The sequence below is a fragment of the Pseudonocardia sp. 2-7 genome (assembly GCF_056341085.1).
In genome coordinates this window covers 1125664-1183334 of the sequence record NZ_CP094507.1, presented here as the reverse complement: position 1 = coordinate 1183334, position 57671 = coordinate 1125664, and the positions used below count along the sequence as shown (strand labels likewise).

Sequence of the window (57671 nt, the reverse complement as noted above, 5' to 3'; positions counted from 1 at the left end):
GTCCCGGCGCACGTCGCGGTGCAGCGCCAGGCACAGCAGCACCATGATCACCACGAACGGCGCGGCGACCAGGATCGTCAGGTTCTGGATGCCCGACAGGGCGTCCTCACCCCCGGTGACCAGCATCAGCACCGCGACCGCGCCCATCGCGGCACCCCAGAAGACCACGACCCACCTGCTCGGCTCGATGGTGCCGCGCTGGGACAGCGTGCCCATCACGATCGACGCGGCGTCGGCGCCGGACACGAAGAAGATCGCCACCAGGACCATCACGAGCAGGCCGGTGGCCGTGGCCCACGGGTAGGCGCCGAGCATCTGGAAGAGCTGGACGTTGGAGTCGTCGGAGAACTGCGCACCCTGCTGGGCCTGCTCGACGGCGGCGCCGCCGAAGATGCAGAACCAGACCAGCGAGACCAGGCTCGGCGCGAGGATGACGCCGCCGACGAACTCACGGATGGTGCGCCCGCGCGAGATCCGCGCCAGGAACATGCCGACGAACGGCGTCCACGAGATCCACCACGCCCAGTAGAAGACGGTCCAGCTCGACAGCCACTCGAGCATCGGCTCGCCGCCGACGGCCTCGGTGCGCCCGACCATCTCGAAGAACTGCGCGAAGTAGGCGCCCAGCGCGGTCGGCACCAGGTCCAGGATGATCACCGTCGGGCCGACGACGAACACGAACAGCGCCAGCGCCCCGGCCAGCACCATGTTGGTGTTGGACAGCCACTGGATGCCCTTGGCGACGCCCGACACCGCGGACAGGATGAACGCCGCGGTCAGCACGACGATGATCGCGGCGAGCACGCCGGCCCCCGGCACACCGTCGACCCAGCCGACGGTCTGCATGCCGCCGCCGATCTGGAACGCGCCCAGACCCAGCGAGGCCGCGGAGCCGAACAGCGTCGCGAAGATCGCGAGGATGTCGATCGCCCTGCCGATCGCCCCGTCGGCGGCCTTCTGCCCGATCAGCGGGACGAACGCCTGGCTGATCAGCTGCCGCCGGCCCCGGCGGAAGGTGGAGTAGGCGATGGCGAGGCCGACGACGGCGTAGATCGCCCACGGGTGCAGCGTCCAGTGGAACAGCGACGTCGCCATCGCGACCTGCATCGCCTCGGTCGTCGCGGGCGCGGCGGACCCGGGCGGCGGGGAACGGAAGAAGGTCAGCGGCTCGGTGACCCCGAAGAACATCAGCCCGATGCCCATCCCGGCGGAGAACATCATCGCGATCCAGGAGACCGTGCGGAACTCGGGCTCCTCGTCGTCGGCGCCGAGCTTGATGCGCCCGAAGCGGCTGAAGGCCAGGAACAGCGCGAACGCGACGAAGGCGGTCGCGGCGAGGATGAAGCCCCAGCCGCCCCCGCGCATCAGGGCCTCGATCATCCCGGACGCGGTCGTACGCAGGTTCTCCGGCGCCGCGACCCCCCAGACGACGAACAGCAGGGCCAGCGCGGCGCCGATCCCGAAGACCGTCCAGTCCGTGCGGGGGCGCTCCGGGGGCGCTCCGGGGTCCTCGGTACACGACCGGGGATCGACTTGCGTCATGACGTCTCCACCTCTGTCCGGGTGCGGGGGAAGTGCGGTCCGTGCGCCGCTCCGTGGGTCGTGCGGTCCCGCGGCCGGGATCGCCGGCGCGACGGGTGCGGGGGCGGGTCCCTCCCGGCCGCGCAGGCGGCGCCGGAGGGGCGGCGGCCGGCCGGGACCGCGCCCGGCCTCACCTGCTCCCCATCAGATACTCGATTAATATATCTGTGCACGTTATGATGGCCCCGAAGCGGCGGTCAAGACCCCACCGGCCGCTCGGAGCCCGCCGACACCGGAGTCGCCACCGTGCCCCCAGCAGTTCCGTCGCCCCGCCCGGGACGACCGGCCCACACCCCGGGCCTGCACGAACACCACTGCCGCGACCCCTTGACACCGACCCGGGAGACGCGCTCCCATCGTGGTGCGCATTGAGCGACTCGTTGCTTGTTACGCAACAGTTTCCCGTGTTTCTCGTGAGTTTCCGCGGCCCCGATCGCCGCCGTCATCGCGTCGGAATCCCACTGCAGGAGGTGATCCGCTGTGCCGCAACGCTTCCACCGTGACCGCACGCCGGTCGCCTCCGGCGCCCGGCCGTCGCGTGAACCCCCGGTCCCGCGGCGCCGGCCTCCGTAGCACCCCGACGCCGTCGCACCGATCCCGAGCTCGGCCCGCCGGAGGCCCACCCGTCGACGGCTACCGGCCTCGCACCCCGCCCCGCAGCCGCACGCCCGACCGTCGCCCACGAGGAGTACCGCCATGACGACCGGTGAGTTGTCGACCCCCGCCACCGAGGGGCAGAGCCTCCCGGACAGCCTGCGAGAGACCCTCGCCGGCCACTACTACACCGACCCCGCGATCTTCCGGGCCGAGCAGGACAACATCTTCCACAAGACGTGGTTCTGCGCGGTGCTGGCCGCGGACCTGGACAAGCCCGGCGCGTTCGAGACCGTCCAGATCGGACGGGAGAGCGTGATCGTCACGCGGGCCAGGGACAACTCCGTGCGGGCCTACCTCAACGTCTGCCGGCACCGCGGCGCGCGGCTGTGCACGGAGGAGAAGGGCGAGGTCAAGCGCTCCTTCCAGTGTCCGTACCACGCCTGGACCTACGGCCTGGACGGCAAGCTCATCGCGGCGCCGAACCTCAGCTCGATGCCCGACGTCGACAAGGTCGAGTACGGCCTGCACACCGTGCACGTCCGCGAGTGGCTGGGCTACGTCTGGCTGAGCCTGGCCGAGGAGCCGCCCTCCTTCACCGAGACGGTGATCGGTGACGTCACCACCCGGCTCGGCTCGCCGGACGCGATCGTCGGCTACGACGTCGAGAACCTGAAGCTCGGCCGGCGCATCTCCTACGACGTCACGGCGAACTGGAAGCAGATCGTCGAGAACTTCATGGAGTGCTACCACTGCGCGACGATCCACCCCGAGCTCACCGAGGTGCTGCCCGAGTTCGCCGACGGCCTCGCCGCCCAGTACTTCGTCGGGCACGGCGCGGAGTTCGGCGAGGAGATCAAGGGGTTCACCGTCGACGGCTCGGAGGGGCTCACCCGCATCCCGGGCGTCGCGCAGGAGCAGGACCGCCGCTACTACGCCATCACCGTGCGACCGTCGGTGTTCATCAACCTGGTCCCCGACCACGTGGTGTTCCACCGCATGTTCCCGCTGACCGCCGAGCGGACCCTGGTCGTCTGCGACTGGCTCTACCTGCCCGAGGTCGTCGACTCCGGCGCCGACATCGACCGCTCGGTGGAGCTGTTCCACCGGGTCAACGTCCAGGACTTCGACGCCTGCGAGCGCTGTCAGCTCGCGATGGACTCGCGCTCCTACGAGAAGGGCGGCGTGCTCGTGCCCAGCGAGCACCACATCGGCGAGTTCCACGACTGGGTGCGCGACCGGGTGGGCTGATCCCCGCTCCGTCCCGCACCACCACGACCGCCCCGCCCGGCCCGCCGGCGCGGGGCGGTCGTGCGCCCCACTCCCCCTTCCCGCCCCCCGGCATCGGGCAGAAGTGCACGAACACCGTGGCACCCCACCACGACGCGTGGCACCCCACGCGTCGGGTGCCACGAGACGCGAGGTGTCGCCGGGCCGGGCAGCGGCAGGCGGGACACGACCGACAGAACGCGGAACGGCCCCGCCCCCGCGGTGCGGGGACGGGGCCGTGGAGGCCGGAGCGGCGTCACCGGAAGACGACCGTGCTGCCGCCGGTCAGCAGCACCCGTCGCTCGCAGTGCCAGCGGACCGCACGGGACAGGGCGAGCGCCTCGGCGTCGCGGCCGACCATCTGCAGGGCCTTCGGGTCGTAGGAGTGGTCGATCCGGATCACCTCCTGCTCGATGATCGGGCCCTCGTCCAGGTCCGGGGTGACGTAGTGGGCGGTGGCGCCGACCTGCTTGACGCCGCGCTCGTAGGCCTGGTGGTAGGGGCGGGCGCCCTTGAAACCGGGCAGGAACGAGTGGTGGATGTTGATCGCCCGGCCCTCGAGGGCCTTGCAGGTCTCGTCGGAGAGCACCTGCATGTAGCGGGCGAGCACCACCAGCTCGGCGTCGAACTCGTCGACGAGCGACAGCAGCCGCACCTCGGCCTCGGGCTTGGTCTCCGCGGTCACCGGGACGTGCACGAACGGCAGCCCCGCCGCCTCGGCCATCGGGCGCAGGTCGGAGTGGTTGGACACGACGGCGACGATGTCGGCGCCGAGGCTGCCGGCCCGCCAGCGGAAGATGAGGTCGTTGAGGCAGTGGCCGAGCTTGGAGACCATCACCAGGATCCGGGCGGGGACACCGTCGGTGAAGGTGAAGCTCATGCCGAACTCCGCCGCGACGGCCTCGAAGTCGCGACTGACGGCGTCGAGGTCCACGTCCTGCTCCGCGCCGACCTGGGTGCGCAGGTAGAGGCGGCCGCGCAGCGGGTCGTCGAACTGCTGGTACTCACCGATGTCGCAGCCGTGCTCGAACAGGAACGCGCTGACCGCCCGCACGATGCCGGTGCGGTTCGGGCAGTCCAGGGTCAGGATGAAGGAACGGGACACGGCGGCCTCTCCTCGGTCGGACGCGGTCCGCGGAGACCGCGGCACGCTGTAGATAGTGCATTGATATATCAGTCTCAGTCAAGAGGTGTGGGGCTGTCCGAGGACTGTTAATCACACATGTCGCGTTAACATGCGACGGTGACCGCACTTCCCGACGACGCCGAGCCGGAGTACACGTCCCTCGCCGACAAGGCGTACACGGTGATCCGGGATCGGCTGATCATGCTCGACATCCCGCCGATGACGGCCATCGACGACGTCGCCCTCGCGAAGTCCCTCGAGGTCGGTCGCACCCCCGTCCGGGAGGCGCTCAAGCGGCTCGAGATCGACCGGCTGGTCGTCTCCTACCCGCGCCGCGGGACGTTCGCGACCGGCGTCGACATCACCGACCTCGCCTACATCTCCGAGATCCGTGTGCAGCTCGAGCCGCTCGCCGCGCGCCGTGCCGCCGAGTACTCCGGCCCCGCGACCCGGGCCGACCTCGCCGAGCTCGCCGACACGATCGACCGGATCGACGTGCGCACACTGGACCGCGACGAGCTGATGCGCTGGGACCTGCACGTGCACCGGACGATCTACTCCGCGGCGGCCAACCCGCACCTCGAGGACACCCTGATCCGCTACGACAACCTGGCGACCCGGATCTTCTGCCTGTTCCTGGACCGGATGACCGACTTCGACCAGCACGTCGGCGAGCACTCGGGGCTGCTGCGGGCCATCGCGGGCCAGCAGGCCGACGAGGCGGCCGAACGGGCCCGCGCGCACGTCATCGGGTTCGAGAAGGCGGTCCGCCAGGTCGTCTGAGCGGGGCTCGGACGTGGGTGCGCGCCGAGCGGACGGTGTGCGCCAGCAGCAGCGCCGTGGTCACCGGACCGACACCACCGGGCACCGGCGTGAGCGCCCCCGGCCTCCGCGCGACGTCGACCGCGTCGACGTCGCCGACCAGGCTGCCGTCGGGCGCGGTGTTGGTACCGACGTCGACCACGACCGCGCCGTCGGCGACGTGCTCGGCGCGGATCAGCCCGATCCGCCCGACCGCGACGACCAGCACGTCCGCGGTGCGGGTGTGCTCGGCGAGGTCCTTGGTGTGGCGGTGGCAGATCCCGACCGTCGCGTCGCGCTGCAGCAGCAGCTGGGCGGTCGGCTTGCCGACGACCAGCGAGCGCCCGACGACGACCGCGCTGCGCCCGGCCAGCTCGACGCCGTGGTGGTCGAGCAGCTCGAGCACCGCGGCCGCGGTGGCCGGCGGGTAGGCGGGCAGGCCCGCGGCGAGCCGGCCCGCGGACAGCGGGTTGGCGCCGTCGACGTCCTTCTCCGGGACGATCGACGCGGCCAGCTCCTCGACCCGCGCTCCGTCGGGCAGCGGGGTCTGCAGGATGATGCCGTGCACGGTGTCGTCGCTGCTCAGGCGGGCCAGGGTGGCGCCGATGAGCTCGGGCGCGGCGTCCGGGCCGAGGTCGACGACCTCGCACTCGACGCCGACCCGGCGGGCGGCGCCGGACAGCGAGCGGACGTACCAGCCGGCGCCCTCGTCGGCGGTGGCGACGACGACGGCCAGCCGCGGTGCGACGCCGAGCAGGGTGAGCGCGGCGGCCTCGGCGTGCACGCCCCGGCGCAGCTCGCGGGCGCGCGCGGTGCCGTCGAGCACGACGTGGTCGGGGCGGGGGGGCGGCGGGGTGGGGGCCTGCGGGGTCATCGGCGGATCTGCTCCCGTACGTCGTCGGTCACCGTGTCGGCCCGGCGCAGCAGGTCGTCGACGCCGGTCAGTGCCGCGGACAGCTCGTCGCGCGCCGGCGGGTCGGTGAGGCCGCCAGGTTGATCTCGACGTCGAGCCGGGCGGTGCCGGCCGCGGCCCGGGCGGCGTCGGCCGCGGCTCCCCCGTCGCTGATCACGTGGGGGTTGCCGATCGGCCGCAGCCGCTCGGCGAGGTCGCCCACCTGCTCCGCGGCGCGGATGACCTGCGCCGGGATCCGTCCCGCCTCGACCAGTGCGGCGGCGATCGCCGCGGTGCGGGTCCGCCCCGCCTCCTCGGTGTCGCGCGGGAGCGTGTAGGCCGCGCCGAACGCGCGGGCGTCGTCCTCGGCGAGTCCGAGGCCGGTGATGCGCAGCGCGTCGGCCCGGTTGCGGATGTCGAGCACGGTGTCGGTGTGCCCGGCGTATCGCTCGCCGTTGGTGTGGCGGGCGACCATGCCGAGCAGGGCGGCGGCCTGCGCGAGGTGCTGGCCCGCCGTCGCGCCGCCGCCCGGGGCGGGGACGCGGGCGGCCAGGTCCCAGAGGAACCGGTCGAGGGTGTCGGAACGCATGGGGTCCTTCCGTGCGGCGGTGCGACGGGGGTGGCACGTCGGGGCCCGGGGCCCCGGGGGGGGTGGGCCGGCCCCGGGCCGTGCGGGTCAGCGCCGGATGCGGCTCATCTCCGGGTCGAACAGCGGCTCGGCCGCGACCGAGGCGCGGATCCGCCGGTCGAAGTACTGGATCTCGACCCCTCCCCCGACCGGCAGCCCGGCGGGCAGCCAGGCGTAGGCGACCGGGGTCCCCAGGGTGTAGGCGTACGCCGCGGAGGTGACGTAGCCGGCGGGCTCGCCGTCGACGAACACCGCCTCGTGGCCGAGGACGACGCTGCGGCCGTCGTCGATCGTGAGGCAGGTCAGCCTGCGGGTGACGGCGTCGGGGTCGATCTTCTCGACGGCTGCGCGGCCCACGAAGTCGCCCTTGGTGTGCGGGCGGACCGCGAAACCGAGACCGGCCTCGTACGGGTTGTGCTCGGTGGACATGTCCGCGCCCCAGGAGCGGTAGCCCTTCTCCAGCCGCAGGCTGTTGAACGCCGCGCGCCCGGCCGCGACGACGCCGAGCGGGCGCCCGGCCTCGTACAGCACGTCCCACAGCTTCCGGCCGTACTCGGCGCTGGTGTAGATCTCCCAGCCGAGCTCGCCGACGTAGGACAGCCGCATCGCCGTCACCGGGATGCCGGCGATGTGCGCGGACTTCGCGCGGAAGTACTTCAGCCCCTCGTGGGAGAAGTCGTCGCCCGACAGCGGCTGCACCAGGTCGCGGGCCAGCGGGCCCCAGACGCCGATGCAGCAGGTACCGCCGGTGATGTCGCGGACGACCACCGAGTGGTCGTCGGGCAGCGCACGCCGCAGATGGTCGAGGTCGAGGTGGGAGTTCGCGCCGACCTGGAACAGCTGCTCGCCCAGCCGGGCGACGGTGAGGTCGCTGCGGACGCCGCCGGCCTCGTCGAGCATGAGGGTGTAGGTGACGGCGCCGACGGACTTGTCCATCGTGCCGGTGGTCAGGCCCTCCAGGAACGCGCACGCACCCGGCCCGGACACCTCCAGGCGCTTCAGCGGGGTCATGTCGTACATCGCGACCGCGGTGCGGGTCCGCCACGCCTCGACCGCGACGACCGGCGAGTGGAACATCGCCGACCACGCGTCGCGGGACGGGGCACGCCACTCGGCGGGCAGGTCCTTCGCCAGCACCGCGTTGGCCTCGTACCAGTGCGGACGTTCCCAGGCGTGGGACTCCAGGAAGAACGCCCCGAGCTCGCGCTGGCGGTCCACGAACGGGCTGGTCCGCAGGTCGCGCGGGGACAGCTTCGGCTGCAGCGGGTGCAGCACGTCGTAGATCTCGATGAAGTTCTGCTGCGAGGTCTCGTCGACGTAGGCGTCGGTGGTCTCGACCTCGTCGAAGCGGTGCACGTCGCAGCCGTGCAGGTCGAGCTCGCTGCGGCCCTCGACGAGCAGCTGCGCAACCGAGCGGGCGACGCCGGAGGAGTGGGTGACCCACACGGCCTCGGCGATCCAGAAGCCGGCGACGTCGGCGGACTCGCCGATCAGCGGGCCGCCGTCGGGGGTGAAGGAGAAGACCCCGTTGAAGCCGTGCTCGATCGTGGAGCGCTGCAGACCGGGCAGCAGCTGCGTGCTCTGCTCCCACTGCAGCGCGAAGTCGTCGGAGGTGAAGGGCAGCATCGAGGGCTGGGTGCGCTCGCCTACCTCGCCGTCGCCGACCTCGGGCAGGTCGGAGATCGACACCGGCATCGGGCGGTGGGCGTAGGAGCCGATGCCGATGCAGTCGTTGTGCTCGCGGTAGTAGAGGTCGGCGTCCTGGTGGCGCAGGATCGGCAGCCGCGCCTCGATCAGCTCGTCGTTGCGGCCGACGAGCTGCTCGACCTGGGTGGTGCGGGCGTACTGGTGGGCCAGGGGCAGCAGCGGCACCCGCATCCCGACGAGCTTTCCGAGCTCGCGGCCCCAGAACCCGGCGCAGGACACGACGATGTCGGCGGGGACGGTCTCGCCGTCGGCGGTCTCGACGCCGGTGACCCGGCCGCCGGACTGCGCGATGCCGGTGACGCGCACCGAGCCGCGGAAGACCGCACCGCGGGACTCGGCACGCCGGGCCAGCGCGACGACCGCGCGGGCCGCCTTGGCCAGGCCGTCGGTGGGGGTGTGCAGGCCGCCGAGGACCTGGTCGGCGTCGAGCAGCGGGTGCAGCCGCGCGCACTCGGCGGCGTCCACGACCGACGCCGGGACCCCGCGGGAGACCGCCCAGCCCCGCTTGCGGTGCAGGTCGGCGAGCCGCTCCGGGGTGGTCGCGACCTCCAGGCCGCCGACCTGGTTGAAGCACCAGCCGCCGTCGACGTCCAGGCTCTTCAGCTTCTCGACGGTGTAGGTCGCGAACGCGGTCATGGTCTTCGACCCGGTGGTCTGGAAGACCAGGCCGGGGGCGTGCGAGGTGGAACCGCCGGTCAGCGGCAGCGGCCCCTGGTCCAGGACGGTGACGTCGGTCCAGCCGCGGGTGGTGAGCTCGTCGGCCAGGTTCGCCCCGACGATCCCGGCTCCGATGATGACGACACGGGGGGTCATGGTGGTCTCCTTCTGCGTGGTCGTCGGGCGGGTCAGCCGGCGAGGGCCGGCGACGCGGCGGGGTCGGCGGCGGGGTCGTCGCGGAACTCCTGGGCGGCGTCGAGCAGCCAGTCGGCGAGGTGGCCGGCGAACGAGCTGCGGACGTGCACGTCGAGGACCGCTCCCCCGTCGGCGTCGGCGGCGGCGTCACGGGCCAGGAGGAGCACCCCCGCCCCGCCGAGCAGCGTCTGGGCGCTGCGCCCGGCCGGGAACGAGCGCGGGTGCAGGTCCAGCGAGCAGCCGAAGGACAGCAGCTCGCGGGCCAGGCGCCCACCGATCCGCAGCACGACCCGCTGGGCGGAGGTGTCGACGGCGGCGCCGCCCGCCTCCCCGGCGACGAGCGCGCGCAGCGCCGCCTCGGAGACCGCGGCGTTCGCGGAGCGGCTGGTGACCAGCCACTCGTCGGGTCCGAGCCAGACGACCTCGCCGTCACCGGCGGCGACCCAGGTGTTCGCACCTGTCGGCAGCGCGGTGCCGAGCGCGGCGTCGACACCGGCGCGGGCCGGGCCCGCCGGGTCGAGACGCAGGGTCACCGACTGCGCGGTCGGCAGGACCTCGACCGAGAGGCCGCCGTCGGTGTCCCGGGCGAGCCCGGTCAGTGCCGTGGCGTGGGCGTCGAGCGGGTGCGTGGTGGCGAGCTCAGCCGTCACGGCGGGCTCCTTCCGGGTCGACGAGGACGGGTCCGGTGATCTCGACCGGGACCAGCGCCCCCTGGTGCGGGACGTGCACGACGTCGCCGATGCGGTCGCGCCCGCCCTCGAGCAGGGCCAGCGCGAACGGCCGCTCCAGCTCCGCGGACAGGTAGCTGGACGTGACGTGGCCGAGCATCGGGACCGGCGGCGGGGGCAGGGTGCCGTCGGGCGAGAACTCGACGATCTGCGCCCCCTCGGGCAGCCGGGTGCCGCGGTCGGTGGGGAGCAGCCCGACCAGGTGCCTGCGCATCGGGTCGGTGTTGGAGGCGCGGGCGAAGGAGCGCTTGCCGACGAAGTCGACCTTCTTCTTCGACACCGCCCAGCTCATCCCCAGGTCGTGCGGGGAGACGGTGCCGTCGGTGTCCTGCCCGATGATCGGGTAGCCCTTCTCGGCGCGCAGCACGTGCATCGTCTCGGTGCCGTAGGGGGTGATGCCGTACGGCTCGCCGGCCGCGACCAGCCGCTCCCACACGGCCAGGCCGTACCGGGAGTCGACGTTGACCTCGAACGCCAGCTCGCCGGAGAAGGAGATCCGGGCCAGCCGGACCGGCACCCCGTCGAGCTCGGTGTCGCGCCAGGTCATGAACTCGAACGCCGCGGCGGAGGCGTCGACACCGGGGAACACTGCGGAGATCACGTCGCGCGAGCGGGGCCCGACGACCGGGAACACCGCCCAGTGCTCGGTGACCGACGTGAGGTTCACCTTCAGGTGCGGGACCTCGGTCTGGCGCCAGTCCTCCAGGTGGCCGAGCACCGAGGCGGCGCCGCCGGTGGTCGTGGTGAGCAGGAACCGGTCCTCGGCGATGCGGAGCACGGTGCCGTCGTCGGTGACCATGCCGTCGTTGCCGCACATGACGCCGTAGCGGACGCGGCCGACCTTCAGGCTGCTCATCAGGTTCGTGTAGACGAGGTCGAGGAACGTGTCCGCGTCCGGGCCCTGGACGTCGATCTTGCCGAGCGTGGAGCCGTCCATGATCGCGACGTCGCGGCGGGCCGCGGCGCACTCGCGCAGCACCGCGGCATCCATGTCCTCACCGGCCCGCGGGAAGTGGCGGGGCCGCTTCCACTGGCCGACGTCCTCGAACACCGCGCCGTGTGCGACGTGCCACGGGTGCACCGCGGTGGTGCGGACCGGGTCGAACAGGTCCCCACGCTCGCGGCCGGCGAGCGCGGCGAACGACACCGGGGTGTAGGGCGGGCGGAACGTGGTGGTCCCGAGGTCGCCCGCCGGGCGGCCCAGCAGCTCCGAGGTGATCCCGGAGGCGATGGTGCCGGAGGTCTTGCCCTGGTCGTGGGCGGTGCCGATGGTGGTGTAGCGCTTCACGTGCTCCACCGAGCGGAGCCCGGCGCCGACGGCCCGCTCGATGTCGGCGACGGTCGCGTCCCGCTGGACGTCGACGAACTGGCGCGCGGAGTCGCCCGCGGTGCGCCACAGCACCAGGCCGGGGGTGCGCGCGGGCTCCGGGGCGCAGCTCGGGGCGTCGCCGCCCGCGCCCTCGGCCAGGCAGCCCGCCAGGTCGAGGATACCGTTCGCGGCGCCGATCACCTCGGTGCCCGCGATGTCGGCGCCCGGCCGGAAGGCTCCCAGACCGGAGTCGAAGACCAGCTGTCCGCGCACATGGCTGAACAGGTGCGCGGTGGGCGTCCAGCCACCGGAGACCAGCAGCAGGTCGCACGCCAGCACCTCGGTGCCGTCGCCGGTCGCGACGTGCGCGGCGGACACCCGGCCCGCGGCGTCGCCGTCGGAGCCGACGACGGTGGCGCCGGCCGTCACGGTCACCCCGGCCTCGGTGCACTCCCGCGCGCGCTCGGTGGGCGGCGTGGCGCGGGCGTCGACGAGGGTGACGCGCGCCCCGGCCCCGGCCAGGTCGGCGGCGGCGAGGTAGGCGGCGTCGTCGGTGGTGAACACGACGACCTCGCGTCCGGCGAGCACGCCGTAGCGGTGCAGGTACTCCCGCGCCGCGGACGCGAGCATGACACCCGGCCGGTCGTTGTCGGCGAACACCACGGGGCGCTCGATCGCGCCGGCCGCGACGGCGACCCGCCCGGCCCGGATCCGGTGCACCCGCTGGCGGGACCGGTGGGTGGGGGCGGCCGCGCCGAGGTGGTCGGTGCGCCGCTCCAGGGCCAGGACGAACCCGTCGTCGTAGTGGCCGAAGGCGGTGGTGCGCTGCAGCTGGCGCACCTCGGGGTTCTCCGCGAGCTCGGCGACGACGTCGGCGACCCAGCGGTGCGCGGCGCGCCCGTCGATCCGGTCGGTCGGGACGAGCGCGCCACCGGCCTCCGGACGGTCGTCGACGAGCACCACGCGGTCGCCGCGGCGGGCCGCGGTGCGTGCGGCGAGCAGCCCGGCCGGGCCGGCGCCGATCACCAGGGTGTCGCAGTGGGCGTGGCGACGGTCGTACCGCGCGGTGTCGGGCACCGTCGCGAGCCGGCCCTGCCCGTTCAGGCCGCGGGCGACCAGGCCCTCGTGGAGCTCGACGGTGGCGGCCTGCAGCATCGGCTCGGGGAACGGCTCCTCGACCTGCACGAGGCCGACCGGGTCCTCGGTCCAGGCCCCGCCGATACCGCGCGGGCGGCCGAGCTTGACCGAGCCGCCCAGCACGGTGACCCCGTTCGCGAGCAGCGCGGAGGCCAGCGTGTCACCCGGGTGGCCGGTGTAGGTGGTGCCGTCGAAGACGAAGGTCAGGGTGCGGGTCCGGTCCACGCGACCGAAACCGTCGACGCGGGTCATGCTCGGGCCCCCGGGATCTGCGGCCGGGCCCCGCCCATCGGGTAGACGGCGAGGAACCGGTAGGTGTGGGTGTCGCGGACGGCGTTGAACCAGCGGCGGCAGCCTGCGGAGTGGTTCCAGCGCTCGGCGAACGGGCCTTTCGGGTTGTCCCGGAAGAACACGTAGTGCGCCCACTGCTCGTCGTCGAGCTCGGCCGGCGCGGCCGGGTACTCGACGTGGGCCTGGCCGCCGTAGTGGAACTCGACCTCCTCGCGGGGGCCGCACCAGGGGCAGTCGATGAGTTGCACGGTGGCGGCTCCTGGGGTCAGTGGGCGACGCCGGCGGCGCCGTGCTCGTCGACGAGCGCGCCGGTGACGAACCGGTCGAGGGCGAACGGGGCGATGTGCGGGTGCAGCTCGTCGGTGGCGATGGTGTGGGCCAGGCACCAGCCCAGCCCGGGCGTCACCTTGAAGCCGCCGGTCCCCCACCCGGAGTTGACCAGCACGTTGGAGTACGGCGTGCGGCCCACGATCGGCGATGCGTCCGGGGTGACGTCGACGATGCCCGCCCAGCTGCGTAACAGGTGCGCCCGCGCGAACACCGGGAACAGCTCGACGGCGGCGGCCATCTGCCGCTCGATGATGTGGAAGGCGCCGCGCTGCCCGTAGCCGTTGTAGGAGTCGACGCCGGCGCCCATCACGAGCTCGCCCTTGTGCGCCTGGGAGACGTAGACGTGCACCGCGTTCGACATGACGATCGTCGGATGCACCGGCTCGAGCAGCTCGGACACCAGCGCCTGCAGTGGGTGCGACTGCAGCGGGGTGTCCACGCCGAGCCGGTCGAGCAGGGTCGAGGTGTGCCCGGCCGCGCAGAGCGCGACCTGCCCGCACGCGATGTCGCCGCGGCTGGTGCGGATCCCGGGGACCCGGGCGTTCCCGTCCTCGACCGAGCCCTCGGTGACGAAGTCCAGCACCTCGCAGTCCTGGATGAGGTCGACCCCGGCGGAGTCGGCGCGACGGGCGAAACCCCAGGCGACGTAGTCGTGCTTGGCGATGCCGGCCCGGGGCTGGTAGGTCGCGCCGAGCACCGGGTAGCGGATGTCGTGCGAGACGTTGACGATCGGACAGATCTTCGCGACGTCGTCGGGGCCGAGGTACTCGGCGTCGATCCCGTTGAGCCGGTTCGCCTCGACCCGGCGGACCGAGTCGCGCACGTCCTGCTCGGTGTGGGCGAGGTTCAGCACGCCGCGCTGGGAGAACAGGATCGGGTAGCCGAGGTCCTCCTCCAGCCCCTCCCACAGCTTCAGGGCGTGCTCGTAGACGAAGGCCGACTCGTCCAGGAGGTAGTTGGAGCGGATCAGCGTGGTGTTGCGGGCCATGTTGCCGCCGGCGAGCCACCCCTTCTCCAGCACCGCCACGTTGGTGATCCCGTGGTTCTTGACCAGGTAGTGGGCGGTGGCCAGACCGTGCCCGCCGCCGCCGACGATGACCACGTCGTAGGAGCGCTTCGGCTCGGGGTTGCGCCACAGGACGTCGGGGTGCTCGGGCAGGTGCGCCCCGGGAGGCGTGTTCCCGGTGCCGGTCTTCTCGGTGCTCATGCCGTCAGCTCCGGGTAGAGGGGGTGGCGGTCGGCGAGGACGGTGACGCGGGCGGCGAGCTCGTCGAGCTCGGCGTCGCCCGCGTCGGGGCGCAGGGCGCAGGCGATGATGTCGGCGACCTCGGTGAAGTCCTCGGCATCGAAGCCGCGGGCGGCCAGCGCGGGGGTCCCGATCCGGACCCCGGAGCTCACCGTCGGCGGGCGCGGGTCGAACGGGACGGCGTTGCGGTTGACGGTGATGCCGACCCGGTGCAGCCGGTCCTCGGCCTGCTTGCCGTCGAGCTCGGAGTCGCGCAGGTCGACCAGGACCAGGTGGACGTCGGTGCCGCCGGAGACCACGCCGACGCCGGGCTCGGTCGCCAGCCGCTCGGCGACGATCCGGGCGCCGGACAGGGTGCGCTGCTGCCGCTCGGCGAACGCGGGCTCACCGGCGAGCTTGAACGCGACGGCCTTGGCCGCGATCACGTGCTCCAGGGGGCCGCCCTGCTGGCCGGGGAAGACCTGCGAGTTGAGCTTCTTGGCGAGCTCGGCGCGGGCCAGGATGATGCCGCCGCGCGGGCCGCCGAGGGTCTTGTGGGTGGTGCTGGTGACGATGTCGGCGTACGGCACCGGCGACGGGTGCAGCCCGGCCGCGACGAGCCCCGCGAAGTGCGCCATGTCGACCATCAGGTACGCACCGACCGCGTCGGCGATCTGCCGGAACTCGGCGAAGTCGAGCTGCCGCGGGTAGGCCGACCAGCCGGCGATGATCAGCTTCGGGCGGCGCTCGTGGGCCAGGCGCTCCACCTCGGCCATGTCGACGCGGTGGTCCTCGGCGCGGACGTGGTAGGCCGCGACGTCGTAGAGCCGCCCGGAGAAGTTGAGCCGCATGCCGTGGGTGAGGTGCCCGCCGTGGGCCAGGTCGAGGCCCAGGATCGTGTCGCCCGGGTCGAGCAGCGCGGCCATGACGGCCGCGTTGGCCTGGGCGCCGGAGTGCGGCTGGACGTTCGCGTAGTCGGCGCCGAACAGCGCCGTCACGCGGTCGATGGCGAGCTGCTCGATGACGTCGACGTGCTCGCAGCCGCCGTAGTAGCGGCGGCCGGGGTAGCCCTCGGCGTACTTGTTGGTGAGCACCGAGCCCTGCGCCTGCATGACGGCCAGCGGGGCGAAGTTCTCGCTGGCGATCATCTCCAGGGTGCCGCGCTGGCGACCCAGCTCGGCGGCGACGGCCGCGTGCACCTCCGGGTCGGTCTCGGCGAGCGTCCCGTCGAGGACCCCCGTCGCACCGTTCGACGGACCCCGATCCACGGCGAACGTCGTCATGGGCACCTCCAGATATCTTCTCCAGAAGACTGATATATCAACTGTCTGCGGTTAGCCTCGCACGGCACTCTCGGCAGGTCAAGAGGCTGATCGTGGTGCGCGCGAACGGGTCCGGACACGCCTGCGGCGCAGGTCCTCGTGAGGACCTGCGCCACAGGTGACGTGCCGGGTCAGGCGAGCCGTTTCGCCAGCTCCCGGCGCATCCGCCCGAAGGGCCGGGGACGGTCGACGCCGAGCACGCCGACGGCCTCCCCCGCGGCGTCGAGGAACACGGCGAGGAACCCGCCGTCGACCTCGAGGTCCCCGTCGTCGATCCGGACCGAGCCGTCCGCGGCCCGGTGCCCGGCGAACTGGATGGTGTGCCCGTACTGGTCGGACCAGAAGTAGGGCACCGCGTGGTGGGCCGGCAGCGAGTGCTCGGTCCCGAGCAGCGCCGCGGCCGCGACGGCCGGCTGCTGCAGCGCGTTGGTCCAGTGCTCCAGGCGCAGCCGGGAGCCGGTGTAGGCGCGGTGGGTGCTGGCACAGTCCCCCACCGCGACGATCCCGGGCAGGGTCGTGCGGCCCGCGGCGTCGGTGACGACACCGTCGTCGAGCTCCAGACCGGAGCCGTCGAGCCACTCGACGTTCGGGATCGCACCGATCCCGACCACGACCACGTCGGCGGGCAGCGCGCGGCCGTCGGTGAGCTCGACCCCGGTGACCCGGGGCGATCCGACGAGCCGGGCCACGCCCGTGCCGAGGTGCAGCGGCACCCCGGCGGCGGTGTGCAGGCGGCCGCAGGCGGTGCCCATCTCGGGCCCGAGGGCCCGCTGCAACGGCACCGGGGCGGCCTCGACGATCGTGACGTCCAGACCGAGGCCGTGGGCGGTCGAGGCGACCTCGGCCCCGACGAACCCGGCGCCGATCACCACCAGCCGCCGGCCCGGGACGAGGTCGGCGCGCAGGGCGCGGGCGTCGTCGAGGGTGCGCAGGGTGTGCACCCCGCCGGGCAGCTCACCCGGCAGGTTCCGGGCGCGGGCGCCCGTGGCGAGCACGACGGCGTCCGCCGAGAGGGTCGAGCCGTCGTCGAGAGTGACGGTCCGGGTCGGGCCGTCGAGGGCGAGTGCGGTGCGGCCGAGGCGCCAGACCACGTCGAGCGCGGCGTCGTCGTCCTCGGTCAGGGCGATGGCGTCCTCGTCGGAGATCCCGGCGAGGAACTCCTTGGACAGCGGAGGGCGGTCGTAGGGGACGTGCTTCTCGTCGCCGACGACCGTGATCGTCCCGGTGAAGCCCTGGGCGCGCAGGGCTCGCGCCGTGGCGAGGCCGGCGAGCGAGGCGCCGACGACCGTGACGTCACGCATCAGGTGCCGGCCTGTACGCCCGGGCGGACGCCGGTCGCGGCACCGGAGGCGGGGACCGACTCGACGACGTGGACCACACCGTCGGCGATCACCACCTGGTGTGTGCGGACGGGGGTCTTCGCCGGCGGGCCGCTCGGCATCCCGGTCCGCAGGTCGAAGCAGGCCGCGTGCAGCGGGCACTCCACCGCACAGTCCTCGAGCCATCCGTCGGACAGCGAGGCGTCCTGGTGGGTACACGTGTCGTCGATGGCGTACAGATCGCCGTCGACGTTGAAGACGGCGATGGGCACCGCCCCCTGGACACGAACGGACTCCCCGACGGGGATGTCGGACAGCTCGCCCACGAAGATCATGCTTCCTCCACTGTTGCCTATCGCGAAACCCGCCATGCCATGCGCAACCGTATGGTGAGGCCGCAGGTCGCAGCCGTCAACGAGCGATTTTTCGACCGGCCCGGAGCGGGCAACGACGTCACGACGTGGAAATGTGAGCGGCTGTCCCCGGTGACCGAAAGGCCCGGGAAACCGGCACCGGCACACTCCGGGCCGCCCGTCGACGAAAGATATATCACTCGTGGACACGTGACACCATGGCCGCGAGAATGGTGGTGTGGCGATACTGCGACGCCACGTCGGCACGGCTGCCGCAGCGCGGCCGATCGATCCGAGGGGACCTTTCATGACCGACGGACCGCGCAGGCCCCGACGCCGCGGCCCGGTCGCGGTCGAGGAGGAGCGCACGGTCCGGCGGGCGGCCGCGGCGGCCTCGGTCGGCAACGTCGCCGAGTGGTACGACTTCGGCCTCTTCTCCTTCCTCTCCGCGGTGGTGCTGAACCGGGTCTTCTTCCCGGAGGCCGGCGAGTGGTCGCTGGTGCTGACCCTCGCCACGTTCGCGGCCGCCTTCGTCGTCCGGCCGCTCGGCGGGTTCGTGTTCGGGCCGCTCGGGGACCGCATCGGCCGCACCCGGGTGCTCGCCTTCACCGTCCTGCTGATGACCGTCGCGACGCTCGCGCTGGGCTTCGTGCCCTCCTACGAGACGGCCGGGATCGCCGCACCGCTGCTGGTCCTGCTGATCCGGATGCTGCAGGGCTTCTCCGCGGGCGGGGAGTACACCGGCGCACTGACCCTGGTCGCGGAGTACGCGCCCGACCGCCGTCGCGGGTTCTTCGGCAGCTGGCTGGAGTTCGGCACGATCACCGGCTACACCCTCGGCGCCGGTGTCTGCGGCGCGCTCGTCGCGGTGCTGCCCGAGGAGGACCTGCTCGCCTGGGGCTGGCGGATCCCGTTCCTGCTCGCCCTCCCCCTGGGGATAGCCGGCATCTACCTGCGGATGCGCCTGGAGGACACCCCGGCGTTCCGGCAGCTGATGGAGCGCTCGCCCGCACTCGCGACGATGCCCTACCGGCGGGCGATGCAGATCCTCCTCCGCCGCTACCGGGCACCGGCCCTGGTGACCGCGGCGCTGGTGGTCGCCTGGAACGTCACCAACTACGTCCTGACCAACTACATGCCCACCTACCTGACCGGGACGCTCCCCCGGCACGGCCAGCACGGCGCCTCGGGGGCCGCCACCGGCGCCATGCTCGTCGCGGTCATGCTGGGCATGCTCTGCGTGATCACCGCGGTGGGCAGGCTCAGCGACCGGGTCGGCCGCAAGCCGGTCCTGATGGTCACGAGCCTGACCCTGGTGGGGGTCGGGCTGCCCGCGGTCTGGCTGATGCGCGACGGCATGATCGGCCAGTTCGTGGGCCTGCTGCTGATGGCCTCGGTGCTGGTCGGCTTCGCCGCGGTGCTGCCGTCGACACTCCCCGCGCAGTTCCCGACGATGGTCCGCTACGGCGGCCTGGGCGTGGTGTTCAACCTGTCGGTGTCGCTGTTCGCGGGCACCGCGCCGACGCTGATCGAGACCGCCGTGACCGCCACCGGCAACCTCGACTGGCCGGGGTACGTCCTCGTCGCCGCCGGCCTCGTCGGCGTGGTCGGCGTGGTGTTCCTGCCCGAGACCGCGGGCCGCCCGCTGGCCGGGGCCGCCCCGCTGACCTCCAGCGCGGACCTGCCCGCGCCGCCGATGTCGCCCGAGGGCGTGCCGCTCGAGCAGCCCTACGACCACACGCACTGACCCGCCGCGGATCGACCGCCGTACCCCTCTTGGCATAGTTGATATATCAGTCTAACATCGTCGACATGACCAGAGCCCGACGTGGATCGGAGCGGCCGTGAGCATCTCCGTGTTCGACATGTTCACGGTCGGGATCGGACCCTCGAGCTCGCACACCGTGGGCCCGATGCGGGCCGCGGCCCGGTTCGTCGCGCGGCTCGCCGCGTCGGGCGAGCTGCCCCGCACCTCGTCCGTGCGGGTCGAGCTGTTCGGCTCCCTCGGCGCGACGGGGCACGGCCACGGCAGCGTGAAGGCCGTCGTGCTCGGGCTCGCCGGGCACGAGCCGCACCTCGTCGACCCGGTCGCGGCCGACCCGATGGTCGCCGACGTCCGCGCGGAGGGGCGGATCCGCCTCGGCGGGATCCACGAGATCACCTTCGTCCCCGACGACGACGTGGTCCTGCACCGCACCCGCCGGCTCGACTTCCACTCCAACGGCATGCTGCTGCAGGCCTTCGACGCCGACGGCGCCGTCCTGGACAAGCGCGAGTACTACTCGGTGGGCGGCGGCTTCGTGCTCGACTCCGACGAGGCGGGCCGCCCCGTCCTGGTGGAGGACGCGACCCCGGTCGCCCACCCCTTCACCACCGGCGACGAGCTGCTCGGGCTCACCCGCGCCCACGGGCTGTCGATCTCCGACATCATGCTGGCCAACGAGCTGTCCCGGCGCACCGAGGACGTGGTGCGCAGCGAGCTGCTGCACATCTGGTCGGTGATGCGGGAGTGCGTCGAGCGCGGCGCCCGCACCGGCGGCACGCTGCCCGGCGGACTGAAGGTCCGGCGCCGGGCGATGGCGCTGCGCGAGCGGCTGGAGGCCGCGACCGGCGAGCCGGACGCGCTGCACGCGATGGAGTGGGTGACGCTCTACGCCCTCGCCGTCAACGAGGAGAACGCGGCGGGTGGACGCGTCGTCACCGCCCCCACCAACGGCGCCGCCGGGATCGTCCCGGCCGTGCTGCACTACGCCGAGCGCTTCCTGCCCGGCTTCGACGACGACTCCGTCGTCCGGTTCCTGCTCACCGCGGGCGCGGTCGGGCTGCTGTTCAAGGAGAACGCCTCGATCTCCGGCGCCGAGGTCGGCTGCCAGGGCGAGGTCGGGTCGGCCTGCGCGATGGCGGCCGCCGGGCTCGCCGAGATCATGGGCGCCACCCCGGAGCAGGTCGAGAACGCCGCCGAGATCGGCATCGAGCACAATCTCGGGCTGACCTGCGACCCGGTCGGCGGGCTCGTGCAGATCCCGTGCATCGAGCGCAACGCGGTCGCCTCGATCAAGGCCATCACCGCGGCGCGGATGTCGGCGCACGGCGACGGGGTGCACCACGTCTCGCTGGACAAGGCCATCACGACGATGCGGGAGACGGGCGCGGACATGAAGGACAAGTACAAGGAGACCGCCCGTGGTGGTCTCGCGCTGAACATCGTCGAGTGCTGAGCCGTGTTCTCCGGACAGGACGAGCTGGAGCGGTTCCTGCTGTCGCGCCCGGCCACCGGGCGCCGCAACGGCGCCGCGCCCGACGCGCCCCGTGAGCGCACCCGCGAGGTGCTGGCCGGGCTGGGTGACCCGCAGGAGGCCGTGCGGACCGTGCACGTCGCGGGGACGGCGGGCAAGGGGTCGGTGTGCGCGTTCGTCGCGTCGCTGCTGACCCGGCACGGGTTCCGGGTCGGCGTGCAGGCCTCGCCGCACGTCTACGGCATCCGCGAGCGGTTCCGCATCGGTGACCTCCCGGTCCGCGCGGACGTGCTCGACGACCGGCTCGCCGCCGTCGCGCGTTCGGTGGCCGCAGTCGAGGCGCGCCGGGGCGAGCGCTGCTCGTTCTTCGAGGTCGTGACCGCACTCGGGTTCGCCGCCGTCGCCGGACGGGCCGACTACGCCGTCGTCGAGACCGGTATCGGGGGCAGGCTGGACCCGACGAACGTCGTCGCCCGACCGGACAAGCTGGCCGTGCTGACCGCGATCGGCCTGGACCACGTCGACATGCTCGGCAGCACGCTCGGCGAGATCGCGACGCAGAAGGCCGGGATCCTGCCGGTCGGCGGCCGCGCGGTGCTGGCCCGTGGCGGCCCCGAGAGCGACGCCGCGGTGGCCCGGGAGGCGGTGCGCCGCGACACCCTGGTCGACGTCGTGGACGTCGCCGCCGCGGCCGCGCTGGCCCGGACCGGTCCGGCGGGCACCACGGTGGACCTGGCCGGGTGGTCGGACGTGCCGCTGGGACTGCACGGCAGGCACCAGGCCGGGAACGCAGTGCTGGCGCTGCATGCGGTGTCGGTGCTCGCCCGGCGCGACGGCTGGCGGCTCGACCCGCTCGCCGTCCGTCAGGGGCTGGCGCTGACCTCGCTGCCGGGGCGGTTCGAGCGGCGGACCGTCGCGGGCACCCCGGTGGTCCTCGACGGCGCGCACGACGCACTGAAGCTGTCCGCGCTGGCCACCACGGTGGCCGAGACCCACCCGGGACGCCCGGTGACCTGGGTGCTGGCGCTGGCCCGGGACAAGGACCTGGGCGAGGCCGTCCGGGCGGTCGCCGGGGCCGGGGCGCGGGTCGTCGCGACCGGGCTGCCGGGCGGGGAGCACGCGTCGCGGCACTGGAGCCCGTCCGAGATCGCCGCGGTCGCGGGGGCGGCCGGGGTGCCGGCCGTCGCCGTCGCGGACCCGGCCGACGCCGTCGACCACGCTCTGACGACCGGCGGGGGCAACCCCGTCGTGGTGACCGGGTCGTTCCGGCTGCCCGGCGCGGTCGCGTCGCGGCCGGACCGCCCGGCCGTTCCCGAGGGACAGCCCGCATGACGATCACCGAGGACGTGTTCGTGGACTTCGACAGCCCGCGGTCGCTGGCCGACCGGGCCTACGTGGCCATCCGGGACCAGCTGATCATGCTGGAGATCCCGCCGCTGGCCCCGATCGACGACGAGGCGCTGTCGACCCGGCTCGGCCTGGGCCGCACCCCGGTGCGCGAGGCGCTCAAGCGGCTGGAGACCGAGCGCCTGGTCGTGTCCTACCCGCGGCGGGGGACGTTCGCGACCGCCGTCGACATCTCCGACCTGCGCGACGTGTGCGAGGTCCGGACCGTGCTGGAACCGACCGCCGCACGGCGGGCCGCCGTCGTCGCCCCGCGGTGGCGGCGTGACGAGCTGCGTGAGCTGGCCGTGCGGGTGGGGTCGCTGGAGGCGCCGCGGATGGGCCGGATCGAGCTCATGCGGTGGGACGTGACGGTGCACCGGTCGGTGTACCGGGCCGCCGGGAACCCGTACCTGGAGGACACGCTCACCCGCTACTACCACCTGGCCACGCGGATCCACTGCCTGTTCCTGGACCGCATGGACCAGGTCGGCCACCACGTGCACGAGCACGCGGCGCTGCTGACCGCGATCGCCGACGGCGACGCCGACCGCGCCGAGGCCGTCAGCCGCGACCACGTCGTCGGCTTCGAGACCGCCGTCCGCGCGGTCCTCTGAATCGGGCCCTCCGCCGCCGAGATGCAGCTCAGCGGGGTGTGGAGATCCACAACTCCCGCTGAGCCGCATCTCGGTGCACGTGCGGGGTCAGTCCCGGAAGCGGAACGGGGCGAGCTTCTCCGCGAGGAGGACCGGGTCGCCGTCCTCACCCGGGGCGTGGTGGAAGCCCTCGGCCTCGGCCAGGCCGATGAGCTCGCGGTCGTGGAACAGGCCGCAGACGTAGCGGACGGTGTCCTCGCCGATCTCGGTGACCGCGACGCGCATCTGGTAGATGCCCGGGTAGTGCACCTCGGAGAGGTACTGGACCGACAGCGTCGACGGGGAGAGCCCGTCGAGCGGGCCGCCCGCGGGGTAGCCCAGCACGTCGGAGTGCAGCTCGGCGAGGCCGTCGAGGTACCAGGAGGCCAGCGCGACGTTGTTCACGTGCCGGTTGGTGTCCAGGTCGGTGAAGCGGGTGCGGACGTCCCAGCGGAACGGGTAGTTCTCGCGGACGGCGCGGGCGTCGCCGCGCTCGGGACGGACCGGGGCGGGGGCCTCGATGCGCAGGGTGGTCAGCGCGCCGCGGACCTCGTCGGTCAGCGGGGTCGGGGCGTCGCCGTCGGTGTGCACCGAGGTCGACTCGCCGGTGGCGACGCACTCGTCGCCGGCGAAGACCGCGTACCGGTAGGAGAACGACGTGGTGCCGATGTGGCTGACGCCGACGCCGATCCGGTAGGAGCCGGCGACCCGCAGCGGGGCCAGCACGTCGACCCGGATGGCGGCGAGCAGCAGCCGCACGCGGGACTGCAGGCGGGCGACCAGGTCGGCGCCGAAGGTGTCGCGCTCGACGGCGACGCGGGCGTCCTCGAACCAGCGCACGAGGGCGTCGCGGCCGATCCGGCGGCTCGGGTCGAGGTCGGCGTAGCGGGCCTCGTGCTCGATCAGCACCGGGAACATCCCCGGCTCGGGCACGGTCGGCGTCGTGATGGTTGCTGTCACCCCCCCATCGTGACGCTGTGTCGCCGCTCACCGGCAACCGGCCGTCCGATATCACACCCGGTGAGCGGCCCGGGTACGCCGGGTGCGCGGTCCCGGGTGCCGGGCGGCACGGTCACGGCCGGACCTGTCGGGGGCGCTCGGTAACCTGCCGGACGTGCCTCCCCCCTCGACGGCCCCCGTGCGGACCCAGGACCTGCCCGGTGTGCACGAGCTGCTCGAGGTGGCAGTCACCTCGGTCGGCGGCGCACGCCGCGAGGGCCAGGACCGGATGGCCGACGCGGTGCGCCGCTCGCTGTCGTCCGGAGAGCACCTGGCCGTGCAGGCGGGCACCGGCACCGGGAAGTCGCTGGCCTACCTCGTGCCCGCGATCCGGCACGCGATCGCCCGCGACACCACGGTCGTCGTCTCGACGGCGACGATCGCGCTCCAGCGCCAGCTCGTGGACCGGGACCTGCCGCGCGTCGCGAAGAGCCTGAAGAAGGTGCTGGGCCGCGAGCCCACCTTCGCCATCCTCAAGGGGCGGCGGAACTACCTGTGCATGAACAAGCTCCACGGCGACATGGACGACGATCCGGGCGACGAGCAACTGTTCGACGCGTTCGCCATCTCGGCGCTCGGGCGGCAGGTGAAGCGGCTGCACGAGTGGTCGTCGGACACCGGGACCGGGGACCGCGACGAGCTGGTCCCCGGCGTCCCGGACTCCGCGTGGCGGCAGGTGTCGGTGACCGCGCGGGAGTGCCTCGGCGCGAGCCGCTGCCCGGTCGGCGAGGACTGCTTCGCCGAGAAGGCGAAGGCCGAGGCGGGGCGGGCCGACATCGTCGTCACCAACCACGCCCTTCTCGCGATCGACGCGATGGGTGAGGCTCAGGTGCTCCCCGAGCACGACGTGGTGATCGTCGACGAGGCGCACGAGCTCGTCGACCGGGTCACCGGCGCGGCCACCGCCGAACTGACCGCGGGCACCGTCGCGACCGCGGCCCGGCGCTGCGGAAAGCTCGTCGACCAGGACACCGCGGACCGGCTCGCGGAGGCCGGTGAGGGTCTCGCCGCGGTGCTGGAGGACATGCCCCCCGGGCGCTGGGAGTCGCTGACCACCGCCGCCGCGGGCGCACTGAACGCGATCCTGTCGGCCGGGGCGGGCTGCCGGCAGTCGATGGGCGCGAACAAGCGCAGCGACGACGCCGACCCCGAGGGCGCCGCAGCGCGCAAGCTCGCCCAGGCCGTGCTCGACGAGGTCGTCGACACCGCCGCGCGGCTGCTGGAGACGTTCTCCGAGACCGACGCGGCCACGCGCCGCGACGTCGTCTGGCTGGGTGAGCAGGGGCCCGACGGCTCCCGCCACAAGGTGCTGCGGGTCGCGCCGCTGTCGGTGGGCGGGCTGCTGCGCGAGCGGCTGTTCAACACCCGCACCACCGTGCTGACCTCGGCGACCCTGGCCCTGGGCGGGTCGTTCGACGCGCTGGCCCGGCAGTGGGGCCTGCCCGCGTCGCAGCCCAGGGAGGCCGGGTCCACCCCGCCGTCGCGCGTCGAGGAGGGGCACGGCCCGGTCCAGGACCCGGAGGCGCCGCGCTGGCAGGGCCTCGACGTCGGGTCCCCGTTCGCGCACGCCAAGTCCGGGATCCTCTACCTCGCCCGGCGGCTGCCCAGCCCCGGCCGCGACGGCCTCGCGCCGGAGACCCTCGACGAGATCGAGGGACTCGTCCGCGCCGCCGGGGGCCGCACGCTGGGTCTGTTCTCCTCGACCCGCGCGGCGAAGCAGGCCACCGAGGCGCTGCGCGGCAAGCTCGACACCCCCCTGCTGTGCCAGGGCGACGACTCCACGATGCTGCTGGTGAAGCGGTTCGCCGAGGACCCGGAGACCTCGCTGTTCGGCACGCTGTCGCTGTGGCAGGGCGTCGACGTGCCCGGCCCGTCGCTGTCCTGCGTGATCATCGACCGGATCCCGTTCCCGCGCCCGGACGACCCGCTGATCGCGGCCCGGCAGAAGGCCACCGACGCGCGCGGCGGGAACGGCTTCCTGTCGGTGTCGGCGACGCACGCGGCGCTCCTGCTCGCCCAGGGCGCCGGACGGCTGCTGCGCGCCACCGACGACCGCGGCGTCGTCGCGATCCTGGACCCGCGGATCGCGACCGCGCGGTACGGCGGCTTCCTGCGGGCGAGCCTGCCCCCGTTCTGGGAGACCACCGACCGGGAGAAGGTGCACGGCGCACTGCGCCGGCTGCGCGAGTCCTCGTGACCGGCTCCACACGGCGGACGGGCCCCGACCCGATATAGGTTGTGTGCAACCAATCGAGTCCGGAGGCGCACCCGTGGCGAACTACACGACCGAGGCCACCTCGACCGGCGGCGGCCGCGACGGCCACGTCCGAAGCGACGACGGCTTCATCGACCAGGACCTGACGATGCCGCCGGAGCTGGGCGGCCCCGGGGGCGCCACCAACCCCGAGCAGCTGTTCGCCGCGGCCTACGCGGCCTGCTTCCACGGCGCGCTGAGGCTGGCCGCCCGCACGGCGAAGATCACCGTCCCCGACGACACGCAGGTCACCGCCACCATCCAGCTGGCGCCCGACGATGTGAGCTTCCACGTGGCCGCCGACATCACCGCGCACCTGCCGGGCCTGGACCAGGCGGCCGCGGACGAGCTCGTCGAGGCCGCCCACCAGGTGTGCCCGTACTCCAAGGCCACCCGCGGCAACGTCGAGGTCACCCTCACCGCGACCGTCTGACCGCGGGGCCCGGGTGCTCACGGTGCCGGGGGGATCTCCGGCGCCGGGATCTCGAAGGCGTTCAGCAGCGCCGACACCGACAGGTACATGCCGGTGAGGTGCACGGTGTCGAGCACCCCGTCGCGGCCGAGTGCGGCCTCGGCCGCGGCGTAGGTGTCGTCGGAGACCCGGTGGGTGCGGACCAGCTCGTCGACGAACCGGTGCACGACGAGCTCGTCGCCGGTCAGCACGTCGGCGGCGGTTCCGTCGTGCAGCGCCCGCACCGCGTCCTCGGCCAGCCCCACCGACCGGGCGACGGCGGTGTGCGCGTACAGCTCGTACGCCGCGCCCCAGGCCGCGCCGACGGTGAGGATCACGACCTCGCGCACGGTGGCCGACAGCGACGAGTCCCGCTGGTCGGTGCCGACCCAGCGGTTGAACGCCTTCCCGGGGCCGGGCCGCAGCACGAAGGCGTTGAACGGGCCGATGAGGCCGCCGTCGTCGTCGGTGGCGGCGAAGCCGGACTCCTCGGCCCACCGGACCGAGCCGGAGTGGAGCCGCTCGGCGGCGGCGCGCTGCTCGTCGTCGAGGACGAGGGTCTCGTTGCGGGGCAGCCGGCCGCCCCAGTCGCGGGCACCGGCGGAGGGGTGTGTGGTCACACCTGGTGGATCACCGCCCGGCGGTCCCGGCAAACGCGGCCCGGGCCACCGCGAGGCAGGTCATGGTCCCCGGATCGACCTCGGTGAAGCCCGCGTCGCGCACCCCGACCACGCCGTCGGTGCCGTCGTCGGCGGCCGGGCACAGCCGGGCCCAGGCGGCCCGGTCCGCGGTCCGCACCGCGCACACCGGTGCCGCACCGACCGGCCAGCCGAGGGCCGCACCGAGCAGCATCGTGGCGTGCCCGACCTGCGCGGCGGCCTTGCCGACCGTCATCTCCGCGTACGGGGACAGCAGCACCAGCGGGGCACCGGGATCGGGCGGGCCCGGCTCGTCGACCGGCAGCTCGGTACCCCCGATCTGCAGCCGCGACACCGCCTTCGGTGCCTCGTCGACCGGTCCGGGCACCAGCGCGCGGGCCTCGGCGTCGCCGATCCGCACCGTCACGCCGGGCAGCTCCTGGACCGCACGCCAGTGCGCGCCGCGCGCCCGGCGGGCGATCTTGCGGATGCGCCCGTCCACCCAGGGGGCGACGGCGTCGGACCACTCGCCGCCGGGCTGGGCCCGCGGGTCGGTGCAGACGGCGACCGCGGCCGTCGCGGCGGCCTCCAGCAGCGCGGTGCGTCCGGGGAGCGGGTCGCGCTCCATCCGCAGCACGACCGGCATAGCCCGGACGACGCCGTCGGCCTCCGGCGCGATGTCGCGCTCCCGCGCCCCGGACCCGTAGCGGCCCGCGAGCAGATCCAGGATCGGTGCGGGACCGGTCACGCCAGCGGGACCCGGCGGAGCACACCCTCGGCGGCGTCGGCGGCCTCGACCTCGGTGCGGGTGATGCCCAGGACGAACAGCACGACGTCGAGGTAGGGCACCGACACCGAGGTGTCGGCGATCTCGCGCAGCGCCTGCTTGGCGTTGAACGCCACCCCGAGCCCGGCGGTGGAGAGCATGTCGATGTCGTTCGCGCCGTCGCCGACCGCGACGGTCTGGTCGAGCGGGATGTCGTGGGACTCGGCGAACCGGCGCAGCGCGACAGCCTTCCCGGCCCGGTCGACGACCTCGCCGACGACCCGCCCGGTCAGCGTCCCCCCGGAGATCTCCAGCTCGTTCGCGGCCACGAAGTCCAGCTTGAGCTCGCGGGCGAGACCGGCGATGACCTGGGTGAACCCACCCGAGACGACGCCGCAGCGGTAGCCGAGCCTGCGCAGCGTGCGGATCGTGGTGCGGGCGCCGGGGGTCAGCTCGATCCCGGCGGCCACCTCGTCGACGACGGAGGCGGGCAGCCCCTCCAGCGCGGCGACGCGGCGGGTCAGCGACTCGGTGAAGTCGAGCCGGCCCGCCATGGCCTCCTCGGTGACCCGCCGGACCTCGGCCTCGACGTCGGCCCCGGCGCGGGCGGCCAGCATCTCGATGACCTCGCCCTGGATCAGGGTGGAGTCGACGTCGAACACGATGAGCCGCTTGCTGCGCCGGGCCAGCCCGGCCCGTGTCACCGCGACGTCGACGCCCGCCTGCCGGGCCACCCGGACCAGCCGCCTGCGCAGCGTGCCGGGCGGGTAGTCGTCGGCGTCGCCCTCGGGGACCGGGGAGACGAGCAGCTCCAGCCCCGTCACCGGGTAGTCGGCGACCCGGCGGATGGAGTCGATGTTGGCGCCGACCGCGGCGAGTTCCGCGGCGATCGCGCCGAACGCGCGGGCCGTGATCGGCCTGCCCAGGACCGTGACGACGTGCGTCGACGGCGTCCGGGCGGCCTGACGGCCGTCACGCTGGATCTCGATGTGCACGGTCATGGCGATGGAGTCCATCGCCGCGCCCACCGTCTCCTGCAGGTCCTCCGGATCCCCTGCCGGCACGACGAGCGCGCCCAGGGTGAGCCGGCCGTTCACCACGACCTGTTCCAGGTCGAGCAGCTCGACGCCGGCCGTGGTGAGCGCGGTGAACAGCACGGAGCTGACACCGGGCCGGTCCGGCCCGGTCACCGTGACGAGCACGGTGGGCCGGGCCGGACCAGGAGGGACGGGGTGAGCCGCCGACACCTCAGGTCGACTTGGGGTCGTCGTCCGGCATGGACTCCTTGCCGACCTGCTGCGCGAGGACCTCGGTCGGGTGCGCCCGGTTGCCGACGTGCGCCTCGGCGCGCGCCTTCTCGACCAGGTGCGGGTAGTGCAGGTCGAACGCCGGGCGCTCGGAGCGGATCCGGGGCAGCTCGGTGAAGTTGTGCCGCGGCGGCGGGGACGAGGTGGCCCACTCCAGCGAGTTGCCGAAGCCCCACGGGTCGTCGACGGTGCAGACCCGGCCGAACCGGTAGCTCTTGAACACGTTGTAGAAGAACGGCAGCGTCGAGGCACCGAGGATGAACGCGCCGATCGAGGAGATCGTGTTCAGCGTGGTGAAGCCGTCCGAGGGCAGGTAGTCCGCGTAGCGACGCGGGTAGCCCTCGTTGCCCAGCCAGTGCTGCACCAGGAAGGTCAGGTGGAACCCGAGGAAGGTCAGCCAGAAGTGGATCTTGCCGAGCTTCTCGTCGAGGAAGCGGCCGGTCATCTTCGGGAACCAGAAGTAGATCCCGCCGAAGGTCGCGAACACGATCGTGCCGTAAAGCACGTAGTGGAAGTGCGCGACGACGAAGTAGGTGTCCGACACGTGGAAGTCCACCGGCGGCATCGCGAGCAGGATGCCGGTCAGGCCGCCGAAGAGGAACGTGACGAGGAAGCCGACCGAGAACAGCATCGGCGTCTCGTAGGTGATCTTGCCCTTCCACAGGGTGCCGATCCAGTTGACGAACTTGACGCCCGTCGGGATGGCGATGAGGAACGTGGTGAAGGCGAAGAACGAGAGCATGATCGCGCCGGTGGCGTACATGTGGTGCGCCCACACCGCGACCGACAGCGCCGCGATGGCGATGGTCGCGAAGACCAGGCCCTTGTAGCCGAAGATCGGCTTGCGGGCGAACACCGGGAAGATCTCGGACACGATGCCGAAGAACGGCAGCGCCACGATGTAGACCTCGGGGTGGCCGAAGAACCAGAACAGGTGCTGCCAGAGCACCACGCCACCGTTGGCGGGGTTGAAGATCTGGGCGCCGAGGTGGCGGTCCGCGGCCAGCGCGAGCAGCGCGGCGGTCAGGATCGGGAACGCGATCAGGATCAGCAGCGCGGTGATGAAGATGTTCCAGGTGAAGATCGGCATCCGGAACATCGTCATGCCGGGCGCGCGCATGCAGACGATGGTCGTCACGAAGTTGACGCCACCCAGGATCGTGCCCAGGCCGGAGACGACCAGCCCCATGATCCAGAGGTCACCGCCCGGCCCCGGCGAACGCACCGCGTCCGACAGCGGGGTGTAGGCGAACCAGCCGAAGTCGGCGGCACCACCGGGGGTCAGGAAGCCGGAGACGACGATGAGGCCGCCGAACAGGTACAGCCAGTACGAGAACGAGTTGAGCCGCGGGAACGCGACGTCGGGGGCACCGATCTGCAGCGGCACGATGTAGTTCGCGAAACCGAAGACGATCGGCGTCGCGAACAGCAGCAGCATGATCGTGCCGTGCATGGTGAACAGCTGATTGTACTGCTCGGTCGACAGGAACTGGAGCTCCGGCCGCGCGAGCTCGGCGCGGATCAGCAGCGCCATGACCCCGCCGACGGCGAAGAAGCCGAACGACGTCGTCAGATAGAGGATCGCGATGTCCTTCGGGTCCGTCGTCCTCAACATCTTGAGGAACGTGGATCCCTTGCCCTCACGCCGCGCCGGATACGGGCGCGTCGAGATCGGCTTGGGCTCGACGGCTGTCACCTGGGCCTCCATGCACTTGCCTGACCTGAGCACGTCCTCGCGGACGGGCAGACTCTACTTCCCGACCGGCGAGCGGCGCCCGTCCGGTCCGGGAGATCCACTCCGTGGGTCCCGGCCCGTCGCACGGCGCGCGCCGATTGTGCTCTACGGAGAGTAGAACCGACAGCCCCCGACCGCGCACTCAGGGCGCCCTTCACCCGGATCAACAGGTCGCCGGCGGTGTGCGACGGTGGAGATGTGGTGGTTCCGACACCCCCGCCGGGGACCCGTCGCCGGGAGCCCGGCTGGGACGTACTGCGCAGCACCTTCGTGCTGCTGGTCGTGCTCTACCACGCCACGCACCTCGGCCCGGTGCTCCACCCGGAGCTGGCGCCGCGCAGCGTCTCCTTCGACCACCAGGTCGGGGCGAGCCTGCTGCTGGTCGTCTCGGCCTACTTCGCCTGCGCGACGCTCGGCCGCCACTCCCCCGGGCGCTACTGGTGGGGGCGGGTCGCGCGGCTGCTGCCGGCGTTCGTCGTCGCGGTGCCGCTGGCCTGGGTGGCCCTGCGCTTCGTGTCCCCGCTGGACTGGGCGTCGCCGCCGGCACGGGAGATGGTCGTCAACTGGCTGATGCTGGGGAACTGGGACACCGAGCGCTACCCGTGGCTCGACCCGGCGTTCTGGACGTTGCCGCTGCAGCTGATGGCGTTCACCGCCGCCGCGGTGCTGAGCGTGACGCGCTGGGGGTACGGGCCGCGGCTGCGGGTGCTGCTGTGGGCGATGGTGGTCGTCCCGCTGCTGCTGTGGCCGCTGCGGGCGCGGCCGGGCGACGTCGCCGACCCGCCGTGGTGGTACCGGACCGTCGTCGACGGGCTGGGGTTCCACCGGTTGCACCTGTTCGTGGCCGGGATCGCGGTGTGGCTGTGGTCGACCCGGCGGATGCGCACCCCGCACGCGATCGCCCTGCTCGCGGTGTGCGGCCTGGCCCAGTTCGTGCACGGCCTCGAGCCGGGGCCCGACGGCGTCGTGCGGATCGACCTCGACCACCTCGACGCGGTCGCCGCCGCGCTGGTCTGCGCCGGGATCGCGCTCGTCGCCGTGGTGGCCCGGCTGCCCCGGCCGGGCTCGCGGATGCCCGCCCCGCTGGCGACGGCGGCGCGCAGGCTCGCCGGCATCTCCTACGGCGTCTACCTGGTGCACCAGACCGTCGGCTACGTGCTGATGCGCCGGCTGCAGGACCTCGGCGCCGGGCCGCTGCTGCAGTCCGCGGCGATGCTGGCGACGGCGGTGCTGCTCGGCTGGGTGCTGACCCGGCTGGTGGAACGCCCGGCCCACGCCGCGCTGATGCGGGCGTGGGACCGGCGCGCGGGCGTCACCTGAGCGGCTCGAAGACCTCGGTCCAGATCTCGGGCGCGGTGGCCGGGTTGGGCTGCGCGTCGACGATGTAGAACTCGGTGCCCAGCCCCATCGCGAACACCGGGTCCGGCATCGTCAGCATGAAGTGGTCGGGGCCCATCTGGCTGGCGTGCGCCCGCATCGAGGCCCGCTTGGTCTCGGCGTACTCGACGGCCTCGACCCGGTGGGTGATCTCGGACTCGGGCTTGCCGAACGACGGGTCGTCGGGGATGTCGAGGGAGAATTCGGCGCCGCCGTCGGCGCGCAGCCCCTTCATCCCGCGCAGCAGCCAGTCCCGGTTGGTGGTGTTCTGTGCGACGACCGGCACCCCGGCGAGCTCGCCCGCGCGGGCGCCCACCCGGTGCACCTGGATGTGGTCGGGGTGGCCGTAGCCGCCGTTGTCGTCGTAGGTGGTGAGGACGTCGGCCTCCTCCTCCTCGAGGATCAGCGCGAGCCTCTTGGCCGCGTGCTCCACCGGGGCCTGCCAGAAGCAGTAGGGGGCGTCGTTGCTGGGCTCGCCCATCATCCCGGAGTCGACGTAGCCGAGGAACTCCACGCGGGCGACGCCGAGGGTGCGGGCCGAGGCGTGGCACTCCGCGGAGCGGCGGACCGGCAGCTGCTCCCCCTCGGCCAGGACGCCGGGTACCGGCTCCCCCAGCTCGCCACGGGTGGCGAAGACGAGGACGACGCGGTGGCCGAGCGCGGCGGCCTTGGCGAGTGTGCCCGCGGTGCCGATCGACTCGTCGTCGGGATGGGCATGGAAGCTGACGAGGGTCCCCACGGACGGTGAGCCTAGGAGCCGGTCCCGGCCGCCCCGCACCGGGCCGTCGTCGATCTACACACCGTTGACGCGCCGTCCGATGTGTGTAGCATCACAGGTCCCCGAACCGGCACAGGAGCCGTCCACCATGGCCGATGTCGTCAGCGTCGACAACGTCGATCCCGCCCGCACCGCCGTGCCCGTCCCCCGCAGCGCGCAGCAGGCGCCGGAGGCGTTCAACGCCGCCGCGCACCTCACCGCCGCCCGGGTCGGGGCCGGGGACGGCGGCCGCACCGCCGTCCGGTTCCCCGGCGGCTCGCTCACCTACGCCGCCCTGACCGACCGGGTCCGGCTCGTGGCCGGCGCCCTGCGCCGGGCCGGCGTGCGGCCCGAGCAGCGCGTGCTGCTCGTGATGCCCGACGACGTCGAGCTGTTCACCGCGATCCTCGCGACCCTGTGGGCGGGCGCGGTCGCCGTGCCGTGCTCGACGATGCTGACCGGACGCGAGCTCGCCGTGCTCGTCCGGGACTCGCGGGCGACCACCGTGATCGGCGGCGAGGCGTTCGCCGCGCACCTCACCGAGGCCGTCGCGGGGGCGCCCGACCTGGAGCGCGTCGTACTGACCGGGGCCGACCCGCTGGTCGCCGGGGTCACCTCCCTGACCTGGGACGCCCTGCTCGACGGCGCCGACCCGCTGCCCGAGCCGCACCCGACCTGGGCGGAGTCCCAGGCGCTCTGGCTCTACACCTCGGGCACGACCGGCAAGCCCAAGGGCGCCATGCACCGCCACGACGACATCCGGTTCGTCGCCGACACCTACGGCCGCCAGGTCCTCGGGATCCACCGCGACGACGTCTGCCTGTCGGTCGCGAAGCTGTTCTTCGCCTACGGCATCGGCAACTCGATGTTCTTCCCGCTCTCGGTCGGCGCCTGCGCGGTCCTCGAACCGTCCCGGCCGAACCCCGAGCACTACTCCCGCCTCGCCGAGCAGCACGGCGCGACGCTGTTCTTCGCCGTCCCCAGCTTCTGGGGCCCGATGATCGCCGCCGACCTGCCGCGCGAGCGGTTCGCCACCGTGCGCCGCGGCGCGTCGGCGGGCGAGGCGCTGCCCGCGCGGATGTTCCACGGCGTCCTCGACCGCTACGGCTTCGAGGTCCTGGACGGGATCGGCTCCACCGAGGCACTGCACATCTTCATCTCCAACCGGCCGGGCGAGGTCGTGCCGGGGAGCTCCGGCTTCCCGGTCCCCGGCTACGAGGTGGAGCTGCGACGGCCGGACGGCAGCGTCATCGACGGCCCCGGCGAGCAGGGCATGCTCTACGTCGCGGGCGACTCGGTGTGCACCGGCTACTGGTGCCGCACCGAGGTCAACCGCGCGGTGTTCCAGGGCCGCTGGATGCGCACCGGCGACCAGTACGTCCGCGGTGAGGACGGGTCGTGGACCTGTCTGGGCCGGGCCGACGACGTCCTCAAGGTCGGGGGCATCTGGGTCTCCCCCGGCGAGGTCGAGACCCGCCTGCTGGAGCACCCGGGTCTCGCGGAGGCGGTCGTCGTCGGGATCCCGGACGACGACGGACTGGACAAGCCGGTCGCGTTCGTCGTGCCCCGCGACCCGGCGGCGGCGCCGTCGGAGGCCGAGCTGGTCGCGTTCTGCCGTGAGGGGCTGGCCTCGTTCAAGCGGCCGCGCGCCGTGGTCACCGTCGACGAGCTGCCCAAGACCCCCACCGGGAAGATCCAGCGCTACCGGCTGCGCGCGCACGCCGCCGCGCTGCCGGGGGCCACGGGGCACCCCGGCGACCCGGAGACGGTGGTCTGAGAACCGTCCGGAGTGTCTCGATGTAGGACGTTCGCTCGACCCGGGCCGCTCCGCCGGGGTTCACTCGGCGGACACACCGACGGCGAGGAGGCCGGCGTGGACACGTGGGACTGGATCCCGGAGACCCCCGCGACCTGGGACGACCGGAAGGGCCGGGTGCTCGACGGTCTCGACCCCGCGCTGTTCGGCCTCGGCCGTCCCGGCGACGGCGACCCGCTCGGCGACGAGTGGTGGCGCGTCGAGGACGCCGACGGCACGACCGTCGCCTACGGCCGGCTCGACGGCAGCTGGGGTGACGCCGAGATCCTGGTCCTCGTCGCCCCCGCGGCCCGGCACTCCGGCGTCGGCTCGTTCGTGCTGGAGCGGTTGGAGGCCGAGGCGGGCCGGCGGCGGCTGAACTACCTGTACAACGTCGTGCCGCACGGCCACCCCGACCCCGAGCCGGTGACCGCCTGGCTCACCGCGCGCGGCTTCGCCCGCAACGACGTCGGCGAGCTGCGCAAGCGGGTCCCGGCCGCGCTGGTGCAGAACCAGGGCTGAGCCGGCCGGGGCCACACCCGATACTCCACACTCTTCCGTCGTCACGTCATCTGGTTGTAGTCTTTGATGGCCGCAACGACGCGTGGAGGAGCGGAGTCCATGAGCAGTGCAGACCCGTCCGTCGACCCGGACGACGGAGACGTCCCGCGGGTGGACTTCGACCGCGACCCGTCGGGCTACCGGCACTGGCAGCTCGCGCTCGACCCGGACGACCCCACGGTCGCGTACGTGAAGCTCGACGTCGACGAGGCGGGCGGCCTCGTCCCCGGCTACGAGCTGAAGATGAACTCCTACGACCTCGGCGTCGACATCGAGCTCTACGACATCACCCAGCGGCTGCGGTTCACCCATCCTCGGGTCAGGGCCGTCGTGCTGACCAGCGCCAAGGACCGCAACTTCTGCGCGGGCGCGAACATCCGGATGCTCGCCGGGTCCTCGCACCCGTGGAAGGTGAACTTCTGCAAGTTCACCAACGAGACCCGCAACGGCATCGAGGACGCGACCGCGTACTCCGGCCAGACCTGGATCGCCGCCGTCAACGGCACGGCCGCCGGCGGCGGCTACGAGATGGCGCTGGCCTGCGAGCGGATCCTGCTGATCGACGACAACTCCTCCACCGTCGCGCTGCCCGAGGTCCCGCTGCTCGGCGTGCTGCCCGGCACCGGCGGCCTCACCCGCGTCACCGACAAGCGCCGCGTCCGCAAGGACCGCGCCGACGTGTTCGCCACGAGGTCCGAGGGCTTCGGCGGGAGGCAGGCCGTCGAGTGGAAGCTCGTCGACGAGGTGATCCCCAAGCGCCGCTGGGACGAGACGGTGGCCGAGCGGGCCGTCGAGGCCGCGGCGGCGTCGACGCGGCTGCCCGCGGACGACGGGATCGAGCTGCCCCCGCTGGAGCGCACCGAGACCGCCGACGGCATCACCTACCCGCACGTGCGCGCGGAGTTCGACCGTGACCGCGGCCTGGTGGAGATCACCGTCGACGGGCCCGGGGGCGGCGTCCCGGAGAGCATCGAGCGCGTGCACGCCCTCGGCGCGGACTTCTGGCCGCTGGCCATGACCCGCCAGCTCGACGACCTGATCCTGCGGCTGCGCAGCAACGAACCCGAGCTGGGCACCTGGGTGATCCGCACCCGGGGCGACGTCGAGGACGCGCTGGCCTTCGAGCGCGTCATCGAGCAGCACTCGGGCGACGACTGGCTGGTCAACGAGATCCGGCACTATTTCAAGCGCACGCTCAAGCGCCTGGACGTCACCAGCCGCAGCCTGATCGCGCTGGTCGAGCCGGGCTCCTGCTTCGCCGGTGCGCTGCTGGAGCTGGCCCTGGCGTGTGACCGCCAGTACATGCTCGACGGCACGATCGAGGGCGACGAGCAGGGCGACGAGGCCCAGATCATGCTCACGGCGTCGAACTTCGGCACCTTCCCGATGCCCAACGGGCCGTCCCGGCTCGCGAGCCGCTTCCACGGCGACGACGACCACGTCGCCACGCTCCGCAAGGAGGTGGGGCGCCGCCTCACCGCGGGCGAGGCGCTGGAGCTGGGCCTGGTCACCGACGCCCCGGACGACATCGACTGGGACGACGAGGTCCGCATCATGCTCGAGGAGCGGGCCTCGCTCTCGCCGGACGCGCTGACCGGGATGGAGGCCAACCACCGGTTCGTCGGGCCGGAGACGATGGAGAGCCGCATCTTCGGCCGGCTCACCGCCTGGCAGAACTGGATCTTCGTGCGCCCGAACGCCTCCGGGCCGGAGGGCGCACTGCGCAAGTACGGGACGGGCCGCAGGGCCGACTTCGACCGCAAGCGGGTGTGAGCCATGAGCATCGACTACTCCGAGAAGATCCCCAACAACGTCGACCTCGCCGGGGACCGCAAGCTGCAGCGCGCCCTGGAGTCCTGGCAGCCCAACTTCCTCACCTGGTGGAAGACGATGGGCCCGGCCGTCCCGACCCAGGACGTCTACCTGCGCACCGCCGTCGACGTCGGCAAGGAGGGCTGGGCGCAGTTCGGCCACGTCGCGATGGAGGAGTACCGCTGGGGCGTGTTCCTGGCCGAGCGCTCCGACGACCGCCGGATCGCCTTCGGCGAGAACCGCGGCGAGCCGGTCTGGCAGCAGGTGCCCGGCGAGTACCGCGCCGACCTGCAGCGCCTGATCGTCATCCAGGGCGACACCGAGCCGGCCTCGGTGGAGCAGCAGCGCCGCCTCGGCGAGACCGCCCCCAGCCTCTACGACCTGCGCAACCTCTTCCAGGTCAACGTCGAGGAGGGCCGCCACCTCTGGGCGATGGTGTACCTGCTGCACGCCTACTTCGGCCGCAACGGCCGCGAGGAGGCCGAGGCGCTGCTACAGCGCAACTCCGGCGACCTCGACAGCCCTCGCATCCTCGGCGCGTTCAACGAGGAGACCCCGGACTGGCTGTCGTTCTTCATGTTCACCTACTTCACCGACCGGGACGGCAAGTACCAGCTCGGCACGTTGAAGGAGTCCGCCTTCGACCCGCTCTCGCGCACCTGCGAGTTCATGTTGAAGGAGGAGGCCCACCACATGTTCGTGGGCACCACCGGTATCGACCGGGTGATCCAGCGGACCTGCGAGCTGATGCGCTCCCACGACACCGCCGACATCGCCCCGCACGGCGGCATCCCGCTGGACGTGATCCAGAAGTACATCAACTTCCACTACTCGGTCAGCCTCGACCTGTTCGGCTCCGAGCAGTCGACGAACGCGGCGAACTACTTCACCGCCGGGCTCAAGGGCCGCTGGCAGGAGGAGCGGCGTCGCGACGACCACGTGCTGACCGAGGACGGCTACGGCATGGAGCAGGTCCGCGACGGCGGCGTCGTCACCGACGAGGTCCCGGCCCTGCTGGCGCTGAACCTGGACCTGCGCAACGAGTACGTGAAGGACTGCCAGTCCGGGCTGAAGCGCTGGAACCGCATCCTGGAGAAGAACGGGTTCGACGACCGCGTCTACCTCCCGCACGTCGGGTTCAACCGGCAGGTCGGGCTGTTCTCCTCCCACGAGCTCACCCCGAAGGGCGACCTGATCTCCGCCGACGTGTGGGCGTCCCGCCAGGACGACTGGCTGCCGTCGGAGGCGGACCGGACGTTCGTGCAGAACCTGATGCGCCCGGTCTACGAGCCCGGGAGGATCGCGGGCTGGATCGCGCCGCCGTCGAACGGGATCAACGGCAAGCCCTTCGAGTACGAGTACGTCCACCTCGCCTGATCGTCCACAGCGGACCGTTCACCGAGAGTGGTCACCGTTCGCCGAACGGGTGACCGTTCGCCGCCCGTCGCGCTCGCGCGCCCCCGGATCGGGCCCGTTGACTGACCCCGTGATCACAGGACGGGGTGCGGCGGGCACACAACGCGACGGCGACACCGCCGACCGGGCCGACGACCGGGTCGGCGGCGCGGGTGTGGCCGCCCGGTTCGGCCGCGACGCCGCCGACGACGCGTCGCCCCCGGTGTTCGGCACAGCCCCGTGGGGCTACCGGCGGGCCGAGGTCGACGCCTGGGCGAGCTGGGTCGCCCGCCTCGTGGAACAGGGCCGCCGGGAGACCGTCCGGGCGGACAGCGCGGAGGCCACCCTGCAGGCGACCCTGCAACGCCTCGACGAGCTGGGACGACGGTACGACCCGGCCCCTGCGTCCCCGATCCCTCCGTCCCCGGCCGCCGCGTCCCCGGAGGCCGCGTCCCCGGAGGCCGCGTTCCCGGAGGCCGCGTTCCCCGAGGTCGCGGGTACGGGTTCACCGGACACGGGATCGAACGCTCCGGGCACCCCGGGCACCGGCGCCCCGGTCGCGCTGCCCCGGCGTCGGCCCGGTGCGGCGGGCGCCCCCCGCGGCGCCCGGCGGCGAGGAGGGGCAGCGCCTGCGGGTGGTCGAGACGACCCTCGGCGAGGTCATGGCCCTGCTGCAGCGCCTGGCGCCCTGACCCGTCCGACCGGACGCACACCGCGCGCCCTGCGGGCCTCCCGACCCGGGCTCCCGACGCGTCGTCAGCCGAAGTTCTCGACGTGCACGCGCCGCTCCGGCACCCCGGCGTCGAGCACGGTGCGCCGGACCATCGCGGTCCACCGGCCGGGCCCGCACACGTACACCTCGCGCACCGCGATGTCCGGGATCCGGGCCCGCAGCGCGGCGAGGTCGTCGGCCCGGCCCGCGTCGGCGCCCCACCACGACCCCGTCCCCCGGCGACGCCCCGGCGAGGCCACCACGTGCAGGTTCCGCTCCCGGGCGAGGCGGGTGAACTCCCGCGCGAACAGCGGCTCGCGGGTGAAGCGGTGCACCACCACGACGTCGGCGGACTCGTTGAGGAACTTCTCCGCCAGCGCCCGCAACGGGGTCATCCCGACGCCCGCGCCGATCAGCGCGACCCGCGGGCTGGTCCGGGTGCGCGGGGTGAGCCTGCCGTAGGGGCCCTCGATGTAGACCCGGGTGCCCTGCCGCAGGTTCGGGACGGCGGCGCTGCCGTCGCCGAGCTGCTTGACGGTGATCCGCAGCGAGCGGGCCGTCGGCGGTGCCGACAGCGAGTACGGGTTGCCCGCGGGCCAGCCACGCCCGGACCGGAACCGCCAGACGAAGAACTGCCCGGCCGAGGCGCCGAGCTCGCGCAGCCGGTCGCCGGTCATGTGCACCGACACGCTGCCGTCGCCCTCGGGCAGCACCGCGGCGACGGTGATCCGGTGGCGGCGCGACCGGAGCACCGGGACCGCGACCCGCCAGACCACGACGGCGAGCACCGCGGCGGACCACAGCCCCCACCAGAACACCGTCCGCGACGGCGAGGTGGTGAATTCCCGCCCCGCCCACAGCTGGTGCGGCAGCGCGAGGAACACCCCGGCGTAGCCCCACAGGTGCAGCAGGTGCCACCACTCGTAGCGCAGCCGGGTGCGGATCCACCGCGCGCTGGTCACGACGACGAGCACCACCAGGACGGTGCCGAGCGAGGCCGCGACCATCCCGGGCCGGGTCCACGTCAGCTGCCAGAACCCGGCGGGGACGCGGCCCGCACCGGCGGGGCCGTGCGCCCAGCTCGCGCAGCCGACGTGCGCCAGCATCCCGGCGAACGAGGCGATCCCGGTACCGCGGTGCAGTGCGATGAGATGCCGCTGGCCGAACGCGTGCTCCAGCAGTGGGATCCGGGCGGCGAGCAGCACCTGCCCGAGCAGCAGCAGCGACGCCAGCAGCCCGCAGAGCCGTCCGGTCTCGGCGACGGCCCCGGTGCCGCCCCCCAGCAGCCCGGTCGCGCCCCCGCCGTCGACCCACCAGGCGAGCACGAGCAGGACCGCGAGCGCGGCGAGGACGCCCGTGGCACGGCGGACCCGGCGGTCGGCGCGGGCGACGTCGCGCGCGGGGACCGGTGGGTCCGGCTTGAAGCGGCCACCGGGCACGCGCACGGTGGGGGCGAAGAGGGACGACACAGTGCCGCCATCCTCCCCGACCGGGTCACGGGGCGGTCCCGGGGACCCCGGCCCGGCGCGTCCGGACGACCGCCGGTCGCCACGGTCGGGTGGCCGCGGGCGCGCGGACCGACCCCGGCCGGACCCGGCGACGAGGATCGTCCGACGATGTCCGACCAGGTGCTCGCGTTGCTGCTGACCGTCGTCCTGTCCGTGCTCTCCGTCGTGCCGGCGGTGCTGGTCACGGTGTTCGCCGTGCGCCGGGTCCGGCGCGACCCGCGGCGGCTGGGCAACGCCTACTGGGTCCTGGCCGCCGCGCTGTCCGTCGGCTGGGTGGTCTCTCTCGCCGGCACGGGCGGGAACCCGGTGTTCGGCGCACTCGTGCTGCTCGTGGTCCTGTCACCGCTGCTGACGGTGCTGTTCGCGGTGTTCTGCATCCTCAACGGCGCGGTGATGCTGCGCCGCGAGCGTCCCTCGCTCGGCAACTCGCTGTCGCTGCTCACCGGGCTGGCGATCATCGGTCTGCTCGTCGCGGTCTGGCCGGTGCTGGCACTGGACTCGCTGTGGCTGCGGGTGCTGTGGCTGGCCTGCCTGCTCGGCGTGGGGTTCCTGGCGTTCCAGTTCGCGGCCTTCCTCGGCTACGCCCGGCTGTACCGGTGGCTGGTCCGCGACCGGCCCGCGGAGTGGGTCCTCGTGCTGGGCTCCGGGCTGCACGGCAGCGAGGTGCCGCCGCTGCTGGCGTCGCGGATCGCGACCGGCATGGACGAGCTGGCGCGGCGCGGGGCCCGGCGGCTGGTGCTCTCCGGCGGCAAGGGCGACGACGAGCGTCTCCCCGAGGGCGAGGCGATGGCCCGCTGGGCGGTGGCGCACGGCGCGGACCCGGCGACGGTGACCGCGGAGACGGCGTCGCGCACCACGGAGGAGAACCTGCGGTTCAGCGCGGCGCTGGTCGGCGAGGGCCCGGGGCTCGTCGTGACCAGCAACTACCACGCGTTCCGGGCGGCGCTGCTGGCGCGCCGGGTCGGCGTCGACGCCCAGGCCGTGGGGGCCCCGACCGCCGGCTACTACTGGCCCAGCGCGGTGCTGCGCGAGTTCGTCGCGGTGCTGCGCGAGTACCGGACGGCGAACGCGGTACTGCTGGCCCTGGTCGCCGTCCCGCTGCCGCTGGTGATCCTGCTCGTCGCGGGCTGAGCCCGGCTCACCCGCCCGCGGCCGCCGGGGACGGCGGCGGCAGCGGCGGGCACTGCCGGTCCGACCGGTCCCCACCGGTGCGCTTCGGCAGCGCGCCGGTGAGCAGGTAGTCGGCGACCGTGTCGTCGGTGCACGCGATCCCCGACAGCGACGACGAGTGGGTGTGCCCGCCGACGCCCTCGACCAGCGACGAGCCGGGGAAGGTCCGCCGGGCCTGGAGTGCGCCCTCGTAGGGGGTGGCGCCGTCGTAGGTCTCGGAGATCAGCAGCGGGCCGGTCCGCAGCGTCCCGGCGACCTTCGGTGCGGGCCCGGGCTTCACCGGCCAGTCCCGGCACGGCGCGTTGTACCAGGCGTTGCCCCAGGTCTCGAACGGCGCCTTCCGGTCGGTGGCGGTGTTGTCGCGCTTCCAGGTGGCCCAGTCGTGCGGGAACGGGGCGTCGGTGCACTGGGTGGCGAGGTAGACGGCGTAGTTGTTGTCGTCGGTGGGCGAGCCCGCCTGGTCGTAGGCGGCCTTGAGCTTCGCCGCGTCCTTCTTCGTGCCGGCGACGAACGCGTCGGCGACGGAGGTGTACTCCCCCACGTTGTAGCCGGCGCGCAGGAAGATGTCGGTCCACTCCGAGGACCCGATCCTCCCGCCGAGCGGGGCCTTCCGGAACTCCGCGGCGAGGTCGTAGAAGCGCTTCTCGACGGCGTCGCCGGTGTTACCGAGGTGGTAGGTGGCGTCGTTCTTGGCGACCCAGTCGAAGAAGGTCTCGATGTTGCGCTGGAACGCGACGTCCTGGTTCAGGTTGGCGCGGTACCACCAGTCACGGGGGTCGACGACGCCGTCGAGGACCATCCGGCGGACCTTGTCCGGGAACATCGTGGCGTAGACCTGGCCGAGCATCGTGCCGTAGGAGAAGCCGTAGTAGTTGATCTGCTTCGCGCCGAGCGCCTGGCGGATCAGGTCCATGTCACGGACGGTGTCCTCGGTGCGCAGGTGCGCGAGCAGCTCGCCGCCGGCCTTCCCGCAGGCCCGGGCGTAGGCCTTGGCCCGCGGCAGCCACGCCTTCTCGGCGCCGTTCTCCGGCCGGTAGTCCGGACGCGCGTAGCCGCCGTAGTCGGGGTCGCAGCTGAGCGCGGGCCGGCTGGTGCCGACGCCGCGCGGGTCGAAGCCGATCCAGTCGTAGGCGGCGCCGGCGTTCTTCGGGACGGCGGAGCCGAGCCGGGACAGGCCCAGCCCGGGGCCGCCCGGACCGCCGGGGTTGACCAGCACGACGCCCTGGTACTGCGCCTGCGGGACGGTGTGCCGGACGCGCGAGACCGCGATCTCGATCTTCTTGCCGGCGGGCTCCGCGTGGTCCAGCGGGACCTTCAGGAAACCGCACTCGGCCTTGGCCTGCTGCAGCGACGGGCTCGTGCACGGACCCCACGTGATGCCCTGTCCCGGCGGCGGCGCGGACGGGGCGGGCGCGGCCAGGGCCGGACCGGCCGTCCCGAGCGTCACCCCCACGGCGACGAGCAGCGTGATGATCGTCCTGCGCACCGGCTCCACCTCTCCGGACGCACGCGCCCGCCCCCCGACCGAGAGGCCGACCGTGCCACCGGCGACGCTGCGTCCACAATCGCCGCGCCCGACGGTAGCCCGAACGGATCAACGTGAAACGGACGTCTCAGCCGCGACCGCCACAACCCCCGACGAGCGCGCAGGTCGCGCACCGTGCGGACGGGACGAGCCCCTCGACGACGTCCGCGGCGGCCGCGGCCCCGCCGGCCCCGCGGGCGGTCGCCTTCTCCTCGGCGCAGCGGCGCGCGACCTCCTCCGACGAGGACACCCGCAGCACCGCCTCGCGCAGCGTCTCCGGGGTCACCGCGTCGGCGGGCAGGTGCTCGCCGACGCCGAGCGCGGCGATCCGGTCGGCGTTGCCGAACTGGTCCACCGCCTGCGGGACCGCGACCATCGGGACGCCGTGCCACAGCCCCTCGGTACAGCCGCCCATCCCGGCGTGGGTGACGAACGCCGACGCGTGCGCCAGCACCGCCAGCTGCGGCACCCACTCCCGGACGGTGACGTCGTCGGGGACCTCGCCGAGGTCGGCCGGGGTGACGTGCGGGCCGGTGGCGAGCACGGTCTGCCAGCCGGTGCCGGTCATGGCGTCGATGCAGGCCCGCCAGAACCGCGGCCGGTCGGTGTAGGCCGAGCCGAGCGACACCAGCAGCAGCGGGGCCGTCGGCTTGGGCCACAGCCCCTGGTGCGAGCGGTCGCCGATGACCGGGCCGACGAACGTGTAGCGGTCGCGGTCGACCCGGTCGAGCTCGGGCTGCATCGCCTCGGGGATCAGCGCCACCGAGCGGTCGGGGCGGCCGAGGAACTCCCGGCTCCCGACACCGGCGCCGACCTCGTCGAGCCAGGCGTCCAGCTCGGCGCGCCAGGCGAGCCCCTCGGGGGTCTCCAGGAACGCGAAGGCCTCGGCCATGTCGGTCTCGAAGCCGTCCCAGGCCACCATGTGCGGGGACAGCTCCACCCGCGGGATGCCCCGGACCCGGGAGAACGCGTGCCCGGCCCAGCCGCTGCCGTCGTAGCAGACGACGTCGGGGTGCTCGTACTGCAGCGCGTCGGCGATCTGGTCGTAGGCGGAGCGGGCCTCGGCGGAGAACAGCCGCATGGCCTCGATCCCGCCGTCGGGCCACTGCTCGCCCTTCGCCGGGTCGGGCAGGTCGGTGCGGATCCGCAGCGGCGTCGCCCCGGTCGCGGCGACGGCCTCGGCGAACCGCTCCGGGACCGGGTAGGTGACGCGGTGGCCGCGGGCGACCAGCTCGGCCATCACCGGCAGGTTCGGGTGGACGTGGCCGTGCGCGGCGGTGGTCGACATGAGGACGTGCACGACCCGAGTGTGCCTTGACCGGCCGGTCGCGCGCCGACGAGGATCACCGGAATGGCCCGGCTGCGCTGCGACGTCGTCGCCGACTCCCTCGGACTGGCCACCTCGGTCACGGTGCTGCTGCCCCAGCCGTCGCGGACCCGCATCGGCGCCGGGGTGCGCGACCTCGACGCCCCGCCACCGGTGCTCTACCTGCTGCACGGCCTGTCCGACGACGACACCGCCTGGACCCGCTACACCGCCGTCGAGCGGTACGCCGACGAGCTGGGGCTCGCCGTCGTCATGCCGCAGGTGCACCGCAGCTTCTACACCGACCAGGCCTACGGCGGCCGCTACCGCACGTGGGTGACCGAGGAGCTCCCGGCGCTGGTGGCGCGGTTCTTCCGAGTGTCGGCCGACCCGGCGGAGACGTTCGTGGCGGGACTGTCGATGGGCGGCTACGGCGCGCTGTCCTGGGCGCTGGCCGAGCCCGGCCGGTTCGCCGCCGCGGCGTCGCTGTCCGGGGCGCTCGACCTCGCCGCGCTGGCCGCGGGCCCGCCCCGCGAGGAGGACCCCCGGATCTGGGAACGGATCCTCGACGGCGCCCCGGTGGCCGGCACCGAGGCGGACCTGTCCACCCTGCTCGCCCGGCTCGACCCGGCCGCGGCGCCCGCGCTGTACGTGTGCGCCGGCACCGAGGACCCGCTGCACCCGCAGTCGGTGCGCTTCGCCGAGCTGGCCCGGGCCGCCGGGGTGTCCGTGAGCACCGCGTTCGGCCCCGGCGAGCACGAGTGGGGCTACTGGGACGCCCGGATCCGCGACGTCCTGGACTGGCTGCCGCTGCCCCGCTGACCCGTCCCGGACCGGGCGCTGCGCTCCCGTGGTCGGCGGCACGGTTCCGCGACGCTCGACGACCGGCACCCGCGTCGAGGAGCACGTTCGCGCCCTCCGCGGGGCGGGAACGTGCTCCTCGGTGTCAGCTGGGTGCGCGCACCAGGCGCACGGGCTCGCCCGTCGCGGGGTGCAGGAGCAGGGCGTCGCCCTCGGTCTCGACGTGGACGGCGTCGGAGACCCAGCGCGCGACGGGCACGTTCTCGCAGCCGATCATCGTGCTGAGGCCCGCCGTCGCCCGCAGGGCACCGCCGTCGCCGAGGGTCCACTCACCGCTCTGGCCGGTGCAGCCGTCCGAGCCGGTCCAGGTGCCGTCCGGGGCGAACTCGGCGAACGCCCGGCCCTGCGCGGTGCCGTCGGCGGGCAGCCAGCGGACACCGGTGAGGTCGGCGGCCGTGGCCGCGTGCGGGCCGGTGGTGCCCGCACCGGCGGCCGTGGTGCCGCCGGTGCCGCATCCGGCCAGCAGGAGCGCGGCGAGGGCGGCGAGGGCAACCGTCCGGATCGTCACGTCCCAGGTGTACCGGATCGGGGCCCCCGACCGCTCCCGTGGTGCGGCACCACCGGGCGGATCAGCTCCCGGGCTCGTCGTCACGGTGCGCGGCACCGATCTCGAAGGCGGGCAGGCAGACGGCCACGTACTCCGCGCCGTCCGGGCCGGGTGAGCTGTAGCGCACCCACTCCCCCGGCGCGGTGTGCACGGCCTGCCCGGCGGCGACGTCGAGCTCCCCGCCGTCGAACTCGACCCGCAGTGCGCCGCGCAGGACCAGGGTGTACTCGTCGAACTCCGGGGTCTGGCCGGGCTCGGCCCAGCCCGACGGGCTGCGCATGTGGGCGACCGAGACCCGGCCGTCGCCGGAGTTCACCCGCCCGACGTACTCGTCGATGGTCTTCGGCGGGGTCCCGGCGGCGGTGACCCGGCTGGCGTTCTCGATCAGCTTCGGCACGGCACCATCCTGCCGCCTCAGCGCGCGGCGGGCGGCCGGGGTGCGGGCAGCGCCGGTGCGGGGCGCCCGTCCACCGGCTCGGCGGGGAACGGTCCGCCGTGCGCGGACAGGTCGATGCACACCGACCGGGCGGGCGGCAGGACGAGCACCGTCTGGTCGGCACCGGGCCGCATCGGGTGCCGGTGGTGCGCGGCGACCCAGCTGCGGTTGCGCCAGTGCCCCTCGACCCGGACCACGCCGACCACCTCCCGCGGTGTCCCCGCGGGACGACCACGACGGTACCCCGCGCGGTCCGTCCACCGGGAATACCCTGGGGGGGGTATATGCGCTGCAGCGGGCGTCCACGACGCCGGGAGGTAGACGATGCACGACGAGCCACGGGCGGCCTCCGCCCCGCGGGAGCACGGGACGCACCCCGGCGGCGCCCCCGGGACCCACGGCGGCCACGCCGGACACGGGCACGCGGGCCACGCGGCGGTGTTCCGGGACCGGTTCGTCGTCGCGCTGGTGCTCGCCGTCCCCGTCGTCGGGTTCAGCGCGATGACCGGGATGCTGCTCGGGTACTCGCCCCCGGCGTGGTCGGCGTGGATCCCCCCGGTGCTCGGCACCGTGATCCTCTTCTGGCCGGGGTGGCCGTTCCTGTCCGGCGCCGTCGCCGAGATCCGGGCGCGCCGGCCCGGGATGATGCTGCTCATCGGCATGGCCGTGGGCGTCGCGTGGGTGGCGAGCATGCTGAGCTCGCTCGGCGTCGGCGGGCTGGACTTCTGGTGGGAGCTGGCGCTGCTGGTCGTGATCATGCTGCTCGGGCACTGGCTCGAGATGCGTGCGCTCGGGCAGGCGTCCGGGGCCCTCGACGCGCTGGCCGCGCTGCTGCCCGACACCGCCGAGCGGGTCGGCGCCGACGGCACGGTCGGCACGGTCGCACCGGCCGACCTGACCGTCGGCGACGTCGTGCTGGTCCGGTCGGGCGCCCGGGTGCCCGCCGACGGCACGGTCGTCGACGGTGCCGCCGAGGTGGACGAGTCGATGATCACCGGCGAGTCCCGGCCGGTCCCGCGCGGCACCGGCGACCGGGTGGTGGCGGGCACCGTCGCCACCGACTCGGCGCTGCGGGTCCGGGTCGACGCCGTCGGCGAGGACACGGCGCTGTCGGGCATCCGCCGCCTGGTGGAGAACGCGCAGGGCTCACGCTCCCGGGCCCAGGCACTCGCCGACCGCGCGGCGGCGCTGCTGTTCTGGTTCGCCGCGGGTGCCGGGGTGGCGACCTTCGCCGCATGGACGCTGCTCGGCGACACCGCGCAGGCGGTCACCCGCACCGTCACCGTGCTCGTGATCGCCTGCCCGCACGCGCTCGGGCTGGCGATCCCGCTGGTCATCGCGATCTCCACGGCCCGCGCGGCACGCTCCGGGGTGCTGGTCACGGACCGGCTCGCGCTGGAGCGCACCCGCACCGTCGACACCGTGCTGTTCGACAAGACCGGCACGCTCACCACCGGCAGCCCGCGGGTCGTCGGGACCGCGGGCGCTGCGGACACCCTGGCCCTGGCCGCCGCCGTCGAGGCCGACAGCGAGCACCCGCTGGCCCGCGCCGTCGTCGCCGCGGCGGACGGGCGGGCCGTCCCGGCCGCACACGGGTTCCGCTCGCACACCGGACGCGGGGTGTCCGCCACCGTCGACGGGCGGCCGGTCGCCGTCGGGGGTCCGGCGCTGCTGCGCGGGCGTGGTCTCGACGTGCCCGCCGAGCTGACCGGCGACGTGCACCGGTGGAGCGACGACGGCGCCACCGTGCTGTACGTGGTGGCCGGTGCGGACCCCGGCGAGGTGGTGGGCGCGCTCGCCCTCGCCGACGCGGTCCGCCCGGAGTCCCGGGCCGCGGTGGACGCCCTGCACGCCCGCGGCGTACGGGTCGTGATGCTCACCGGTGACGCGCGCCCAGTGGCCGAGGCGGTCGCCCGCGACCTGGGCGTCGACGAGGTCGTCGCCGAGGTGCTGCCCGAGGGCAAGGACGAGGCGGTGGCCCGGCTCCAGGACCGCGGCGCGGTCGTCGCGATGGTCGGCGACGGCGTGAACGACGCCCCGGCGCTGGCCCGGGCCGACGTCGGGATCGCGATCGGGGCCGGCACCGACGTCGCGGTCGCCTCGGCCGGGGTGGTCCTGGCCTCGTCCGACCCGCGCGGGGTGCTGTCGGTGATCGCGCTGTCCCGTGCCGGGTACCGGAAGATGCTGCAGAACCTGTGGTGGGCGGCCGGCTACAACCTGGTCTCGGTGCCGCTCGCGGCCGGGGTGCTCGCCCCGGTCGGGTTCGTGCTCCCGCCCGCGGTCGGCGCCCTGCTGATGAGCCTGTCCACGGTCGTCGTCGCGCTCAACGCGCAGCTGCTGCGCCGGGTGGAGCTGCGCCCGGACCGGCTCGTCAGCTGACCCGGGGTGGCGCCGTCGTCGCCCGGACCACCAGCCGGGTCGGGACCTCGACATCACCGGGGACGCCGCCGGGGACATCGCCAGAGACACTGCCGCCCAGCGCGGCGAGCAGCGCCCGGGCGGCGAGCTCGCCCTGGCGGCGGACCGGCTGGGCGACCGTGGTGAGCTCGGCGACGGCGGCCGAGTCGTGGTCGTCGAACCCGACCACCGACACCTGGCCCGGCACCGCCACGCCGGCACGGCGCAGGGTGCGCAGCACACCGACGGCGAGTTCGTCGGACATCGCGAACACCGCGGTCGGCATCACCGGGAGGGAGAGCAGCTGGGCGGCCGCGGCGTCGCCGTCGGCCACCCCGGCCCCGGTGGCGACGACCGGGCCGCGGGGCCGCCCGGCCTCGGCGTGCGCGTCGGCCCAGCCGTCGCGCCGGTCGGTGGTCGTGGCGCGGCCGTTGGCCTCGTCGGGGTCGAACGACACCAGCGCGACGCCGCGGTGCCCGAGTCCGAGCAGGTGCCGGACGGCGGTGCGGGCTCCGGCGCGGTCGTCGATGCCGATCCGCGGCCGTCCCGGCATGTCCCCGCCGAGCACGACGACCGGGATCTCCAGCGCGTCCAGCGCCGCGGCCTCGGTGGTGTCGATCGCCGAGGCGACGACGATCAGCCCGTCGGCGCGCCCGCGCACCGGCAGCGTCGCGAAGAAGTGCGCCCGCGCGTCCGGGTCACCGAGGTTGTGGAGCTGGGTGACGTGCCCGGCCGCGGACAGCACGCCCTCCACCCCGGCGACGGCCTCGGCGAAGAACCAGCGGGTCGGGAAGCGGGCGAGCACGGCGACCGTCAGCGGCCGGACGGGGACGGAGTAGCCGAGGGAGGCCGCCGCCCGGCGGACGCGTTCGCGGGTGTCGTGCGAGACGGGGGTGCCCTCGCGCAGGGCGCGCGACACCGTCGCCGGGGAGACCCCGGCGAGCTCGGCGACCCGCCGGACACCCGCCCGGCGTACGACCTCGTGCACCGGCTCGTCCGTCACGGGGGTCATCGTGCCCGCGCCTCGACAGCGGTTGCAACCGGATGAAACACTCTGCAACACCGCCCCGCCCCACGATCCGTACCCGGGAGCATCATGTCCGTGCACGAGCAGGACTGGTGGCGCAACGCCGTCGTCTACCAGGTCTACATCCGCAGCTTCGCCGACGGGAACGGCGACGGGACCGGTGACCTCGCCGGTCTGCGCAGCAGGCTCGACCATCTCGCCCGCCTGGGCGTCGACGCGATCTGGATCAACCCCTGGTACCCGTCGCCGCTGGCCGACGGCGGCTACGACGTGGCCGACTACCGCGCGATCAACCCGATGTTCGGCGACACCGCGCAGGCCGAGGCCCTGATCGCCGAGGCCCACGCACGCGACATCCGGGTGCTGCTCGACATCGTCCCGAACCACCACTCCGACGAGCACGTATGGTTCCGGCAGGCACTGGCCGCGGGCCCCGGCTCGCCCGAGCGCGAGCGCTACCTCTTCCGCGACGGCCACGGCGAGCACGGTGAGCTCCCGCCGAACAACTGGGAGTCGATGTTCGGCGGGCCCGCGTGGGAGCGGGTCGTGTCCCCCGACGGGACGCCGGAGCAGTGGTACCTGCACCTGTTCGACATCCGGCAGCCGGACGTGAACTGGGAGCACCCGGAGGTCCGCGCCGACTTCGAGGAGACCCTGCGCTTCTGGTTCGACCGGGGCGTGGACGGGTTCCGGGTCGACGTCGCGAACTCCATGGTGAAGGAGCCCGGGCTGCCCGACGTCGTCGAGGGCGTCAACGACGCCCAGGACGGCGGCCACCCCTACCTCGACCGCGACGGCGTCCACGACATCTTCCGGTCGTGGCGCCGGATCGGCGACACCTACGACCCGCCGCGGGTGTTCGTCGCCGAGGCCTGGGTGCCGGACCCGCAGCGCCTGGCCCGCTACCTGCGCCCGGACGAGCTGCAGACCGCGTTCAGCTTCAACTTCCTCACCGCCGCCTGGCTGGCCGAGGACCTGCGCGCCAACATCGACGACGCGATCGCCGAGAACACCCGGGTCGGCGCACCGGCGACCTGGGTGCTGTCCAACCACGACGTCTGCCGGCACCCGAGCCGACTGGCCCGCAAGCCCGAGGCCGGGCGCGGCTGGAACCTCGACGACGTGATCGCCCTGCCCGCCGACCCCGAGCTCGGCCTGCGCCGGGCCCGCGCGGCGACGCTGCTGATGCTCGCGCTGCCCGGTACCGCGTACCTGTACCAGGGCGAGGAGCTCGGGCTGCCCGAGGTCGAGGACATCCCGACCGACCGGCTCGACGACCCGACCTGGGAGCTGTCCGGGCACACGCTGCGCGGCCGCGACGGCTGCCGCGTCCCGCTGCCCTGGGCCGCGGGCGAGCCCGGCTTCGGGTTCGGCCCGTCCGGGACGCCGTGGCTGCCGCAGCCGGAGGTGTTCGCCCGGCACGCGGCCGACGTGCAGGAGGCCGACCCGGACTCGGTGCTGCACCTCTACCGGGACGCCCTGGCGATCCGCCGCGCGCACCCCGCACTCGGCGGCGGCGCGCTGACCTGGCAGGAGTCGCCGGAGGGCACGCTGGCACTGGCCCGCACCTCGGACTCCGGCGACGGCGGCTTCACCTGCCTGGTGAACGTCTCCTCGGCGCCGGTGTCGCTGCCCGAGGACGCCGAGGTGATGCTGTCCAGCGGCCCGCTCACCGCCCGCGGCGAGGTCCCCGCCGACACCGCGGTGTGGCTGCGCCACTGACCGGCACGCCCGTCCCGGACGCCCCCAGGGGAACTCTCGTGGCTTTGAGCGCTACGAGGGTTCCCCTCGGGGCAGCCCCCCGGGGTCAGGCCACGATCGGCAGCCCGGCGAACCAGACCTCGCGCAGCGTGCGCTCGGTCCAGCGCCAGACCCGCCGTGCGGCGACCGGGTCGAGTGCGTGTGTGGCGACCCCGCCCGCCACGCCCGGCCCGGCCGGTCCCGCCTCCGCGAGCCCGGCGAAGTAGCGCCCGCTGATCCCCCCGACCAGCGGCGACGCCGCTGCCAGCACGACCGTGGCGGCCCCCTGCTCGGGGTCGGCCCCCGCCGGGCCGGGGTCGGCGGCGTTCACCGCGATCCCGTCGCCCGACCAGCGACGCGCGGCCTCGACCGCGTGCAGCAGCGCCGCGCTGCGGGACCGGGCGTGGGCGAGGTGGGCGTCGTAGCGCTCGTCGGAGAAGTGCGGGTCCTCCGGGTCGAACGCCGCGTCCCGGTGGGCCGCGGAGGTCACGGTGACCACCCGCGCCCCGTCGACCGCGGTGAGCGCCCAGTGCAGCCCCGAGGTGAGCGACGCCGGCCCGAGGTGGTTGACGGCCAGATGCAGCTCCCAGTCGTCGACGGTGCGGGTCAGCGGGGCACCGGTGACGGCCGCGGCGTGCACGAGCATGTGCAGCGGGCCGTCCCACAGGCGCACGAAGCGGGCGATGGAGCGCTGGTCGGACAGGTCGAGCTCGCCGACGGCGACGCGCTCGTTGCCGGTGTCGGCGACGATGCCGTCGCGGGCGACGGCACCGGCCTCGGCGTCGCGCACGGCGAGGGTGACCTCGGCCCCGGCGGCGGCCAGTGCGCGGGCGGCGGCGAGGCCGACCCCGGTGGTCGCACCGGTGACGACGGCGCGCCGGCCGGTGAGGTCGACGCCGGCGAGCACGTCGGAGGCGGTGGTCCCGGCCGGTGCGGCCGGCAGGACGGCACGGGAGGTGCCGGTGGTGGACAGCGGACGGGATCGGTCGGTCGTGGAGCGGAACAGCATGGCGTGATCCCTTCTGAGCACCGGGTACGCGGTCGGTGACGTCGTCGTTGCGTCGCCGTGTCCCCGGGGACAAGTAAGCGGAGGATCCTCCGTATGACTCGGGACTCTATCCGGAGCATCCTCCGGATCGCAAGACGTATCGTGGGATCGTCAGTCCCACCCGAGGAGGCACCGCCATGGGCACCAGCACACGTTCCGGCCTGCGTGCGGACGCCGCGCGCAACCGTGAGCTGCTGCTGGCCGCGGCCGTGCGCGCGTTCACCGCGGAGAGCCGTGGCGGCCCCGCCACGACCCTCGACGGCATCGCGAAGGACGCCGGAGTCGGCATCGGCACGCTCTACCGGCACTTCCCGAACCGGGACTCCCTGGTCGAGGCCGTGTACCGCAACGAGCTCGACCGGCTCTGCGCCGCCGCCGAACAGCTGCGCACCGAGCTGCCCGCGGACCGGGCACTGCGGGCCTGGATGGACCGCTTCGTCGACTACGTGATCACCAAGAAGCACCTCGCGGACTCGCTGCACGCGCTCGTGGCCTGCGGGCACAACCCGTTCGCGCAGAGCCGCGAGCGGATGGTCGAGGCGGTCCGCCTGCTCCAGAAGGCGGGCATCGCCGACGGCACCCTGCGGGCCGACGTCGACGCCGCGGACGTGCTCGTCGGCACCAGCGGGATCTGCATGGCCGTCGCCGACCCGCAGGGCCGCGAGCAGGCCGGACGCCTGCTGGACCTGCTCGTCGACGGCCTGCGCCCGCGCTGAGCCCCGGCCCGGCCACCCCGGGTGATCGTCCGGACACGTAGGATCTGCCGCGGACGAGGGCTCCGGCCCGGACGAGCACGGAGGCATGATGGGTGAGCTGTTGCGCGGCGGAACAGGCGTCGCACCCGCTCCCCCGGCCGACCTCGTCGCCGCCCCCGGCTACGGGGCGCGCCGGATGTACCAGGCCTACCTCGCCGCCTGGAGCCGTCACGTCGACCCGGTGCTGACCGGCCCGCAGTTCGCGGTGCTCTCGGCCATCCGTGCCTACCCGGAGTCCGACCAGAGCTCGCTGGCCGGCGCCGTCGCCCTGGACACCTCGACGATGGCCGACGTCTGCCGCCGGATGGAACGCCGCGGGCTGATCGAGCGCACCGAGTCCCCCCGCGACGCCCGGCGCAAGATCCTCTCCCTCACCGACGACGGCGCGGCCGCCCTCGTCGAGGTCACCCGCCGGACCCGGCGCCTGGACGCGGAGCTGCTCGCCGCGGTGCCCGAGGACCGGCGCTCGGAGATCGCCGGTCTGCTCAACACCCTCGGCGCCCACTGGGAGGCGGTCGCGGAGCGGACGTCGTTGCCCGACAACGACTGAGCCCCGGCCGCCCGGGTTACGTCCCGGTTTCCCTTCCGGGTCGTTCGCACGAAAACCTTGCGTATCCGGATAGTACGTGCTCGGATTACTTCTCGTGCGGGCCGCGTCACAGGCCCGACGGACGCGAGGAGGTAGTCGTGGCACCCAGCCAGTCCCTGGAGATCACGGTCACGGGCGGCGGTCTCGGCGGGCTGACCGCCGCACTGGCCCTGCGCCGTCAGGGCTTCCGGGCCACCGTGCTGGAGGCCGCGCCGCAGCTCGGCGAGGTCGGTGCCGGCATCCAGACCGCCCCCAACGCCAGCCGGATCCTGTTCGGCCTGGGGCTGCGCCGGTCGCTGGAGCGGATCCACACCGCCCCGCAGGACCAGGTGCGGCGCCGCTGGGCCGACGGCTCGATCATCGCCCAGCTCCCGCTCGGGCAGCAGGTCGTCGACACCTACGGCGCCCCGTACTGGCACTACCACCGCGCCGACCTGCACCGGATCCTGCTCGAGGCCTGCCTCGACCCGGACGGCCCCGGCCCCGCGGTCACCGTGCACACCGACGCGAAGGTCGTCGAGCTCGACCGCACCGACCCGGACCGCCCGGTCGCCGTCACCGCGCGCGGGCTGCGCGTCGCGGGCGACGTGCTGGTCGGCGCGGACGGCATCCGGTCCGGTGTCCGCGACCTCGCCGGGTTCGACGACACCCTCGTCTTCTCCGGCGAGATGGCCTACCGCGCCCTGATCCCCGGCGAGCTGATCGCCGCGGACCCGGCGACCCGGTTCCTGCTCGACCGCTACCACTCCACGATCTGGTACGGCCCCGGCAAGCACCTGGTGCACTACATGATCCGCCGCGGCGAGTACCTCAACGTCGTCGCGATCGTGCCCTGCACCGAGCAGGTCGAGCGCGACTGGAGCGCCCCGGCGACCGCCGAGGACCTCGTCGCCGACTTCGCCGACTGGGACGACCGCGTCCCGGCGATGCTGTCCAAGGCCAAGGACGACGTCTCGGTCTGGGCGCTGTACCGGCGCCGCCGCGACCCGGTCTGGCTCGACGGGCGGGTCGCCCTGCTCGGCGACGCCTGCCACGCGATGCTCCCCTACCAGGCCCAGGGCGCCTCCCAGGCGATGGAGGACGCCGCCGTGCTGGCCGAGGAGCTCGGCGCGGTCGGCCGCGGCGGGATCGACACCGCGCTCGCCCGCTACGTGCAGCGCCGCGCCAAGCACGCGGGCGTCGTGCAGGACGCCTCGCTGCAGAACATGGACTTCTACCACCTGCCCGACGGCCCCGAGCAGCGCGAACGCGACGAGAAGCTGCGCCGCTTCCAGGGCGAGTCCGACGTGTCCTACGACTGGCTGTGGCGGGGCTCCCCGCTGAACGACCCGGACGACGAGTCCGTCACCTACCCCTTCGCCCGATAGAGGAGCACCGACATGCGTACCGGAGACCAGGTCGTCCAGGACCTGCCCTGGCGCTGGGGCGTCCAGGGGAAGATTTTCCTCATCGGCGGCCTCGGCTACATGTTCGACGCCTGGGACGTCGCCCTCAACGGCTTCCTCACCCCGCTGCTCGGCGTCGAGTTCGACCTCTCGACCGGCCAGCGCGGCCTCGTCGCGACGGCCAACCTCATCGGCATGGCCGTCGGCGCCGTCGCGTTCGGCACGATCGCCGACCGGATGGGCCGCAAGCGGGTCTTCAGCATCACCCTGCTGATCTTCGCCCTGTTCTCGGTGCTCGGCGCCTTCTCCCCCAGCTGGGAGGTCTTCCTGGCGCTGCGCTTCCTGGCCGGCATCGGGCTCGGCGGCTGCATCCCGGTCGACTACGCGATCGTCAGCGAGTTCTCACCCCGGCGCTACCGGGGCAAGGTGCTCGCCGCGATGGACGGCTGGTGGCCGATCGGCACCACCCTCGCCGGGCTCTCGGCGACGCTGCTCGTGCCGGTCGAGGGCAGCTGGCGCTGGATGCTCGCGCTGATGGTGCTGCCCGCGCTGCTGCTGTTCTGGATCCGCCGCGGCGTCCCGGAGTCGCCGATCTACCTGGCCCGCACCGGCCGCGAGGCCGAGGCCCGTGACGTCATCGACGACATGGTCCGCCGCACCGGCGCCCCGGTGGAGCAGTACGCGATCACCGCCGCCGCACCGGAACCGACCACCTCGCGCCGCCGCGGTCTCGGCGCGCTGGGCGAGCAGCTGAAGATGGTGTGGGCGTTCAACCCGCGCATCACCGGCGTCGCCTGGTCGCTGTTCATCACCGTCATGGTCGTCTACTACGCCGCGCTGTCCTGGATGCCGTCGATCCTGCGCGCCCAGGGCATGGGCGAGGTCGCCGCGTTCGCCTCCACCACCGTCATGAACGCGGTCGGCATCCTCGGTGTCATCACCTCGGTGCTGCTGGTCGAGGTCGTCGGCCGCAAGTGGGTCATCGGCGTCGCCGGTCCGTGCGCCGCGCTGTCGCTGGTCGTGTTCTCACTGGTCATGGGCTCGCCGACGGCGGCGGTCGCGATGATCGCGGTGTTCGGGTTCTTCGCCCTGGTCGTCATCCCGGTGATGTACGCCTACGTCTCCGAGCTCTACCCGACCGAGCTGCGGGCCTCGGGCTTCGGCTGGGCGTCGTCGTCGAGCCGGGCGGTCACCGGGTTCGTCCCGCTGATCTTCGGCAGCCTGCTGTGGCCGGTCCTCGGCCTGCCGCTGACCTTCACCCTGATGGCGCTGCTCGTGTTCGCCGCCGTGACCTTCATGGCCCTCGGCGCCCCCGAGACCCGGGGCCGCGAGCTGGACCGCATCACCGGCGACGAGGAGACGCTCGACGCGCCGGCGGTGGAGCGGGTGGAGAAGGCGTGAAGCCCGCCGCGTTCACCTACCACCGGGCGTCGTCGGTGCGCGGGGCGGTCGACCTGCTGACCGAGCTGGCCGACGACGAGCCCAAGCTGCTCGCCGGCGGGCAGAGCCTGGTCGCGATGATGAACTACCGGATGGCCCGTCCCGGGCACCTGATCGACCTCACCCACGTGCCGGGCCTGGCCGGCATCCACCACGCCGACGGGGCGCTCCGGATCGGCGCGCTCACCACCCACCGGGCCGTCGAACGGGCCGACCTCGGACCGGACTTCGCGGTCCTGTCCGCCGCGATGCGCTGGGTCGGGCACCTGCCCATCCGCACCCGGGGCACCGTCGGCGGGTCGATCGCGCACGGCGACGCCACCGCCGAGTGGTGCCTGCTGGCCGTGCTGCTCGACGCCGTCGTCGTCGCCGAGGGGCCGGGCGGGCGCCGGGAGGTCCGGGCGCGGGAGTTCTTCCTCGGCCCGTTCACCACCGCCCTGGACCCCGACGAGGTGATGGTGGAGATCGTCTTCCCCCGTCCCGCGCCGCGGGCGGCGCTCACCGAGTACGCCGACCGCCGTGGCGACTTCGCCGTCGTCGCGGCGGGGGTGGACCTGGACACCGAGGAGGTCGTGCTCGGCGGGGTCGGCGCCGTCCCGGTGCTGGTGCCCGACGCCGGCACGCCGGACGAGGTCGCCGACGGTCTGGAGCTGCGCGACG

The 57671-nt window shown here is 73.7% G+C and carries 48 protein-coding genes (2 of these 48 only partly in view); 22 read left to right on the top strand and 26 right to left on the bottom strand.

The features are described from left to right. Positions 1–1542: the 5' portion of a BCCT family transporter gene (locus MTO91_RS05990; RefSeq protein WP_476653992.1), read on the bottom strand. It extends 294 nt beyond the left edge of the window; 1542 of the gene's 1836 nt are visible here — the first part of the coding sequence; the start codon lies at positions 1540–1542; the stop codon falls past the left edge of the window. 735 nt (positions 1543–2277) lie between these two features. On the opposite strand from MTO91_RS05990, the gene MTO91_RS05985 reads away from it, so the two are divergent. Continuing rightward, on the top strand, positions 2278–3426 hold the full coding sequence (locus tag MTO91_RS05985; RefSeq protein WP_405418949.1) for an aromatic ring-hydroxylating oxygenase subunit alpha: 1149 nt from the start codon (positions 2278–2280) through the stop codon (positions 3424–3426). Positions 3427–3700: 274 nt separating this feature from the next. Here the strand turns inward: MTO91_RS05985 and purU are convergent, their stop codons facing one another. After that, on the bottom strand, positions 3701–4549 hold the full coding sequence (purU, locus tag MTO91_RS05980) for a formyltetrahydrofolate deformylase (RefSeq protein WP_405418950.1): 849 nt from the start codon (positions 4547–4549) through the stop codon (positions 3701–3703). 138 nt (positions 4550–4687) lie between these two features. Between purU and MTO91_RS05975 the strand changes: the two genes are divergently transcribed. Beyond that, positions 4688–5353 carry a GntR family transcriptional regulator gene (locus MTO91_RS05975; RefSeq protein WP_208825059.1) on the top strand — a complete coding sequence of 222 codons (666 nt, stop codon included), beginning with the start codon at positions 4688–4690 and terminating at the stop codon, positions 5351–5353. Here MTO91_RS05975 and MTO91_RS05970 read toward each other — a convergent pair. The 10 genes from MTO91_RS05970 to MTO91_RS05925 form a co-directional block, all read right to left on the bottom strand. After that, positions 5316–6245, bottom strand: a complete 930-nt coding sequence (locus tag MTO91_RS05970) for a bifunctional 5,10-methylenetetrahydrofolate dehydrogenase/5,10-methenyltetrahydrofolate cyclohydrolase (protein ID WP_476653991.1) — start codon at positions 6243–6245, stop codon at positions 5316–5318. The genes MTO91_RS05975 and MTO91_RS05970 overlap by 38 nt on opposite strands. A gap of 67 nt (positions 6246–6312) precedes the next feature. After that, the gene (locus tag MTO91_RS05965) at positions 6313–6852 is read right to left on the bottom strand and encodes a cyclodeaminase/cyclohydrolase family protein (protein WP_357437413.1); all 540 of its coding nucleotides are present in this window, start codon (positions 6850–6852) and stop codon (positions 6313–6315) included. Between the two features lie 87 nt (positions 6853–6939). Beyond that, on the bottom strand, positions 6940–9411 hold the full coding sequence (locus tag MTO91_RS05960) for a GcvT family protein (RefSeq protein WP_253066824.1): 2472 nt from the start codon (positions 9409–9411) through the stop codon (positions 6940–6942). A gap of 32 nt (positions 9412–9443) precedes the next feature. Next, positions 9444–10100, bottom strand: coding sequence for a sarcosine oxidase subunit gamma (locus MTO91_RS05955; protein ID WP_357437416.1), 657 nt, complete (start codon positions 10098–10100; stop codon positions 9444–9446). Then, positions 10090–12876: a 2Fe-2S iron-sulfur cluster-binding protein gene (locus MTO91_RS05950; RefSeq protein ID WP_357437418.1), complete on the bottom strand. Its 2787-nt coding sequence runs from the start codon at positions 12874–12876 to the stop codon at positions 10090–10092. The genes MTO91_RS05955 and MTO91_RS05950 overlap by 11 nt, the downstream gene beginning before the upstream one ends. After that, entirely contained in the window at positions 12873–13163 is a 291-nt protein-coding gene (locus tag MTO91_RS05945) for a sarcosine oxidase subunit delta (RefSeq protein ID WP_073576180.1), read from the bottom strand. The genes MTO91_RS05950 and MTO91_RS05945 overlap by 4 nt, the downstream gene beginning before the upstream one ends. A gap of 17 nt (positions 13164–13180) precedes the next feature. Next, positions 13181–14452 carry a sarcosine oxidase subunit beta family protein gene (locus tag MTO91_RS05940; RefSeq protein ID WP_357437420.1) on the bottom strand — a complete coding sequence of 424 codons (1272 nt, stop codon included), beginning with the start codon at positions 14450–14452 and terminating at the stop codon, positions 13181–13183. After that, a complete protein-coding gene (glyA, locus tag MTO91_RS05935) occupies positions 14449–15753 on the bottom strand; it encodes a serine hydroxymethyltransferase (protein WP_357437423.1) in 1305 nt (434 codons plus the stop codon). The genes MTO91_RS05940 and glyA overlap by 4 nt, the downstream gene beginning before the upstream one ends. A gap of 170 nt (positions 15754–15923) precedes the next feature. Beyond that, positions 15924–17093 carry an NAD(P)/FAD-dependent oxidoreductase gene (locus MTO91_RS05930; RefSeq protein ID WP_357437426.1) on the bottom strand — a complete coding sequence of 390 codons (1170 nt, stop codon included), beginning with the start codon at positions 17091–17093 and terminating at the stop codon, positions 15924–15926. Next, complete coding sequence (locus MTO91_RS05925; RefSeq protein ID WP_476653990.1) at positions 17093–17446, bottom strand: bifunctional 3-phenylpropionate/cinnamic acid dioxygenase ferredoxin subunit; 354 nt, start codon at positions 17444–17446, stop codon at positions 17093–17095. The genes MTO91_RS05930 and MTO91_RS05925 overlap by 1 nt, the downstream gene beginning before the upstream one ends. A gap of 325 nt (positions 17447–17771) precedes the next feature. On the opposite strand from MTO91_RS05925, the gene MTO91_RS05920 reads away from it, so the two are divergent. From MTO91_RS05920 to MTO91_RS05905, 4 genes are all read left to right on the top strand, one after another. Further along, a complete protein-coding gene (locus MTO91_RS05920) occupies positions 17772–19211 on the top strand; it encodes an MFS transporter (protein WP_476653989.1) in 1440 nt (479 codons plus the stop codon). 97 nt (positions 19212–19308) lie between these two features. Then, the gene (locus MTO91_RS05915; protein WP_476653988.1) at positions 19309–20682 is read left to right on the top strand and encodes an L-serine ammonia-lyase; all 1374 of its coding nucleotides are present in this window, start codon (positions 19309–19311) and stop codon (positions 20680–20682) included. Between the two features lie 3 nt (positions 20683–20685). Beyond that, the gene (locus MTO91_RS05910; protein ID WP_476653987.1) at positions 20686–22032 is read left to right on the top strand and encodes a bifunctional folylpolyglutamate synthase/dihydrofolate synthase; all 1347 of its coding nucleotides are present in this window, start codon (positions 20686–20688) and stop codon (positions 22030–22032) included. Beyond that, positions 22029–22700 (top strand): GntR family transcriptional regulator, encoded by a 672-nt coding sequence (locus MTO91_RS05905; RefSeq protein ID WP_405418968.1) that lies wholly within the window; start codon positions 22029–22031, stop codon positions 22698–22700. Before MTO91_RS05910 ends, MTO91_RS05905 begins: the two co-directional genes overlap by 4 nt. Positions 22701–22787: 87 nt before the next feature. On the opposite strand, the gene MTO91_RS05900 is transcribed toward MTO91_RS05905, so the two are convergent. Continuing rightward, positions 22788–23678, bottom strand: coding sequence for a thioesterase family protein (locus MTO91_RS05900; RefSeq protein WP_308215861.1), 891 nt, complete (start codon positions 23676–23678; stop codon positions 22788–22790). A gap of 145 nt (positions 23679–23823) precedes the next feature. Between MTO91_RS05900 and MTO91_RS05895 the strand changes: the two genes are divergently transcribed. Together MTO91_RS05895 and MTO91_RS05890 are read left to right on the top strand one after the other, a co-directional pair. Then, entirely contained in the window at positions 23824–25914 is a 2091-nt protein-coding gene (locus tag MTO91_RS05895) for an ATP-dependent DNA helicase (RefSeq protein WP_476654813.1), read from the top strand. Positions 25915–25987: 73 nt separating this feature from the next. Next, positions 25988–26404 (top strand): organic hydroperoxide resistance protein, encoded by a 417-nt coding sequence (locus MTO91_RS05890; RefSeq protein ID WP_253066816.1) that lies wholly within the window; start codon positions 25988–25990, stop codon positions 26402–26404. 17 nt (positions 26405–26421) lie between these two features. Here the strand turns inward: MTO91_RS05890 and MTO91_RS05885 are convergent, their stop codons facing one another. From MTO91_RS05885 to ctaD, 4 genes are read right to left on the bottom strand one after another with little or no spacing between them, the layout of a single operon-like run. Further along, positions 26422–27042 carry a carboxymuconolactone decarboxylase family protein gene (locus MTO91_RS05885; protein WP_346105961.1) on the bottom strand — a complete coding sequence of 207 codons (621 nt, stop codon included), beginning with the start codon at positions 27040–27042 and terminating at the stop codon, positions 26422–26424. 10 nt (positions 27043–27052) lie between these two features. Next, a complete protein-coding gene (locus tag MTO91_RS05880) occupies positions 27053–27808 on the bottom strand; it encodes a peptidyl-tRNA hydrolase (protein WP_476653986.1) in 756 nt (251 codons plus the stop codon). Beyond that, a complete protein-coding gene (gene serB / locus MTO91_RS05875) occupies positions 27805–29028 on the bottom strand; it encodes a phosphoserine phosphatase SerB (protein WP_476653985.1) in 1224 nt (407 codons plus the stop codon). The genes MTO91_RS05880 and serB overlap by 4 nt, the downstream gene beginning before the upstream one ends. A 46-nt stretch (positions 29029–29074) precedes the next feature. Then, entirely contained in the window at positions 29075–30829 is a 1755-nt protein-coding gene (gene ctaD / locus MTO91_RS05870; protein WP_073576297.1) for an aa3-type cytochrome oxidase subunit I, read from the bottom strand. A 240-nt stretch (positions 30830–31069) separates the two neighbouring features. Here ctaD and MTO91_RS05865 point away from each other — a divergent pair, with 240 nt between their 5' ends. Continuing rightward, on the top strand, positions 31070–32188 hold the full coding sequence (locus MTO91_RS05865) for an acyltransferase family protein (RefSeq protein WP_253066812.1): 1119 nt from the start codon (positions 31070–31072) through the stop codon (positions 32186–32188). Here MTO91_RS05865 and MTO91_RS05860 read toward each other — a convergent pair. Then, positions 32181–32984, bottom strand: a complete 804-nt coding sequence (locus MTO91_RS05860) for a PIG-L family deacetylase (RefSeq protein ID WP_476653984.1) — start codon at positions 32982–32984, stop codon at positions 32181–32183. The two genes, MTO91_RS05865 and MTO91_RS05860, sit on opposite strands and share 8 nt — an antisense overlap. 127 nt (positions 32985–33111) lie before the next feature. Between MTO91_RS05860 and MTO91_RS05855 the strand changes: the two genes are divergently transcribed. The 4 genes from MTO91_RS05855 to boxB all read left to right on the top strand — a co-directional run bounded on the left by MTO91_RS05855 (position 33112) and on the right by boxB (position 38547). Further along, a complete protein-coding gene (locus tag MTO91_RS05855) occupies positions 33112–34779 on the top strand; it encodes a benzoate-CoA ligase family protein (RefSeq protein ID WP_476653983.1) in 1668 nt (555 codons plus the stop codon). Between the two features lie 96 nt (positions 34780–34875). Continuing rightward, a complete protein-coding gene (locus MTO91_RS05850) occupies positions 34876–35319 on the top strand; it encodes a GNAT family N-acetyltransferase (RefSeq protein WP_405418972.1) in 444 nt (147 codons plus the stop codon). A gap of 99 nt (positions 35320–35418) precedes the next feature. Continuing rightward, the gene (boxC, locus tag MTO91_RS05845; protein ID WP_476653982.1) at positions 35419–37131 is read left to right on the top strand and encodes a 2,3-epoxybenzoyl-CoA dihydrolase; all 1713 of its coding nucleotides are present in this window, start codon (positions 35419–35421) and stop codon (positions 37129–37131) included. A gap of 3 nt (positions 37132–37134) precedes the next feature. Further along, entirely contained in the window at positions 37135–38547 is a 1413-nt protein-coding gene (gene boxB / locus MTO91_RS05840) for a benzoyl-CoA 2,3-epoxidase subunit BoxB (protein ID WP_251785535.1), read from the top strand. 774 nt (positions 38548–39321) lie between these two features. Here the strand turns inward: boxB and MTO91_RS05835 are convergent. Then, positions 39322–40746 carry a ferredoxin reductase family protein gene (locus MTO91_RS05835; protein WP_405418977.1) on the bottom strand — a complete coding sequence of 475 codons (1425 nt, stop codon included), beginning with the start codon at positions 40744–40746 and terminating at the stop codon, positions 39322–39324. A gap of 147 nt (positions 40747–40893) precedes the next feature. On the opposite strand from MTO91_RS05835, the gene MTO91_RS05830 reads away from it, so the two are divergent. After that, positions 40894–41916 (top strand): YdcF family protein, encoded by a 1023-nt coding sequence (locus tag MTO91_RS05830; protein ID WP_346106937.1) that lies wholly within the window; start codon positions 40894–40896, stop codon positions 41914–41916. Between the two features lie 7 nt (positions 41917–41923). On the opposite strand, the gene MTO91_RS05825 is transcribed toward MTO91_RS05830, so the two are convergent. Together MTO91_RS05825 and MTO91_RS05820 are read right to left on the bottom strand one after the other, a co-directional pair. Then, positions 41924–43441, bottom strand: coding sequence for an alpha/beta hydrolase (locus MTO91_RS05825; RefSeq protein ID WP_476653981.1), 1518 nt, complete (start codon positions 43439–43441; stop codon positions 41924–41926). A gap of 127 nt (positions 43442–43568) precedes the next feature. Then, a complete protein-coding gene (locus MTO91_RS05820) occupies positions 43569–44780 on the bottom strand; it encodes a macrolide family glycosyltransferase (protein ID WP_476653980.1) in 1212 nt (403 codons plus the stop codon). 51 nt (positions 44781–44831) lie between these two features. Here MTO91_RS05820 and MTO91_RS05815 point away from each other — a divergent pair, with 51 nt between their 5' ends. Then, positions 44832–45608: an alpha/beta hydrolase gene (locus MTO91_RS05815; RefSeq protein WP_073576200.1), complete on the top strand. Its 777-nt coding sequence runs from the start codon at positions 44832–44834 to the stop codon at positions 45606–45608. A 124-nt stretch (positions 45609–45732) separates the two neighbouring features. Here the strand turns inward: MTO91_RS05815 and MTO91_RS05810 are convergent, their stop codons facing one another. The 3 genes from MTO91_RS05810 to MTO91_RS05800 all read right to left on the bottom strand — a co-directional run bounded on the left by MTO91_RS05810 (position 45733) and on the right by MTO91_RS05800 (position 46827). Continuing rightward, entirely contained in the window at positions 45733–46155 is a 423-nt protein-coding gene (locus MTO91_RS05810; RefSeq protein WP_476653979.1) for an META domain-containing protein, read from the bottom strand. A 61-nt stretch (positions 46156–46216) separates the two neighbouring features. Next, a complete protein-coding gene (locus tag MTO91_RS05805) occupies positions 46217–46591 on the bottom strand; it encodes a cupin domain-containing protein (protein ID WP_062400727.1) in 375 nt (124 codons plus the stop codon). 17 nt (positions 46592–46608) lie between these two features. Beyond that, positions 46609–46827, bottom strand: coding sequence for a hypothetical protein (locus MTO91_RS05800; RefSeq protein ID WP_179760915.1), 219 nt, complete (start codon positions 46825–46827; stop codon positions 46609–46611). A 127-nt stretch (positions 46828–46954) separates the two neighbouring features. On the opposite strand from MTO91_RS05800, the gene MTO91_RS05795 reads away from it, so the two are divergent. Beyond that, positions 46955–49009, top strand: coding sequence for a copper-translocating P-type ATPase (locus MTO91_RS05795; protein WP_476653978.1), 2055 nt, complete (start codon positions 46955–46957; stop codon positions 49007–49009). Here MTO91_RS05795 and MTO91_RS05790 read toward each other — a convergent pair. Next, the gene (locus MTO91_RS05790) at positions 49002–50030 is read right to left on the bottom strand and encodes a LacI family DNA-binding transcriptional regulator (protein ID WP_476653977.1); all 1029 of its coding nucleotides are present in this window, start codon (positions 50028–50030) and stop codon (positions 49002–49004) included. The two genes, MTO91_RS05795 and MTO91_RS05790, sit on opposite strands and share 8 nt — an antisense overlap. Before the next feature lie 93 nt (positions 50031–50123). On the opposite strand from MTO91_RS05790, the gene MTO91_RS05785 reads away from it, so the two are divergent. Then, positions 50124–51776, top strand: a complete 1653-nt coding sequence (locus tag MTO91_RS05785; RefSeq protein WP_476653976.1) for a glycoside hydrolase family 13 protein — start codon at positions 50124–50126, stop codon at positions 51774–51776. Between the two features lie 85 nt (positions 51777–51861). Here the strand turns inward: MTO91_RS05785 and MTO91_RS05780 are convergent, their stop codons facing one another. Continuing rightward, positions 51862–52803, bottom strand: coding sequence for an SDR family NAD(P)-dependent oxidoreductase (locus MTO91_RS05780; protein ID WP_178374202.1), 942 nt, complete (start codon positions 52801–52803; stop codon positions 51862–51864). 176 nt (positions 52804–52979) lie between these two features. Between MTO91_RS05780 and MTO91_RS05775 the strand changes: the two genes are divergently transcribed. The 5 genes from MTO91_RS05775 to MTO91_RS05755 form a co-directional block, all read left to right on the top strand. Then, entirely contained in the window at positions 52980–53558 is a 579-nt protein-coding gene (locus tag MTO91_RS05775; protein WP_073576207.1) for a TetR/AcrR family transcriptional regulator, read from the top strand. Positions 53559–53646: 88 nt separating this feature from the next. Continuing rightward, positions 53647–54147 carry a MarR family winged helix-turn-helix transcriptional regulator gene (locus tag MTO91_RS05770; protein WP_405421576.1) on the top strand — a complete coding sequence of 167 codons (501 nt, stop codon included), beginning with the start codon at positions 53647–53649 and terminating at the stop codon, positions 54145–54147. A gap of 137 nt (positions 54148–54284) precedes the next feature. Further along, positions 54285–55553, top strand: coding sequence for an FAD-dependent monooxygenase (locus tag MTO91_RS05765; RefSeq protein ID WP_405418991.1), 1269 nt, complete (start codon positions 54285–54287; stop codon positions 55551–55553). Positions 55554–55565: 12 nt separating this feature from the next. Beyond that, on the top strand, positions 55566–56972 hold the full coding sequence (locus MTO91_RS05760; RefSeq protein WP_476653975.1) for an MFS transporter: 1407 nt from the start codon (positions 55566–55568) through the stop codon (positions 56970–56972). After that, positions 56969–57671, top strand: the 5' portion of a protein-coding gene (locus tag MTO91_RS05755) for an FAD binding domain-containing protein (RefSeq protein ID WP_405418995.1). 83 nt of this gene lie beyond the right edge of the window; 703 of the gene's 786 nt are visible here — the first part of the coding sequence; it begins with the start codon at positions 56969–56971; its stop codon lies beyond the right edge, outside the window. The genes MTO91_RS05760 and MTO91_RS05755 overlap by 4 nt, the downstream gene beginning before the upstream one ends.

What these genes read in the sequence shown, in the direction of transcription:
- MTO91_RS05855 (WP_476653983.1), top strand. Translation starts at nt 33,112, where the DNA reads ATGGCCGATGTCGTCAGCGTCGACAACGTCGATCCCGCCCGCACCGCC.
- MTO91_RS05815 (WP_073576200.1), top strand. Translation starts at nt 44,832, where the DNA reads ATGGCCCGGCTGCGCTGCGACGTCGTCGCCGACTCCCTCGGACTGGCC.
- glyA (WP_357437423.1), bottom strand. Translation starts at nt 15,753, where the DNA reads ATGACGACGTTCGCCGTGGATCGGGGTCCGTCGAACGGTGCGACGGGG.
- MTO91_RS05940 (WP_357437420.1), bottom strand. Translation starts at nt 14,452, where the DNA reads ATGAGCACCGAGAAGACCGGCACCGGGAACACGCCTCCCGGGGCGCAC.
- MTO91_RS05780 (WP_178374202.1), bottom strand. Translation starts at nt 52,803, where the DNA reads ATGCTGTTCCGCTCCACGACCGACCGATCCCGTCCGCTGTCCACCACC.
- MTO91_RS05950 (WP_357437418.1), bottom strand. Translation starts at nt 12,876, where the DNA reads ATGACCCGCGTCGACGGTTTCGGTCGCGTGGACCGGACCCGCACCCTG.
- boxB (WP_251785535.1), top strand. Translation starts at nt 37,135, where the DNA reads ATGAGCATCGACTACTCCGAGAAGATCCCCAACAACGTCGACCTCGCC.
- MTO91_RS05985 (WP_405418949.1), top strand. Translation starts at nt 2,278, where the DNA reads ATGACGACCGGTGAGTTGTCGACCCCCGCCACCGAGGGGCAGAGCCTC.
- MTO91_RS05960 (WP_253066824.1), bottom strand. Translation starts at nt 9,411, where the DNA reads ATGACCCCCCGTGTCGTCATCATCGGAGCCGGGATCGTCGGGGCGAAC.
- MTO91_RS05970 (WP_476653991.1), bottom strand. Translation starts at nt 6,245, where the DNA reads ATGACCCCGCAGGCCCCCACCCCGCCGCCCCCCCGCCCCGACCACGTC.
- MTO91_RS05795 (WP_476653978.1), top strand. Translation starts at nt 46,955, where the DNA reads ATGCACGACGAGCCACGGGCGGCCTCCGCCCCGCGGGAGCACGGGACG.
- MTO91_RS05920 (WP_476653989.1), top strand. Translation starts at nt 17,772, where the DNA reads ATGACCGACGGACCGCGCAGGCCCCGACGCCGCGGCCCGGTCGCGGTC.
- MTO91_RS05770 (WP_405421576.1), top strand. Translation starts at nt 53,647, where the DNA reads ATGGGTGAGCTGTTGCGCGGCGGAACAGGCGTCGCACCCGCTCCCCCG.
- boxC (WP_476653982.1), top strand. Translation starts at nt 35,419, where the DNA reads ATGAGCAGTGCAGACCCGTCCGTCGACCCGGACGACGGAGACGTCCCG.
- MTO91_RS05760 (WP_476653975.1), top strand. Translation starts at nt 55,566, where the DNA reads ATGCGTACCGGAGACCAGGTCGTCCAGGACCTGCCCTGGCGCTGGGGC.
- MTO91_RS05785 (WP_476653976.1), top strand. Translation starts at nt 50,124, where the DNA reads ATGTCCGTGCACGAGCAGGACTGGTGGCGCAACGCCGTCGTCTACCAG.
- MTO91_RS05965 (WP_357437413.1), bottom strand. Translation starts at nt 6,852, where the DNA reads ATGCGTTCCGACACCCTCGACCGGTTCCTCTGGGACCTGGCCGCCCGC.
- MTO91_RS05775 (WP_073576207.1), top strand. Translation starts at nt 52,980, where the DNA reads ATGGGCACCAGCACACGTTCCGGCCTGCGTGCGGACGCCGCGCGCAAC.
- MTO91_RS05905 (WP_405418968.1), top strand. Translation starts at nt 22,029, where the DNA reads ATGACGATCACCGAGGACGTGTTCGTGGACTTCGACAGCCCGCGGTCG.
- MTO91_RS05830 (WP_346106937.1), top strand. Translation starts at nt 40,894, where the DNA reads ATGTCCGACCAGGTGCTCGCGTTGCTGCTGACCGTCGTCCTGTCCGTG.
- MTO91_RS05930 (WP_357437426.1), bottom strand. Translation starts at nt 17,093, where the DNA reads ATGCGTGACGTCACGGTCGTCGGCGCCTCGCTCGCCGGCCTCGCCACG.
- MTO91_RS05925 (WP_476653990.1), bottom strand. Translation starts at nt 17,446, where the DNA reads ATGATCTTCGTGGGCGAGCTGTCCGACATCCCCGTCGGGGAGTCCGTT.